The organism is Archangium sp. Cb G35 (genome assembly GCF_001896145.1).
GTDB classification, from domain to species: domain Bacteria; phylum Myxococcota; class Myxococcia; order Myxococcales; family Myxococcaceae; genus Archangium; species Archangium violaceum.
In genome coordinates this window covers 400966-456710 of sequence record NZ_MPOI01000002.1, presented here as the reverse complement: position 1 = coordinate 456710, position 55745 = coordinate 400966, and the positions used below count along the sequence as shown (strand labels likewise).

Genomic DNA, 55745 nt, shown 5'->3' with positions numbered 1-55745 from the left:
GCGCATGTCGCACGGCTGCCCGTAGGCGTACACCGCGAGCCTGCGCGTGGAGCCAATCACAGCAGCCCTCGCAGCAACCTCACCGCGTCCTCAACGCACAGGCCCTCTACCCGTACTCCTCCGGGCCCGTGCGCCACCAGCCCTCCTCTTCTGGCCTCGGGGCGCGCGTCCTTCACCTCCACGGGGACCAGCGCTGCCCTCGCGGGCTCCTCATGAGTGGCACGGCGAGCTGCGCTGCCCCAGCGGCTGAGCGTCCAACTGCTCACGCCCAACTCCTTCGCCGCTTCCTCCCTGCTCGCCCCCTGTTGCTGGCGCGCTCGCATGTACGCCACCGCTTCCTGTCTCTGCTCCTGCGTGTAGCGCGTACGCGGGCCCACTTCGCCCCGCTCGAGTACCTGCCGCCGGAACTTCTCCGCCTGCTCCTTCATTTCCATCGCTTCCTCCTCCTTCACGGGGGCGACGGACATGCTCACGCCTCTGCTCTCGCGTCACGACGGGCTCGGGCGAGGATTTACAGCGCAGGGCCCGTACGTGTACGTGCCGGTGGATGGCACGTCACTGACGCTGCCAGCGGCGCGCAAGAAACCGAAGGCCAAGGGCTTCGGCCCGGTGGGCACGACGCGAGCCAAAGCACGGGGCCTGGAGGTGGTCAGTGCCATCGTGGTCAATGACAAGGGGGTGGCACTGGGGCCGAGCGGGCAGCACATGTGGGCGCGCAAGGCAGTGCGCAAGAAACCCGCTGCCAGCCGGGCGTTGGAGGACAAGGAGACGCGCCACTGGCTGGACGTCATGGAGCAGGTGCTGAGAGCGCGAGAAGCGGCCGGGTATGAGGGGCGGCCCTGGTTTCAGTTGGACAGAGGGGGAGACTGCCGGGACATCCTGCACTGGGCCGTCATGACGGACGGCTGGATGACAGTACGTGCCGCGCAGGACAGGTGCGTGGACTGGCCGCTGGAGGGCAAGCTGTGGCAGGTGGTGGAGGCCCAAAAGCCCCTGGGGCGCTACAAGCTGCCGGTGCCAGCTGGCCCCAAGCGCACCGCACGCGAGGCAACCATGCAGGTGCGAGCCACTGCGCTGGTACTGCCACTGAAACACGGCTGGACCAAGAAGCTGCTGCCGGTGGAAGTCTTCGCCGTGCAGGCGGTGGAAATCAGCCCCGTGCCGGCCAACGAGCAGCCCATTGAGTGGATGTTGCTGACCACTCACCCGGTGCACGACTTCACGGACGCTTGCCGTGTGCTGCACGCCTACGCCCAGCGCTGGCGCCTGGAGGAGGTGCACAAGTGTTGGAAGTCCGTCTGTAAGGTGGAGGAGAGCAACCTGGAGAGTGCCGCCAGCTTCACCCGCTGGGCTACCCTGCTCTTCTCCGTGGCCCTGCGAATAGAGCGACTCAAGCGTCTGGCGCGTGAAGCCCCTGAAGCGCCGGCCGATGTGGAACTATCGCGCTGGGAGATTCGCGCCCTGCTTTTCAGGCACGACGCGAACGGCTATCGCAGCGACGCCACTCCCACCATCGGCCAGGCCGTCCTGTGGATTGCCCGCCTGGGCGGCTACTCCAAATCCTCTGGAGGGCCGCCCGGCTCCATCGTCCTGGGCCGGGGCCTTGAGAAGCTGGCCGTCATTACCGAGGATCTCCAGCGCATCCACGAGCTGGGCCTGAAAATGTGACTAATGCTCAGCCTCGGGAGAGGGTCAGGGTGAGGGTCTTCCCCCCGGGGCCCCCTCGGAACCTACGGAAGCCTCGGCGCCTCCACGTCCGTGACGATGAGCGTGTTGGTGCGCGCATCCACGGTCACCCGGCCCCTCGGAGACAGCACCCCCTGCACGTGCGGCAGCAGCTCCGACGCCCGCGCGTAGTTGACCGGAATCAGCCACGTGCGCAGCGGCGCCGCCTGCTCCTTCGCCTCCTTCAGGCGAACGAGCGCCTCGGCCTCCTCCTGCAGCGTCTTCAGCGACGCCACGCGCAGGATGCTGCCCCGCCGCTCCATGCCCAGCCCGCGCGAGGCCAGCACCACGTCCAGCGCCTCCGTCCACACCACGTTGCGCAACGACAGCGTCACCGTGCCCTGAACCTCCTCGGACACCACCAGGTTCAACCGGCCCACGTCCGCCAGCATCCTCAGCACGTCGTGCACGTTGGCCCGGGTGACATCCAACGAGATGCGCTTCGCCTCCTTCGGCGATTTCGCCACTGCGGGCGCGGCGGCGAGCGTCAGTGCGAGGAACACGGCTCGGACAGGTCTCATGGAGCCAGTCCAACCCCGCGACCCCACTCACTTCAAGTGCTCCCAGCCCTTTTGTCCTCCATGGACTTCGGGGTGGGACGCGCCCTGCCTCCGCCCCACATCCCCCGGCGTGTGGCCGGTGCATTTCCTCCGGGGTCTTTGATTGCGAAACAGCCCGAACCGGCAACCTGCGCGTGCTCTCCCAGTGTCGCGCCAGGACTGCCGGTCCGCACGCGGTGGGTGCCTCCCCCCGCGGATTCGGGACCAGGCTCCCTCCAGGCCTCCACCCTGGAGGGGGCCGTGCGGATTTCCTCGAGAGTCCCGGACCGGCCCGCGCTACCCCGTGGCGAGCAGCTCGCCCAGCAGCACGGAGAGGCGCGGCCAGAGCCATACCCACAGCACGAGCGAACCCGCGCCCAGTCCCGTCGCGGCCAGGGCCTGTCCCCGGCGGCCGATGGGAGGACGGGCCTCGGGATTCACGCGCCGCAGCGCCGTCAGGCCCAGCCCCAGGGCCACCGGTGCGAAGAGGGGGAAGAACACCCCGTACACCCCGAGCTGCAACCCCACCAGGGCCAGGGGGTTGTTCTCGTGGCGGTTCCACAGCCGCAGCAGGGCGCCGTCCGGAATGGACACCCGGTGGAAGAGCTTGTGCCTCGGGTCCTGGTAGACGGAGGCCCCCATGCCCAGGAGGAACAGGGCGGGGACGACGAGCAGGGGCTCCTGTGACACCAGCCCAAGCACCCCCAGGCCTCCGGGCAGGGCGATCAGCCCCGCGCGGGCCCACCGCTGGCCGAAGAAGCACCCCAGGCCCACCGCCGAGCAGGCGAGCAGGAAGGCTCCCGGCAGGGAGTCTCCGCTCAGCAGCAGCGTGAGGCCGGGCGCCAGCATCATCAGACCGCCCAGCCCGAGGAACCAGGCCAACGAGTCCCGCCGCCCCCACAGCTTGAGCCGGAAGGCCTCCAGGTAATTGACCTCGGGGAGCGCGGCGCAGGCGGCGCAGTAGACGGCGCCGAGCACCCAGGTGGCGCACCCGGGGCAGAAGAAGCCGCCGCAGCGCGTGCAGATGCCCTCGGCGGGGACGTCCGGGTGCACGGCACAGCGGGGAAGCGTGGCGCCCGAGGCGCCGGCGGGGGGCATGGGCCCGAGTATCTCACGAAGCCGCCCGCCCCTTCCTCGAAGGGCGGGGCAGGCGCCGCTTGTTGCCGCCACCGCGCACCCCCACCCTCGAAGGGGAGGGCCACTACCGAACGAGGGAAACGCCATGGCGGACCATACGTGGGGCAACTGCAAGGGCTGCCGCTTCTTCAACAGCCACAACGCCCAACCCGATGACACCGAAGTCGCCCAGTGCACACAGCCCGAGCTGCGGGATTTCGAGTTGCAGGTGACGGGGATGAGCGGCTGCAAGGAATTCGAGGCTCGCACCGGTGTCTCCGGAGGCGCCTACCAGGAGCCCGAGGCCACCACCATGCACTGAGGGACGTGCGTCCCACCCGGCATAGCCGCTAGCGTCCCGCTCGTCCGGTCTCCACCCGGGGGCCGGCCACACACGAGGGACGCGCCATGCCGGAAGCACGCACGCTGGGAGAGGCCCCGGGACCCCGAGGCCACTGGTTCTGGGGCAGCATCCAGGAGCGGCGCCACAGCCCGCTCCAGCTCTTCGTGCGCGCCCACCAGGAGTACGGAGAATTCGTCCGCCTCCGCATGGGGCCCGCCATCAGCCTCGTCTCCATCACCCACCCCGAGCTCGTCAAACACGTCCTCGTCGACCACGCGGACCGGTACAGCAAGCCCTCCAGCCTGGTGCGCGATGCGTGGCCGGTGCTCGGCAATGGCCTGTTCACCAGCTCGGGCGACTTCTGGAAGCGCCAGCGCCGCCTCATGCAGCCCGCCTTCCACAAGGAGCGCCTGGCCGCGCTCGCAGGCTCCATGGTGGAGGCCACCCAGCAGATGCTCGCACGCTGGCGGGCCCGCCCCTCGGCGTCCGAGCCCCTCGACGTCGGCGCCGAGATGATGCACCTCACCCTGGGCATCGTCGGCCGCGCCCTCTTCTCCACCGACGTCAGCGGCAACGCCAACAGCGTCGGCCAGGCGCTCGGCGTCGCCCTCGCCGAGACGAACCACCGCATCCTCTCGCTCGGCCTCTACGCCCCGGACTTCCTCCCCACCGCGCGCAACCGCACCTTCCAGCAGGCGCTGCGGACCCTCGACTCCGTCGTCTTCGACATCATCGCCCGCCGCCGCGCCGGCGAGACGCGGGGGGATGATCTGCTCGCCACCCTCATGGCCGCCCAGGACGCCGACACCGGCGAGCGCATGACGGACGCCCAGCTGCGCGACGAGGCCATGACACTCTTCCTCGCCGGCCACGAGACCACCGCCAACGGGCTCGCCTGGATGTGGCACCTGCTCGCCCAGAACCCGGAGATTGAAACCCGTGCCCGCGCCGAGGTGCAACGGGTGCTCGGCGGCCGCACGCCCACGGCCCAGGACATTCCGCAGCTGCGCTACCTCACGCAGATGTTCGAGGAGGCCATGCGCCTGTACCCGCCGGCGTGGATCATGGCCCGCCAGCCGGTGAAGGAAGACGAGCTCGGCGGGGTGCGGATCCCCGCCAGCCCGCGCGTCGTCGTCGTCACGGGGCCCTACACCATCCACCGCAACCCGAGGCTGTGGCCGGACCCGGAGCGCTTCGACCCGGAGCGCTTCTCGCCCGAGCAGACCGCGCAGCGCCCGCGCCTGGCATACATGCCCTTTGGCGGCGGCCAACGGCTGTGCATCGGCAACAACTTCGCCCTCATGGAGGCCACGCTCATCATCGCCGAGGTGTTGCAACACTTCCGGCTGCGAGCGGTGCCGGGCCACACCGTGGAACCCGAGCCGCTCGTCACCTTGCGGCCCAAGGGTGGACTGCCCATGTTCGTCGAACCCCTGCACGCGAGCGCCTGAACCATGTTCCATCCCAAGGGACCGAGCTTCGTGGAGCTGATGCGGCAGGGCCTGAGCTCGGTGGAGCGGGGGTATGATCTGCTGGCGCCGAAGTTCGACTACACGCCCTTCCGCACGCCGGACGACGTGCTGAAGGCGAGCGTGGAACAGGCGGGCCCGCCGGGGAGCGTGGCGAGCGCGCTGGACGTGTGCTGCGGCACGGGAGCGGCGATGCGCCACCTGAGGGCGCTGTGCCACGAGCGGGTGGTGGGGGTGGACCTGAGCCAGGGGATGCTGGACGAGGCGCGCCAGAGACTCGCGGACGCACCGGGGAGCGCGGCGTTGGAGTGGGTGCGCGGGGATGCACTGGAATTGCCGTGGCGCGAGGAATTCGAGCTGGTGACGAGCTTCGGCGCCTTCGGCCACATCCCGGAGGAGGACGAGCCGCGGCTGGTGGAGTCCATCCACCGGGTGCTGAAACCCGGAGGCCGATTCCTGTTCGTGACGGGGAAAGAGCCCTCGCGGCTGAGGCCGGGCTATTGGATGGCGAAGGCCTTCAACGCGGCCATGAGGGTACGCAACGCGGTGTGGGATCCGCCCTTCGTCATGTATTACCTGACGTTCCTGCTGCCGCGCGCGCGGGCGCTGCTGGAGACACGAGGCTTCCACGTGGAGGTGCGGCGGGACGCACTGCCAGAGAAGTACGCGCGCCATGGATTGTGCGTGGTGCTCGCTACCCGGCAGTGAGGGGAAGCCCGGCTGTTCAGGCGCGGCGGGGGCGGCATAGCATCGCCGGACACCTTCGCTGGAGCCCGCCGAGCCCATGTCTGCGCTGTTGCCGTCCCCGGACGCCGCGATGATCACCCGTCACTCCTCTCCCGAGCAGAAGGGGCGGCGGTGGAGGATGAGTGGGGTGTTCGCGGCCTCCATCCTGCTGCTCTACCCGCTGGACCTGTTCATGCTGGGGCAGCCGAGCCCCGCGACGCTGGCGGTGCGAGTCCTCTGGTCCGGGGAGATGCTGCTCTACACGTGGCTGGTGATGGCGCTGGAGGAGCGCTGGCTGCCGCTGCTGCTGCGCATCCACACCGCGCTCATGAGTGGCTTGTTCATGAGCATCGTCGCCTTCACGGGAGGAGTGGACAGTCCGTACATGACGCTGGTGCCCTCGATGCCGCTGTTGATGGCGCTCATCCGGCCGGGGGACACGAAGCCGGCGATCGTCTGCGGGGCGACGTGTGCACTGGGGGCCATGGCCATCGTGATGCGGACGGAGGGCTCGGCACTGAACGCGCTGGCCTGGGCGGGGATGGTGACGTCGTCGACGTTCTTCGGGGTGTACGGCTCGTCGCAGTTCCGCAAGGCGCAGGCGGCGGAGAACGAGGCGCGGGTGGAGCGCGAGCGCCGCGAGTCGATGGAGAAGCTGACGAAGGCCGAGCGGCACCGGGCGCAGTCGGAGAAGCTGGCGACGGTGGGGAGGCTGGCGGCGAGCGTGATGCATGAAATCAACAACCCGCTGGCGTTCGTGGGCTCGAACCTGGAGTACCTGCGCACGGAGGTGCTGGCGCAGCCGCTGCGAGAGGAATTGAGGCAGGAGTTCCAGGAGGTCTTCAACGAGACGAGCACGGGGATGGAGCGCATCCGGCAGATCGTCACGGACCTGAAGGGCTTCTCGCGGATGGACGTGGAAGAGCCCTGCGAGTGCGTGCTGGTGGACGTGGTGTCGGACGCGGCGAGGCTGGCGGGGGTGCGGCTCAAGCACGTGGCGAAGCTGACGGTGGAGATACCGGCGGAGCTGCCGGAGGTGTTCGCGACGAGGCGGAGACTGGCGCAGGTGATTTTGAACCTGCTGGTGAACGCGGGGGACGCGCTGGAGGAGGCGCGGGTGCAGGGAGGGGAGGTGAGGGTGAGGGGGATGGCGGAGGGGGAGAAGGTGACGCTGCTGGTGGAGGACAACGGACCGGGCTTCCCGCCGGAAGTGCTGCCGAGACTCTTCGAGTCCTTCTTCACGACGAAGGGGCCGGAGAAGGGGACGGGGCTGGGGCTGAGCCTGTCGCGGGAGATGGTGGAGCGATTCGGGGGAAGACTGACAGCGGAGAACCGGCCGGAGGGAGGCGCGAGGCTGCGGCTGGAACTCCCAATGCACAAACCCGCCCGACACGGAACCGTTGACCCAGAGCCCACTGGCACGCAGAACCCCTCTCCCTCCGGGAGAGGGACGGGGTGAGGGTGCCTGACGCCTCGGGTTGCCCCCTGTGAGCCGGAACGTCACCCGGACCCGAGCTGTGGCCTCCAGCCCGGGTGGGTGAAACCAAGGCAATGACTCAATCGGTTGGGCACGGCAAGGCGCTCTCAATAACAACAGACAACCTGCGTATTACCGTGGGCCCAATCGGCCCCAAACGTCGTGGGAGTAGCCATGGTGTCTCCCCAAGGCCAGGGATTGTGGACCGGCTGCCAACAAGCACCATCCGCGGGGGAATACCTCCCGTACTTGTTATCCGCGGTCACGAACATGAATCTGACGGCGACACACGCCTTCCACCCATGGTAGTCGGCGGCACAGATCTCGCTGCCGGTCTTGCCTCGAAAGGCCGCGGGCACATAACTCGCGGCGGATCCCACCGGGCAAACACTGTCGGCGACCGTCTTGGTGACGATGGTGCGGACATTCTCGACTTCTTGTGCCCTGGCATTTCCGGCCATGAGTGCCGCCGCCAGCACCACCCCGAACGAAACTGTCTGTCTCATTGAGTTCCCTCCATCACCTGCTGGCGCGTAACCTGGAGTGCCTCGAAAAGGCTTACAACTCCATGCAAGGAATGGAAGACGAGAAATCGACAGGGGAAGGGGAGAACTGGCCGTATTCGCCGGTTCCGAACCGCCCCCTGCCCGAAACCCGATTCCCAGAGGGATTCCCACTCCGCGAGAAACGGAGCACGTGCTAAGCGGTTGCCTCTGCACAACGAGGAGGCACTCAGCCCGCATGAAGAAAGCGCTCATCACCGCCGCCGTCCTCGCCCTCGGCCTACCGGCCTTCGCCCAGCAGCAGCAGCAACAAGAGGCGAAACCGCTGGTCCCCGGGCGTGAGGCACTGGCCATCCCCTACGAGAAGTACACGCTGCCCAACGGCATGGAAGTCCTCCTGGCCCAGGACAAGAAGCTGCCCGTGGTGGCGGTGAATGTCTGGTACCACGTGGGCGCCTACAACGAGCAGCCCGGCCGAACCGGCTTCGCGCACCTCTTCGAGCACATGATGTTCCAGGGCTCCAAGCACGTGCCCGACGACGTGCACATCGCCATGCTCGAGCAGCTCGGTGCCAATGATCTCAACGGCACGACGAACTTCGACCGGACGAACTACTTCGAGACGGTGCCCACCAACCACCTGGCCACGGCGCTGTGGCTGGAGAGCGACCGGATGGGCTTCCTCCTGGACGCGCTCGACGAGAAGAAGCTGCGCACCCAGCAGGAGGTGGTGAAGAACGAGCGGCGCCAGGGCGTGGAGACGCGCCCCTACGGCCTCGCGCAGGAGAAGCTGTGGAAGGCGCTCTTCCCCGCGCCGCACCCGTACCACGGCAAGGTCATCGGCTCGATGGAGGACCTGGACGCGGCCAACGTGGAGGACGTGAAGGGCTTCTTCCGCAAGTGGTACGCGCCGTCCAACGCCACGCTCGCGGTGGTGGGGGACTTCGATCCGAAGGAGGCCCGCGCCCTCATCGAGAAGTACTTCGGCACGCTGCCGGGCGGCCCCAAGCCGGAGAAGCCCACGGTGGCCCCGGTGAAGCACACCGCCGAGAAGGTCATCCGCCACGACGAGACGGTGGGCACGCTGCCGCAGGTGATGATGGCCTGGCTCACCCCGCCGTACTTCAGCGAGGAGGACGCCACCGCGGACGTGCTGGCCAACGCGCTGGGCACCGGCAAGTCCAGCCGCCTCTACAAGCGCCTGGTGCTGGAGAAGGGTCTGGCGCAGAGCGTGATCGCCGCCCAGCAGAGCCTCGGGGCGCAGTCCGTCTTCTTCATCGAGGCGGTGGCCCGGCCCGGCGTGTCCAGTGACGCGCTGGCCAAGGAGATCGACGCCGTGCTGGAGGAGGTGCGGCGCGGCGGCATCACGCAGCAGGAGCTGGACCGGGCGCGCACGCGCTTCGAGACGCAGATGCTGGCGGGGCTGCAGTCGGTGGGTGGCTTCGGCGGCAAGGCGGACGTGCTGCAGAGCTACAACCACTACACGGGAGACCCGGGCTACCTGGACGAGGACCTGGGGCGCTACGACTCGGTGACGACGGAGCGGGCGCGCGACTTCGCCCGTGACTTCCTCCAGTCCAATGCCCGCGTGGTGCTGCACGCCGTGCCCACGCAGAAGGGCCCCATCTCGGCCGCGAAGGAGACGCACTGATGCGCCGCTTGTTCATCGCCCTGTCCGTGCTGGCGCTCGCCGCCGGCTGCAAGACGGCCCCCGAGCCCGTCCCCGAGGCCCCCAAGCCCCCCGAGACGCCGGCTCCGCCGCCGGAGGACCCCAACGCCTTCCGCCAGCAGCCGCCCAAGCCGGGTGAGCCGCCCGAGCTGGTGCTGCCGAAATTCGAGCAGGCGAAGCTGGACAACGGGCTCACCGTGCTGGTGAGCACGCGCAAGGAATTGCCGCTCGTGTACACGGGGGTGGCGTTCGCGTCGGGAGGCTCGCAGGACCCGAAGGGCAAGTGGGGCCTGGCGGACGTCTCGTACAAGATGCTGCTGGAGGGCGCGGCCGGGAAGGACACCACGGCGCTGGACCAGGCCTTCCAGGACCTGGGCGTGTCGCCCGCGGTGAGCGTGAACCCGGATGGGGCCTTCATCGGAGCGCGGGTGCTGAAGCGGCACGCGGACGCGGCGCTGGCGCTGCTGTCCGACGTGGTGCGCAAGCCGAACCTGGCGCAGAAGGACTTCGACCGGCGCAAGAAGCTGCAACTGGCCGAGCTGGTGCGCGCCATGGGCAGCCCGGGCTTCCTGGCGCAGCAGGCGTACCTGGACGCGGTGTTCGGCGCGGAGCACCCGTACGGGCACCCGGTGAGCGGACTGCCGGCCACGGTGGACACGCTGACGCTGCAGGACGTGAAGTCCTTCTACGGCAGGAGCGTGGGCCCGAAGGCGGCCGCGCTGGTGATGACGGGGGATGTCACCCTGGACGAGGCGGTGGGGCTGGCGAAGAAGTACTTCGGCGACTGGAAGGGCAACGCCGTGCCGCCGCCGGTGCCGCCCACGCCCGCCGCGACGCCGCGGCAGCAGGTGGTGTTCGTGCCCAAGCCGGGGCTGGACCAGACGATGATTGTCGTGGGCCGGCCGGGCATCGCGGTGGGGCACTCGGACGAGTACGCGTTGGACCTGGCGACGACGGTGTTCGGCGGCTTCTTCGGCAGCCGGCTGAACATGAACCTGCGCGAGGACAAGGGGTACAGCTACGGGGCGGGAGCGAGCGCGGACGCGCGGCTGGGCGTGGGGCCGCTGACGGCCTCGTCGGCGGTGCGCAAGGACGTGACGGGCCCGGCGCTGAACGAGTTCATCGGGGAGATGAAGGGGATACAGGAGCGCCCCATCACGGAGAAGGAGCTGGCGGCGGCGCGCGAGGGCCTCATCCGGGCGATTCCGGGCGAGTTCGAGTCGGTGGAAGGACTGGGCTCGAGCGCGGCGTCGCTGTTCTTCCTGCGCAGGCCGATGGACGAGTACGCGCGGACGGTGACGGGGCTGGAGAAGGCGACGCCGGCCGAGGTGCAGCGGGTGGCGGAGGCGTACCTGGGCCCGGCGGCGATGCAGGTGGTGCTGGTGGGAGACCCGGCGGTCATCCAGGAGCAGGTGGGCCCGATGAACCTGGGCAAGCTGGTGGCGAAGGAGCCGGTGGCGCCCCCGGCGAAGAAGTAACGGGGTGACTCAGTAACGCGGCAACGCGGTGACAAGGAGGTCCCTCACCCCACTCGAGCACAACACCCCTCACCCCTCGGGAGAGGGACGGGGTGAGGGTGCCTGTCCCCGGGTTCCCCACCGTGAGGGAAACCCGGACATCCCTTCTCAGTCCCTGTCCTTCTCCCGCTCCTCCTGTCCGCGGAGGATGCGGATCTCCTCATCGGCCTCGTCGATGGGGCTGCGGATATCGGGGACATAGCCTCCGACCTCGGCGTCGCTGTCGAGGGCGAACTTCTGCTCGCGGGTGCCGTGGATGGAGTCCGCGGAGTAGAGGGGGAGGGTGTCATCGGCTTCGAGACCGCGCTCGACCCGGTCGGGAGAGAAGGGAGGCTTCTCGTCTTCCCGCTCCTTGGGGTGCACGGGGTCGTACTTCCTCCGCTTCTCGTGGTCGGCCATGGTGAAGACTCCTCGTGGAACGCGGACGCGCGGGTTGCGCGGCCCTACGAGGCTCAATGTGGGGCGAACCGGGAGCGCTCCAAGCTTCCCGGGGAGGGACGAGCGCCCGCTCGACAGGCCGATGCATGAGGAGCCCGGCTCCAATCCAGGCGTGCCTTGACACCCGTCCGTGCGGCGTCTATTTAACCTCCAGGTTAATTAACCAGAAGGTTGAACACGAATGCCGTCCGACCGTCTCGATGCCACCTTCACGGCCCTCGCGGATCCAACGCGGAGGGCGATCCTCGCGCGCCTGGCGGAAGGGGAAGCCACGGTGATGGAGCTGGCCGAGCCCTTCGAGATGAGCCTTCCGGCCATCTCCAAACACCTCAAGGTGCTGGAGCGGGCGGGGCTCATCTCCCGGGGGAGGGACGCGCAACGAAGACCCTGCCGGCTGGAGACAGCGCCGCTCAAGGAGGCGGGCGAGTGGGCGGAGCACTTCGTGCGCGTGTGGGAGGAGCGGCTGGACCGGCTGGACGACTACCTGCAGGAGCTGCAGGGGGCGGAGAAGAAGCAGGGCCCCCGGAAGTAGGGGGAGCGGGCCAACGAGGAGAGGGACATGATCGACATGAAGCGAGACGTGAAGAGCATGAGTGACCGGGAGATCGTCCGGGTGCGGGTCCTGAACGCGCCGAGGGAGCTGGTGTTCAAGACGTGGACGGAGCCGGAGCACGTGGACAAGTGGTGGGGTCCGCGAGGCTTCACGACGAAGACGCACCGGATGGAGGTGAAGCCGGGAGGCTCGTGGCACTACCTGATGATCCACGCCGAGCACGGGGAGTTCGACAATCTCATCACGTACCGGGAGGTGGTGCGGCCCGAGCGGCTGGTCTACAGCCACGGCACGAGCGAGGAGCCCGAGCAGTTCCAGGTGACGGTGACGTTCGCGGACGAGGGAGGGAAGACGCGGCTCACCATGCACAGCGTGTGGCCGACGGCCGAGGCGCTCGAGGCGGTGAAGAAGTACGGCGCCGAGGAGGGTGGGAATCAGACCCTGGACAAGATGCAGGAGTACGCGGAGAAGCAGGCCGGGCGCGCTACGTGAGCCGCTGGATGCGGGGAGCGCGGAAACAGACGCGCGAGCCCGCGTGGTGGGCCTGCAACCCGATGCGTCCGGAGCGGGGCTTGTGCACGGGCGCGGTGAAGACACACACCTCGACGCCGTTGAGCACGACCCGCAGCTCCAGCCCCCGGGCGAGGATGTCGAAGGAGTTCCACTCACCCAGGGGCCGCGAGGCCATCCGCAGAGCGGGAGCGAGCGTGTAGAGGGCGCCGGTGAGGTGCAGGGGGCTGCCCATCCGGGGACTGCCCAGGGTCTCGTGCTCGGGGTCCACGCCGCGGTCGTCGATCTGCACCTCGAAGCCGGCCTTCCAATCGGGCTGCTTGCGAGCGAGCTCGGCGGTGGGGAAGCGGAAGAAGACGCCGGAGTTGTCCTCGAGGGAGTGGGCGAGCCAGTCCACCTGGAGGCGGAAGTCGGAGAACTCGGAGGGGGTGTACCAGAGGAGGCCGGAGCCGCCCTCGGACTCGAGGAGGCCGGGGCCCGCGGGGACGAAGCGGCCCTCGCCCGCCATGGCCCAGGTGCCAGGAGTGTCGAAGGACAGGGTCTGGAAGGAGTCCATGAGCCTCACGGGGTGAAGGGGCGTGTCTCAGTCCCGCGCTGGAACGCGCCCGGTGATGCGCATCCAGGCGAGCACGACGGCGCCGTAGAAGAGGGCCGAGCCGAGCGCCTGCCAGAGCGGGAAGAAGAGCTCCACGCTCAACCAGGAGGGCGCGCCCAGGGAGGGGAGGAAGCCCAGGACGAGCTGACCGGCCAGGGCCAGCCCCACCTGCAGGAGGAACATGACGGCGAAGACGACGAACAGGGTCAACCGGTGTCCCCGGGTGAGCCGGTACGAGTGCTGGAGGGATTCAAGGGGGCCGTAGCCCTCGATCACGACGAGGGCGGGGGCGAGGGACAGGCAGACGACGAAGTAGAGACCGGGGAGGATGAAGCAGAGCGTCCCGGAGACCACGGTGATGCCGAAGAGCAGGCTCATGAGGAGCAGGGGGAGGAAGCGGATCAGCCCCACCTGGAGGGACGAGCGCAGGGTGAGTCCGGACCGCGGGAGGAGGTTCTGCGCCGTCCAGGAGAGGAAGACTGCCGTCACGAACGAGGACAGGCAGGCGGAGAGGAGGACGAGCACGAGCCCGCTCCGGGCCGGCTCATAGAGGAAGAGCTGCACGAAGGCCGCGGAGAGGACGGAGCTCGCGAGACTCCCCGCCAGGAGGAGGCCCACGCCCGAGAGGTTGCGGCTCAGGAGGGAGAAGGAGTCCTGGAGCAGCTCGCCAGCGGTGAGGGTGACGGCGGGCGCCACGCGTAGGGCGCAAGGCTGACAAAGGTTGGACGAGGAGTGGGTGCGGCAGGACTCACAACCGAAGCAGCCACAGCGCTCACAGGTGAAGACCGCGCCGAGGTGCGGATGGCTCGCGCACGTGGCCCGCTCCTCGGACCCAGGCGGAATGGATGACATGGAAGACCCCCCGTCTGATGTTGCCGTACCCTGAAGCAACGGCGGCCAGGGGTTACGACAATCGACGGGAGGGAGGAGTGAAGGACACTCCCTGCGTCGGATTCAGGGCAGAGCCGGAGGGCTTCGTTCACCTGGGCGACGGATGAAGCGAGCGGAACTCCACGACGCATTCGAGGAGCCGGCGGATGGCCCGTTCCGCGTCTCCCTCGCGGGACTCGAGGAACGGCAGCGTCCAGTCCTGACCCGCGGGAACACCCTTCTCCTCATGGAGCCAGCGCTCGAAGCGGGGATACTCCTCGTCACGGGCGCCCGCGAGGGCCAGACACAACCGGTAGCCGTCGATGAAGCCAGCCATCCGCTTCACTTCGATGGGACCGATGAACAGGAAGAGCCGGCCCTGCCTGTCACCGATCTCCTGGCGGACCTCCAGCAACATGTCCAGCGTGGGTTTCGGTGGATGCACGGGCACCAGGGACGGCACCCGGACCGAGGGGTGCTCGCCCCCTCCATTCCATTCGATGGAGGCCAGCGCCTCGAGAGGAAGGGCGCGGAACTCGGCGACGAAGTCCAGGTACTTGAGCACGGCGCGCCGGTGATCGCCGTGGAACTCCTCCAGGTAGCCGTTGTCCCATCCCTGGGCCGGAAAAGCTTGCTTGACGTTGAACATCCAATGACCAAACAAGTCATCCGGGCCTTCCTCGACACCGAAAGCACGAAGACATTCCCCGTACCCTCCGATGAAGCACCTCACCCGGCCTATATCGGACATGCCGATGTAGAGGTACGGCCCCGACGTGCGGCTACGCATGTCCTCGCGGATACGCAGCAGCATGTCCTTCATGGGAATAACAGGCTTGACCCCGGGCTGAGGGTTCATGGCGTCTCCGGCAGGGCTTCGATGACCGTCTGGACGATGTCCGAGCGGGCCCCCAGCCGGCTCAGATACTCCGCCCACGGCATCCCCACCGCTCCAGTGTATGCGTCGTATGCGCGGCCGTTCATCCGCACCAAGACATGGTAGCCGGTCTGCGACACATTCAAGTCCCGGCCATCCATCATCTTGATCACGATGTACTCGTACTTATTCGGATCCCGGGTGGTCAACCGCACGAACTCCGGCTTGCCTCCCAATTGAGTGAAGGCCGTGTGGATGGACCGGGCCACTCCCTGACAGGCCCCAGCCACCTGTTTGCTCGCACTGAAGGCCGTCTTGAGCGCGAACAGCCAGGAGGGTGCGGCCCTGCCGGTAGTCACCGCCCAGTAATCGATGGCCCCTGTCACCTCTCCGCGCGCGAGGAGGCCGAGGGTATGTGCCCTGAGCGAGTCCGAGCCCATCACCTGCGCGGCCACCGTCTCGCGAACGGGTATCGCGCCGTGCGCGGTCCCCGTGGAGAGCACCAGGCAAGACACCACCAGCCAGACGCGCAAGAGACGCATGAAGCGCGATTCTCAGCCCGGCACTCCTGCCCATCCAGGAACCCGGAGTGCGCGCTTCACAGGGACCAGCCGAGCGACAACTGCGCACGCGGAGCCACCATCACGGTCCACGGGCTGAAGCCGGGAATCGGAGGCCGGTAGAGAGCGCCCAGACCCAGCGCGGCCTGCACGGTGAAGCCCTCGCCGAACCGGAAGCTGTAACCCGAGAGCACCGCGCCGCCCACCTGCCACACCGTCCGCGAGCGCGGGGTGTCCACCCACGCATGCACCACCTCGAGCCGCGGGCCCACCCACAACCCATCCAGCACCGGGCCCTTCAAATAGAAGCGTGCACCGGGCTCGATTCCCACCCGCAGGTACGCGGGGTCCGCATCCTCGAAGAAGGGAATCAATGTCCCCAGGTTGAAGCCCACGCGCAGGCCCAGCGTCACGGAGAGCCCGTCGTCCCGCTCCTGCTCGGACTCCAGCGCGAAACCGTCGGGAGCCAGCGGCACCGCCACGCCCACGTACGTTCGTCCATCCCAGGAATCGCCCGGAGCCGCCGTCATCACCAGGGCCGTCATCACTCCCAGCAGGCCGTCCATGGCACCCCTCCCTGCAACCGCCATGCACTGGCCAGGGATACAGCAAACCCAGGCCACGCGGGCACTTTCCCCGTCCCCCACGTCACGCCGTGTACGCACCCGCGCCTTCCACTGACACGCGCCGTACGCACCTGGCCCCGACGCACGGAGCGTGGCCCACCTCCCGGGCCTTCGTTAGGTTGCATCCATGGCCATCACCACCTCCGACTCTCCCTTCCTCACCGCCACCACCTGGAACGCGCTCGGGGAGGGGCGCTACCAGGGACACATCCGCCCCGAGTGGTTCCAGGGACGCGGCGCCTATGGCGGCATGCTCGGAGGCGCGCTGCTGCGCTCGATGATGCGCGAGCTGAACGAGCCGGCCCGTGCGCCGCGCTCCTTCACCGTGCACTTCTGCGCGCCCGTGGCCGAGGGCGAGGCCTCGCTCGTGGTGCGCACGGAGCGCGCCGGGCGGCAGGTGACGCACCTGTCTGCGCGAATGGAGCAGGCGGGACAGGTGACGTGCCTGGCGAGCGCCACCTTCGCCACCTCGCGCGAGACGCCGCTCGTCTACACGGACGCGCGCCCGCCCCGGGTGCCGCCTCCGGACGACGTGCCCCCCGTGCCGAGCGCCATGCTGCCCACCTTCGGCGCGCAGTTCGACTACCGCTGGTGCGTGGGTGCCGTGCCCTACTCGGGTGCCGCCGAGGCCCGCGTGGGCGGGTGGATTCGCCCGCGAGTCCCCACGCCGCTCGATGCGCCGCTCGTGGTGGGCCTGCTGGATGCCTTTCCTCCCGCGGCCTTCACCCGCGTGGACGGCTTCTGCAACGGCGCCACCATGGACTACACGGCGCACTTCTACGCGCCGCTGCCGCTCGACGCCTCGCCGGAGGCCTTCTACCTGCGCACCGGCCACTCCCGTCACGCCGCGCACGGCTACGCGGATGACCTCGCGGAGCTGTGGAGCCGGGACGGACAACTGCTCGCCCAGTTGCGCCAGATGGCGGCCGTGTTTCCCTCGAGCCGCTGAACCGGCGCCCGCCTCCTTTCAGGCGGAGGACTCGCGCCGTCCGGCCCGCCCCTGCCTTCCACTCTCGGAAGCGGACTTCCGGGAGGCGTGCTGGGCGCGCGCGGCGAAGACACGGGGCAGGTTGTCTTCAATCCAATCGGTGAGGGCCTCGATGTGCGAGGCGACCTCCTGGCCCAGGGGCGTGAGGCTGTAGTCCACCCGGGGAGGAATGACGGGGAAGACCTCGCGGACGACGAAGCCGTCCTCCTCCAGCGCGTGGAGCGTCTGGGCGAGCATCTTCTCGCTCACGCCCGACACCTTCCGCCGCAATTCACTGAAGCGGTGCGTGCCCTCCAGCAGGGCCACGAGCACCAGCACGCCCCAGCGGCTCGTGACGTGGTCCAGCACGCCCCGGGACGGGCACGCGGCGGCGTAGAGGTCGCCCCGCTGCTCGGCCCATTTCGCCATCGCCTTGCGCAAGTGCTTCGGCTGCTTGCTCGCTGTCATGTCAGTAGCTTACCTCAAGGTAGGTACTTACCAAAAGTAAGCATGGCCGTTAGGGTTGTCTCGCGTTTCGACGAAGTCCTCACGCCAGGAAAGGAACACCCCATGATTCTCGTCACTGGAGCCACCGGTAAGCTCGGCCGCCTCGTCCTCGAGAAGCTGCTCGAGAAGGTCCCCGCCCACCAGGTCATCGCGGCCGTGCGCAACCCCGAGAAGGCCGCGGAGCTCCGCGCGCGCGGCGTCCAGGTGCGCAAGGCGGACTACAGCCAGCCGGAGACGCTCGGGGCGGCGTTCTCGGGAGTGGAGAAGGTGCTGCTCATCTCCTCCAACGAGGTGGGGCAGCGGGCGGCGCAGCACCAGGCGGTGGTGGAGGCCGCCAGGAAGGACGGAGTGAAGCTGCTGGCCTATACGAGCATCCTGCACGCGGACCGCTCGGGGCTGGCACTGGCCGCGGAGCACAAGGCCACGGAGGAGCTCATCCGGGCCTCGGGCGTGCCGTACGTGTTGCTGCGCAACGGCTGGTACACGGAGAACTACACGGAGAACCTGGGGCCGGCGCTGGCGCACGGGGCCATCCTGGGCAGCGCGGGCGAGGGCCAGGTCGCCGCGGCTACGCGGGCCGACTACGCGGCGGCGGCGGTGGCGGTGCTCACGGGCTCGGGACATGAGAACAAGGTGTACGAGCTGGCGGGAGACACCGCGTTCACGATGACGGAGCTGGCCGCCGAGGTGTCTCGCAAGGCGGGCAAGACGATCGTCTACAAGGATTTGCCGCCCGAGCAGTACAAGGGCGTGCTGGAGGGAGCCGGGGTGCCGGGGCCCTTCGCCGGAATCCTGGCGGACTCGGACGTGGGCGCGTCTCGCGGCGAGCTCAATGGCGCATCGGGAGATCTGCGCCGCCTCATCGGCCATGCCACGACGCCGCTGGCGGACGCGGTGGCGGTGGCGCTCCAGCGCTGAGGTCCACCCCCTGGACGGCGCGCTTCCGGGTGCGCCGTCGGGGAGTGTCGCGGGATGTGGGGTGGGGGTTCGCTGGGGGCCACTTCCGCTCCAGGCGGGGCTCGGGTAGTTTGCGCCGCCCTGCGTTCGGCAGTTCCGCAGTACGCAGCAAACCGAGGACATCAACGATGGCACGCATTTCCCAGGACCAGGCGCAGGAGCGCCACGCGTTCCTGCTCGACCTCTTCCGCAACCAGCCGGACATCAGCCGCAACGAGGCGATGGACGCGTACAAGGACAAGTTCGGGGCCTCGCTGAACGCGAAGACGTTCAATGAGCTGCGCGAGCAGGCGCTGCGGGAGGCGGAGAGCGTGGAGAAGGAGGAGGAGAGCGTGAGCGAGCCCGAGGAGACGCCGGTGGAGGAGAAGCAGCGGGTGGTGGCGGCGGCGCCGGTGCTGACGAGCGACGCGAGCACGCCAGCGGCGGCGAAGAAGCCGAAGGCGAAGGGGCCGGGGTCGAAGAACGTGTTCGTGGACGCGACGCAGGAGCAGCTGCAGTTCCTGGAGAAGGTGCTGATCCAACTGCAGGACTCGGGCGCGAACAACGTGCGCATCGACCACTCCACGGACCGCTGGATGGTCCTGACGGTGGACTCGAAGTAATCCAAGCCCATCCCAGAATCCCTCCCTCTCCCCCCGGGAGAGGGCCGGGGTGAGGGTGCCCGCCCCCGTGTTCCCCCCGAGAGGGAGAGCGAACCGGGGGCGGAGTTCTTCCATCCCCGAATCAAAGACTGTCTGTCTTGACGGTCCGTCTGACTAGAACTCGCCGGAGCTCTCGAGGCGCACGGCGGCGGAGCCCGGAGCCGCGGAGGGCACGAGCTTGGAAGGAGCCTCGGTGGCGTCGAAGGCGCGGGGGCGCAGCAGCCTCAGGGTGAGCACCATCGCGAGGAACAGCACCGCGCAGCTGGCCGTGATGAAGCGCACGCCGATGCGATCGGCGAGAGCCCCCTGGGCCCACACCCCGGCGGCGTAACCCACCCCGAGCATCATGCTGTAGAGGCTGTGGATGCGGGCCTGGAGCTCGCGGGGGACGCGCAGCTGGCACAGGGTGTTCAGCCCGGTGAGGGTGGCCATGTAGAACCAGCCGAGCCCCACCATGGCGAGCGCGGCGAGGTGCAGCGTGGGAGCCATCCAGTACAGGGCGGCGATGGGGCCGATGCCGAGCAGACAGGCCTCGAGGACGCGCTGGCGGCCGAGCCGGTTGACGAGGGGCCCGAGCATGACGGCGGCGAGCACGGCGCCGACGCCCTGGGCGGTGACGAGCAGGGAGGTGGCACCGGCGCCCTGGTTGAAGACGCGGATGGCGTAGACGGGCACCAGGCCGATGAAGGGGGCCACGAGGGTGCACATGACGAGGGTGCCCATCATGGCGAGGAAGATGCCGGCGTCCTCGCGGGCGACGCGGGCACCGCGGACGATGCCGGGCCAGAGCTCGTCCTGGGAGAGGGAGCTGGCCCTGGCCGAGGGGCTCACGCGCCACAGGGCGATGAGCACGGCGACGAAGGACAGCGTGTTGACGAGCAGGGCCCAGGCGATGCCATGGGCGGAGAGCACCACGGCGGCGAGCGCGGGGCCGATGATGCGGCCGAGGTTGAACTGGGCCGAGTTGAGACTCACCGCGCTGTGGAGGTCCTCGGGAGGGACGAGCTCGGAGACGAGGGCGGAGAAGGCGGGGTTGGTGAGGGCGCTGACGCAGCCGTTGAAGAAGGAGATGACGCCGACGACGGGCACGGTGAGGTGGCCGGTGAAGGCGAGCACGGTGAGGATGCCGGCCAGCAGCGCGTGGAGGAGGGTGCCCACGGCGACATAGGAGCGCCGGTCGAAGCGGTCCGCGAGTGCCCCGGCGACGGGGGAGAGGACGAGGGCGGGAAGATAGGTGATGGCGGCGATGCCGCCGGTGGCCTCGGCGCGGCCGGTCACGGTGGTGACGAAGACGCCCAGCGCGAGGATCTCCATCCACGTGCCGATGTTGGAGACGAGCGCCCCAGACCAGACGTAGACGAAGTTCCGGTGCCCGAAAGCACGGAGCGAAGAGAAGCGCGACAGGTGGAGGGCAGTCACGGCTCGACCCTTGTAACGCACCTGCGTGACGCGTGCTCGGTGGGCACCTGCGCACACGACGCCGAGTGCATGCTCGCCAACTGGCAGGGCAGACACCCGGCAAGCCTCCAGTGGCGACGAATTCGTATGAACACAAACAAGGAATGAAATCCACGAGGCCGGAGGGAGGTGGCCCTGGAAGGAGTGACGCGTCAGGCTGACGCGCCATGACACGAACGATGAAGCTGATGCTGCTGTTGAGCCTGATGGTGGCGGGGACGGCGGGAGCCACGGGGCCCTCGTCGCTGGAGGTGAAGCTCACTCCGCTGGCGGCGAGGAAGGGGTCGGTGCTCTTCCGCACCCGTTACACCGTCAACCGGGAGGGGGCGCACCGCTTCATGACGGTCGAGTTCGGCTGGCTGGTGGTGGATGCGGGCGGGGGCTGGAAGGAGGTGCCGCACCGGACGGTGGCGGAGCCGCCCTCGCCCGGGTCCGCCGAGGAGGACACACGGGCCTGGGCGGAGCTGAAGCGGGCGGACGCTGAGTTCAAGGCGCCACTGGATTGGAAGTCACCTCCGGAGAGCCTCGCCGGGCTGCTGCGCGAGTACGGCTTCACGAAGAAGGACGCGGTGGCGAGGAACGCGGGGGCGGGCACGGTGACGTGGAGCCGGAAGGAGCTGTGTCAGGGCAAGCGGTGCACGACGCCCTGCCGCCAGCGCACGCTGCACGAGTGGAGGAGCGAGGAGTTCCAGCCAGTGACGGAGCCGCGCAAGCCCATCCAGGCGCTGTTCGTGCACTCGGGCCTGGCCGTCTTCCGCAACGAGTACAACGAGGCGAACAACCAGGGTGCCTTCTTCACCGAGCCCGTGAAAGAGGGGGAGGAGGACAGGGACCCGGGCATCGAGATACACGACGTGATGGCCATCTGCGTGCTGCCGCGCTGAACCCCGGAAAAGACGAGAGCGCCCGGGAAAAAACCCCGGACGCTCGGAAGAACAAACAGCGGAAGGCCCAACAGGAACACAGCCTGGCCCACAATATCCCCTCTCCCCTCGGGAGAGGGACGGGGTGAGGGTGCCCGTCCCGGTGCTCCTACCCGGCGGACCCCCACTGTGAGCCGCTACTGCGCGCCGGTGGCGATGGGGCCCTTGCGCGAGGAGATGGAGCCATCCGCTCCAATGACGGCGCCAGTCTCGGGGAAGTCCTCGTTGGTCAAGCGGCGCACGAGGGGAATGACCTCGCCCGCCGAATCAGGAACCGGAATCCCCCGTCCCTCCTGCCTGGTGGGGAGGATGCGGCCGGAGCGGAAGCGGCCCTGGGAGTCGAGCTCGACGTCGACGACCATGCCGAGGCCCTGGGGGCCCTTGAGGTTGAAGGAGCCGTAGGTGGCGAAGTTGCCCATGGAGTAGACGATGAGGCGGTCCTTGTAGAACTCCATGGCGCGGACGACGTGGGGCCCGTGGCCGAGGACGAGGTCGGCGCCGGCGTCGATGACGGCGTGGGTGAAGAGACGCAGGTCACCCCGGTCCTCGCCGTAGAAGATTTCGCGGCCCTTGGGGATGTTGAGGGCCTTGGAGCCCTCGGCGCCGCCGTGGAAGGAGACGAGGACGAGGTCGTGAGTCTGCCGGGCCTGGCGCACGAGGGCGGTGGCGGTGGCGGTGTTGTTGAGGTGGTTGCAGGAGGCGGAGGTGTGGAAGGCGACCATGCCGATGCGCAGGCCATTGCGCTCGAGGGTGGCGATGGAGCCGGCGGGGCCGCTCCAGGGGATGCCGAGGGAGTCGAGGGTGGCCTCGGTCTCGCGGCGGCAGAGCTCGCCGAAGTCACCGGAGTGGTTGTTGGCGGTGGAGGCGAGGTCGACACCGGCCTCGACGAGGAACTTGCCGTAGCGGGTGGGGGTGCGGAAGGCGTAGCAGTTGCCACCGCGGCGGCACTTCTTGGTCTCGCCGTTGTCGCAGAGGGGGCCCTCGAGGTTGATGAAGGTGAGGTCCGCGTCGCGCAGGAGGGGGTAGACGGAGGAGAGACTGGAGGCGCCGTCATCGGGAGGGAGGAGGCCCGCGGGGAAGTCGGTGCCGAGCATCACGTCGCCGACGGCGCGGATGCGGACGCGGGCGTCCTTGGGAGGAGCGGCGCGGGGAGCGGACTTCGAGTCAGCCTGGGCGAGCTTCTGCTGGAGGGAGGACTGGCCGCGAGCCTGGGTGAGGGCGTCCTCGAGGTCGGGGTAGTTGGGGTCGAGCTTCTGGACGGAGGTCCACTCGGTGAGGGCGTCGGGCCAGCGATTGAGGACGGAGTAGGCCCAGCCGAGTTCCCAGTGGCAGTCGATGCGGGAGGGGGCGGCGCGGGTGCAGGCGGAGAAGGCGGCGATGGCGGCGGGGGCATCCTTGGCCTTGAGAGCCTCGACGCCGCGGGCATAGAGCGAGTCCGCGGAAGCCCCCTCTCCCTCTGGGAGAGGGTTGGGGTGAGGGTCTTCGGCCGGAGCAGCGGGGGCAGCAGCCGCCGCCGGAGCGGGAGCAGCCGCCGGAGCCGGAGCAGCCGCCGGAGCAGCAGCCGCCGGAGCGGAAGAAGGGGCACTGCCGGCGGAACCCTCGTCGGCGGGCTGGGAGTGGGAGACGGACTCGGGCTCGGCGGTGGAGGGGCCGCGAGCGGTCGCGCAGCCACCGAGGGCGGAGAGCGCGAGCACGGAGAGCAGAAGAGAGCGGGAGCGCATGAGGGGGCGCATCTTAAAGGCGCCGGGGCCGCATCCCGAGAAATGCGTTCAGGGACGTCCAGCGCTCGACGGCAAAGCAGCCGGGCGGGCTCGGGGAAGAGGCGGCAAGCGTCCTATAATGGGCGCGGTATGTCCCAATCCGCGCCCGCACTCGCTCCCCCGGCGGCTCCGTCCGCCAGCGCCGTCCGCTTCGACGGCCTGTGGCTTTTCTCCCCGCGGGTGGACGTGAGTCTGCTGCTGATGCCAGCACTGCTGACGTTCTTCTCGGCGTGGCTGGCGGGCACCACGGGCGAGGGCGTGGACGGGTACTCGCGGGCCCTGGGCCGGTGGGCGTCGCAGTACGTGCTCTTCAATGGCACGCACGTCATCCTCACCTTCCTGCTGGTGGGGGTACGGCGCGAGCTGCTGCACACCACGCCCACGCAGGCGAGGCTGCTGGTGGGGGGCTCGGCGGGGGTGTTCGCGGTGTGCTTCGCGCTGCTCTGGTACGCGAGCCAGCACGCGCCGCAGCTCAACCTGATGGTGGCGGCGGGCATCCACCTGTTGGCGGCGCACCACACGCTGTCGCAGGTGAAGGGCCTATGGGCGCTGCACGGGCTGAAGGCGCGAGTGGCGGGAGTGCCCTCGTTGTCGGAGGCCGAGCGGCGGCTGCAGCGGGTGTTCGTGCCACTGGCGCTGGTGTTGATGATGGTGCGCACGCTGGCGGTGCCGATGACGAGCCGGGCGGGGGACTTCCCGCTGGTGAACGTGGGCCAGGCGGAGGGCGGGATGCTGCCGTACGGGACCACGTGGGTGCTGCTGGCGGTGTGGGGGGTGTTCCTGGGCCTGCTGGTGGCGGCGCTGCGAGGGCAGGCGGGGCCGAGCGGCCCGAGGCGGCTGTACGTGCTGGGGCACGCGGCGGTGGTGGCGGTGTACCTGGCGTGGCCGGCGTGGGGAGTCATCCTGAGCGCGGGCATCCACGGGTTGGAGTACTTCTTCCTCACGGGGCGGATGCTGGAGCCCACGGCGAGGGAGGCGGAGTCGAGGCTGCGAGGGGGAGCGGTGTGGATGGCGATGGTGGGGGTGATGCTGCCGCTCATCGTGGTGGGGGTGGCGCAGAGTCCCTTCGTGCTGCTGGTGGACGCGAGCACGGGAGGGTCTGCGACGAACTTCCTGCTGAGGCAGGAGCCGCTGTGGACGCTGGGGGTGACGGTGACGAACGCGATCGTGCTGGCGCACTATTTCGCGGACGCGTTCCTCTACCGTTTCAGGATTCAAAAGGTGCGCGAGGTAACGCTGGGAAGACTGGGCCTCGCGTAGATCCCCTCTCCCCCTGGGAGCTGATCATTAGTCACATCTCCAGTTCCCCCTCGGAGCGCCCCTCTGGAAGATGCTTGGTTGCTTGCTCCTTCCAAGGGGATTCTCCGAGGGAGAAATGAGGGGCAGGCCAGATGTGGCTAATGATCAGCCCTGGGAGAGGGTTAGGGTGAGGGTCTTCCCCCGAGAGGAGAGCTCATGCGAATCGCCGCGGTCCTCACCCTGTCCGTCGTCCTGTCCGCCTGCGGTCTTCCCGGCGGGGATTTCTGTACCCTCGAGGCGCGCGCCTCGGTGCAGGTGAACGTGGTGGATCCACGAGGCAACCCGGTACGGGACGCCCGCGTTACCTTCTCGCTGAATGGAAGCGCCGAGCAGCTGGCGCTGTGCAATGGCGGCGAGCAGACGCAGGGCAACTGCGACACGTGGGTGACAGGCTACGAGCAGCCGGGCAATTACGTCGTCACGGCCACGAGCGCGGACGGCCAGCGCACCGCGAGACAATCGGTCACGGTGGGCGAGGACGAGTGCCACGTGCAAACCCAGACAGTGACACTCACGCTGCCGGACTGAGGAAGCCGGAGAGCCTCTGCCGGGTGCGGTCTTCACGAACTTGTCCAACAGTTGGACAAGTTCATACAACGCGTGACCGGAAGGCCGGCAGGGGCCCCTGTGTCAGGGCGTACAGTCCCCGGTGGGAGACAGGTGGTAGCCCGGGGAGCACGAGCCCGACCCGACGCACCAGCCATCACCCCCGTCGTGCCGGCCGGGCCCGCAGGCCGAAGGGTCGAAACACCTCCCATTCGCCTCGCCCGTACTCAGCAGCCGTCCATTCAACTCCAGGCCCTTCAGGTTCACCGCCAGTTCCGCGGGAGAGGGGCTCGAGCGATAGAGACGGATGACGCGGTCCGGAAAACCCATCCGCACCGGCTCCAGACACACGGAGGAGGCCTGGCGCTCGGGAACCTCCTGGGGTCCGAGGTAGCTCCAGGGAGCGAAGCCCGCGGGGGAGCTGTACACCCCCTCCACGGCGTCCAGGAAGCCCGGGCACGCCGAGTCCGCCGTGAGCAGCACCTCGGTGAGGCCGCCGAAGGAGCCGTTGCCCGCGCCGAAGACGAGCTTCAGGGGACAGGCGCCCTGGGCCAGCGACACGGTGAGCTCGAGCCGGCTGATGCACCGGTCCTCGATGGCATCCACGTCCACCTTGTGCACGGAGCGCACGGCCACCTGGCCCCCGGTGTAGTCGATGGAAACGGGGCCCGTCTGGACGGAGCCGGAGGGCACCAGCCGGGAGACACAGGCGCCGGGCGGAGGATCGTCCTCGGAGGGGTAGTAGCCGGGATCCACCTCGATGCCGGGGTCGAGCACCCAACATCCCGCGGTCATCACGCCCATCAGAACGGACATGGGCAGCAGCCCCTGGAGACCCGAGCGCACGATTCCTCCCAGACTACGGACATGGCTTCTCATTGGATTGCGAGAACGACTCCGGAGTGGATCCCCATGAGCCTGACACATCTGCTGCGCCGCGCGGGAAGCGCGGCCCTGTTGTTGAGCCTCGGCGCGTGCCAGACACCGGGCTCGGCGGCCGGAACGGCACCGGGAGGGGAAACGCGGGCCAGCCAGCCCCAGGTGCTGGTGGGAGCGGGGGACATCGCGAGTTGCAAGTCGGACCAGGACGAGGCGACGGCGGCGATGCTGGACGGAATCGAGGGGACGGTCTTCACGCTGGGAGACAACGCCTATCCGGACGGGACGGCGGAGGACTTCCAGCGGTGCTACGCGCCGTCATGGGGGAGGCACAAGCAGCGGACGAGACCGGTGCCGGGCAACCACGAGTACCACTCGGCGCGAGCGGGCCCGTACTTCGAGTACTTCGGTGAGGCGGCGGGCGAGCCGGGCAGGGGCTACTACAGCTACGAGCTGGGGGACTGGCACGTGGTGGCGCTCAACACGGAGCTGCCGGAGAGGGCGCGAGCGGAGCAGGAGCGGTGGCTGCGTGAGGATCTGGCGGCCCACCCGGCGCGGTGCACGCTGGCGTACATGCACCGGCCGCTGTTCAGCTCGGGGCTGGGGCGGGACAACGCGTGGGTGAAGCCGCTGTGGGAGGCGCTGTACGAAGCGGGGGCGGACGTGGTGGTGGCGGGGCACGACCATTTCTACGAGCGCTTCGCTCCGCAGACGCCCGAGGGACAGGCGGACCCGGAGCGGGGCCTGAGACAGTTCGTGGTGGGGACGGGAGGAATGACGGCCTACGCCTTCGGCGCGACGCTGCCGAACAGCGAGGTGCGCCAGGCGCGCACGTTCGGGTTGATGAAGCTGACGCTGGAGGACGGCGCGTACACGTGGGAATTCCTCCCAGTGGGAGGCGGCGTGCTGGACCAGGGGCGAGACACCTGCCACTGAGCGCACGCCACAAGTGGCGGTGGACACCATTTCCCCTCTCCCCCCGGGAGAGGGACGGGGTGAGGGTGCCGGAGCCATCGGGTTGGCTCCTCGAATCCCCCCGTGCCCTGGTGGGGTTGGAGCCTGACACAAAATGAATACCTTGGGCTCCCCCCTCCGACCCCACACCGGGAGCCCTCATGCTGGAAACCTCCGCTCGCACTCCACACCGGGTGCGCCCGCTCACCGTGCTGCTGCTGAGTGCCCTGCTGTCCGCCCCACCGGCGCGCGCCGCGGAAGGCGCCACCCCGCTGGAGGACAACCGCCGCATCACCGAGGGCTACATCCAGCTCGCGAATGCCTTCCAGGCACTGCTCGACCCGGAGTTCCAGCCCGGGGGCACGAGCGGCCTGCGCCCCAACTGGTTCGCCTTCGCACCACACGCCTCACAGGCCGCGGGCAAGGGCATGCTCACCACGGCGCTCGCGAGGCGCATCCTCGACGCGGCCCGGGGACGGCCCTCTCTGTCCGTACTGGAGGCACTCGAGCGGGTGGGCCTCACGGGCACGTTGCGCCTGACAGTGGAGCAGCTCTCGCTGGAGCTGGTGGTGCGGGGCCTGCCCACGGACGTGGCCTCGGCGCTCGGCGCGCTCACCACGGGGATGAACGGCGAGGCGCTGGCGGATCCACGCACGCTCACCACCACCGCGTCGCGCCTGGCCGCGCTGTACTGGGGCGCACCGGGGTGGTCGCCGCTCGACAAGGCGGAGGCGGTGGTGCTCACGCTGGAGCGCACGCTGCATGGAGGCAACGTGGCCATCTTCGCGGACATCGGCGGCGCGGCGAACGCGTACCTGGCGTGGCGCCAGTCCGCCGGAGTGGTGAGCCCCGAGCGCGTGCTGTCGGAGTTTCCGCTGGCCGGCGCGAGGCCCGAGGAGGCGCGGCTCGCCTACGACTACGCGCGGACCCACGCACAGGACACTCCGAGACCGTATGCCTTCGACGCGCTCTTCCCGGGGATGGAGGGGAGGAGCCTGGTGGTGGCGGCGTTCGCGCTGTACGAGCGGGCGAGACTCACGGAGGACCCCACGGAACGCGAGGCGCTCATCGCGGTGGCCAACAACTACCTGGCCTGGAGGGAGCAGCACGACGCGGTGCAGGGAGCCTTCACGCCGGCGGAAGCGCACGCGGACGAGGTGTCACGCCCGGAGGTGATGAGGATGATGACGCCGATGCTCGTGGTGCAGTTCGGCACGGTGAAGTGGACGCTGGCGGATTACGCGTATGCCCATGAGGACCGGGACGGCAATCCCATGACGTCACAGCCGACGGAATACAGCTGGGGGACGTTCTGGGAGCGCTGGCCGCCGATCCTCGATTCCTTCGAGAAGGGTTACGGAGAGCCCACGGCACTGTGGGTGATGCCGGATCCACTGGCAGATCCAACGGCGGGATGAAACGGATTCATGAGCCGCTCCGGGGCTTCGAATCCATCCACCTCGAGCGGAAAGGCATGGGGTGATTGGAAGCGGAATGGAGTGTTGAGGGGCATGAAAGCGTTCGTCTAGCCTGGGAACTGTTCAGCGCGTTCGCTTCGGCTGAGGTTCTCTCCAACAGGCGCCACCCACCGACGGACGTGGGCCACCAGCGGCGGGGGGGAAGGAGACGAGGAGCTCCGCGCTGGGAGGAACCCGATGACGGTGCGGAAGAACGCGGTGGAGCGGCGGCTGGACCTGCTACACGACCAGTGGATGGAGTTCGCCCAACTGCCCGAGGCGCGCCTGCTGCGCTGGTTGGTGGAGCCGGACGAGGTGCGGATGCTGGAGGCCTTCCTGGAGAAGGAGGGCGATGAGCGGATGGGGGAGAGCCCGGACCTCTTCCTGCGCCTGGACGAGCCCTTCGACGAGCCGGAGCGGTACGGGTACGCGCTGCGCGAGGCCCTGGTGCGGATGGAGGAGGAGAGCCGCGCCGGGCTGGAGGAGGAGGGGCTGTCGGGCTGGAAGTGCCCGCCGGTGAGGGAGGGGGGGACGGACGTGGAGGCCTTCCTGGCGGCATGCGACTCGCTGCGCGGCCACTACGAGAGCCTGTGCGAGCACCTGGTGGTGGTGCTGCTGCCGGCGCAAGGGACGGATGCGAGCGCCTGGCTGAAGTGGCTGGGGAGCGCGGTGGAGAAGGCGCGGTCCGCGCACGTGCGCCTGGTGGTGCTGGACGACGTGAGGACGCTGGTGTTGGAGCCGTTGGCGGAGACACGGCCCGGCAAGGTGGTGACGATACCGGCGAAGCTGGAGATGGGACGGGCGCTGGAGGAGCTGTCACAGGAGGCCGGCAACCTGGACAGCCCCGGAGGACAGTTCCGGGAGCTCTTCGTGCGTCTGGGCAACGCGGCGGCGAAGAGGGACGTGGAGAGGGCGCGGACGTTGGGGGCCCAGGCGGTGGCCGTGGCGGCCGGCCAGGGGCTGTACGAGCTGGTGGTGGCGGCGCACTTCGCGGTGGGCGGAGCACTGCTGGGGGCGGGGCGGCCCCGGGAGGCACTCGAGCAGTACCAGCAGGCGGAGGCAGCGGCCGGAGAGTCCGCGGCGAAGGGACAGCCCCAGGGCGCGCAGCTCCGGCTGAGCTCGCGCATGGCGCAGGGAGCCGCGTGGGTGACGGCCCAGGAGTACGCCCAGGCGGCGGCGCTGTACGAGGACACGGTGCCCCTGGCGCGAGAGCTGAAGGACGCGCGCATGGAGCTGGAGTGCTGGCGGATGGCGAGCTGGTGCCGCGAGCTGACGAAGGAGGTGGAACGGGCGTGGGAGCACGGCCAACGCGCGTGGGAGGTGGGCCGGGCCATGGACGCGGGGACGCGGGAGACCTCGACGCTGCCCTACATGGCGGAAGCGCTGGTGCGGCTGAGCCACGAGCGGCAGGGCGCGCAGGCGGCGCGGGCCATGGAGTCGGAGGTGGAGTCGATACTGGGAAGTGATTGGCGGCCGGAGACTCCGGCCGCGGGAGGGCAGCCGCGATGATGCCAGCGGTGAAGCACCTGGACCCGGTGTTGGGCGTGGACATCCACTTCATCATCACCCCGCCCGGGCCGGTGGTGCCCATTCCCCATCCGCATATCGGCATCGTGTTCGACCCGTTCGACTACCTGCCCATCATCGGGGCGACGGTGGTGGTGAACGGACTGCCTCGAGCGCAGGCGGGCACGGGCGGGCGTACGCTGCCTCCGCACTTCCCGATTGGAGGCGTCTTCGCGAAGCCACCGGGCAACGAGAACGAGACGTTCATGGGCAGCTCCACCGTGGTGGTGGAGGACGAGCCCTTCACCTACATGCTGCTGCCGGTGCTCAGCTGCCAGGACATCGGCATGCCCTCGCCGCCGCGCAAGAAGGGGCCGAGCGCGAAGACACTGCAACTGCCCACCTCCATCGCGCTGTCCATTCCCGCGGGGCCGCCCGTCATCGTGGGAGGGCCGCCCACCATCTCCATGTCGGGGCTGATGGGGAAGGTGGCGATGGCGGGCCTGCTGAAGGGGCTGAAGAAGCTGCGCAAGTTGCAGAAGGGCAGCCGGAAGATGAAGGCCCTGTCCCACCGCATCCACCGCAAGGCGGCGCGGGTGATGGACAAGGCGGGGCTGGGCCCTCGCGCCCGAGACAGGGTGCACAAGGCCATCTGCACGCTGACGGGCCACCCGGTGGACGTGGTGACGGGGCGGGTGGTGACGGAGGTGACGGACTGGGAGCTGCCGGGGCCCATTCCGCTGCGCTTCACGCGCCACTACTCCTCCAGCCTGGGGTGGCGGGACACGGGGATGGGGTACGGGTGGAACCACTCGTTGGATCTCGCCGTCTGGGAGGAAGCGGGGCGGGTGGTGTACCGGGCGGAGGATGGGCGGGAGATTGAATTCGACACCACGGGACTTCCCCGGCAGCGGCTGGAGGTGGGGGCGGAGCTGTACGCGCCCATGGACCGGCTGACGCTGCGGCGGGTGGGGGAGCAGCGCTGGGAGGTGGAGTCGGCGGAGGGCCTCACGCACGAGCTGCGGGGAGTGCCCGGAGAGGCGCGGGTGGGGCTGTGCCGGGTGGTGCGCACGCGCAACCGGGCGGGGCACGCGGTGGAGTACGAGTACGACGGACGGGGCCACCTGAGGTGGGTGAGGGACAGCGCGGGCCGGCGGGTGCTCTTCGAGTGCGACGCGTCGGGACACCTCCTGCGGGTGGCGCTGCCGCACCCGAGAGAGCCGGGGCAGATAACGCACAACCACTACGTGTACTCGGAGGCGGGGCACCTGCTGGAGGTGCGGGACGCACTGGGGCAAGCCCTGCGCTACGCCTACGAGGGCGGGCTGCTGGTGAGGGAGACGGACAGGACGGGCCTCTCCTTCCACTTCGAGTACGACGGGCAGGGCCCGGATGCCTGGTGCGTGCGCACGTGGGGGGACGGCGGCATCTTCGACCACCGGCTGCGTTACGACAGGCAGGCACGCGTCACCGAGGTGACGGACTCGCTGGGGCACACCACCACGTACGAGTCGGATGGGCGAGGCGTGGTGGTGAGGGAGGTGGACGCGCTGGGAGGGGAGAAGCGCAAGGAGTACGACGAGGCGCTGCGGCTGGTGTCGGAGACGGACGCGCTGGGCAACACCACCCTCTACGAGTACGACGCACGCGGCAACCGCACGAAGGTGGTGGGGTCGGACGGGGCCTCGATGGCGGCATGTTACAACGCCCACAACCAGCCCGAGGAGGTCACCGACGCCAACGGCGGCACATGGCGCTGGAGCTATGACGTGCGCGGCCAGCTGCTGGAAGAGACTAACCCGTTGCAGGAAACACGGCGCTACGAGTACGCGGGCGGCCTGCGGGTGGCGGAGGAGGGCGCGGGCGGCGAGCGAACGGAGTACAGCTACGACGCGCAGTGCAACCTCATCCGCGTCCGCCTTCCCACGGGGGGACAGGTGCGACTGGAGTACGACCGGCGGGGCCGGACGATCTCCCTGCGAGACGCGCGCGGTGGCGGGCAGCGGGTGCAATACGATCTGCTGGACAGGCCAGTACGGGTGGAGGGACCCGGACGAGAGGTGTGGGAGCGCCGCTACGACGCGGAGGACAACCTTCTCGAAATAAAGGGGCCACTGCGCCAAGTGAGCCTGGGCTACACGGGCTTCCACTGGCCCGCCTTCCGTGAGGAGGCTGGCACCCGCCTGAGCTGGCGCCATGACGCTGAGGGTCGGCTGGTGGAGGTGAAAAACGAAGCGGGCGAGCTGTACCGATTCACGCGGGACGAGCTGGGACGACTGGTGCGCGAGGAGGGCTTCGACGGGGCCGCGTGGCACTACCAGTACGACGCGGCCGGGCGGCTGTCGCAGGTTACCCAACCCAGCGGTCGGACACGGCGGCTCTCCTACGACGAAGCCGGGCGGCTGTCACGGGTGGAGTACGGCGACGGAACCTTCCACGCCTTCCGCTATCGGGCGGACGGGGCCCTGATGGAGGCGGAGAACGAGTCGGGCATGGTGGCCCTGACGAGGGACGCCTTGGGACGGGTAGTGGCTGAGAAGCAAGCGGACGGAGAGGTGACATCGCGCTACTCGCCATCCGGCCACCGCGTGGAGGTCGAGAGCAGCCTGGGCGCGCACCAGAAGCTGTTGAGGGACGGGCTGGGGACGGTGAAGGGGGTGACGTACACCTCCCCTGGCAGGCCGGAGTGGGCGGTCCGCATGGAGCGGGACGCGGGCGGGCTGGAGGTGTCGCGGTGGATGCCGGGCGGGGTGGTGGCCACCTGGAAGCATGACGAGGCTGGCCTCCCCATGGAGCGGCGCACCCTGGTGGGTGGTGGGACGGTGGCCCAACGCACCTGGCGCTGGCGTGCCGAGGGGCAGCTGGCGGCCATGTCGGACGCGGCGCACGGCCACACTGAGTACCTACATGACGCCTGGGGACGGCTGGTGGGAGAGCGGAAGCCCACTGGCAGCCTCCAACACCGAGCCATGGACGCGGTGGGAAACCTCTACCGTCACCCCGGACTGAAGGACAGGCGCTACGGCCCGGGCGGACGCCTGCAGGAAGCGGACGGCACCCGCTACACCCATGACGCCGATGGCAACCTGACGGAGAAGCACACGCCCGAGGGCACCTGGCGCTATGGCTGGAATGGGGCGGGCCTCCTCTCCGAGGTACAGCGGCCGGATGGCCTGCGCGTGCACCTGGAGTATGACGCGCTGGCCCGACGCACGCGGAAGGTGGTGCAGGACAAGGAGGCGGATGGCCGGGCGGCCCCCGCGCGCGAGGTGCGCTTCGTATGGGACGGGCACCTCCCACTGCACGAGGTGACCTCCTCCGAAGACGTCACCACCTGGCTGTTCGAGCCGGAGCGTTTCGCCCCGCTGGCCAGGGAAGACGCCACTGGGCGCTACGCCGTGGTGACGGACCACCTGGGCGCCCCCACCGAGATGTACGACGAGTTGGGGCAGCTCGCTTGGCGGATGCAACTGGACGCCTTCGGCGTGGGCAGGTCCGACGTGGCCCTGAAGCAGTGCCCCTGGCGCTGGCCGGGACAATACGAGGACGAAGAGACGGGCCTCCTCTACAATCGCTTTCGCTACTACGACGCGTACGCCGGGCGTTACATCAGCCAGGATCCGCTGGGGCTGGCCGCCGGGCCCAGTCTCTATGGCTACCCGGAGGATCCCCTCTCCGCCACTGACCCCCTGGGGCTAAGCAAGTCGTGTAATGCTGGCACCGTCAACCGTATCGGTGGGAGTGGGATTGAGAATCTCCGTCTCAAACCGAAGGAAAAGGAGCTGAACCCACCTGGCATTTCGGTGTTGCTGGATACGGATGCGGCCGGAGCCTCTCGTCAAATGATTGAAGCCTTCCCCAAGGCCACGAATCTGCACAAACAGGCACAAGTTGTTGGGCAATCGACTCTTGAACAGATACGGGCTGCGGGCTTCGACGTCATCCCAGATCCAACCAAGAACTTCCCGAATCATGGCCGACTGATTCACCCAGATGGCGTTGCCGGATTCAGCGATAGTAATCTTGGCCGGCTATCACAGGCCTTCAACGATGTGAAGCTCTGAGACCTATGGCTTCGACCCCAGGATTTCGAGGGCTCCTCCGCATTGCACGGGGTGATGTTGTCGGCACTGTCGAGGTGTCGAATCATTCGGGCCTGTACTCCGGCAGCATCGCTCTCTCGATGACCCCAGCGCAAATCATCGTTTTATTCCAGGGCTACGAGGAAATCGTGAGCGGGCAGATGCTGCGATGGCTGTTTCCTTCAATGCGCGCGATCAGGAGCCGTTGCGAATACGCGACCTCCAGATCTATCCGAGCGAAGGAACAGTCAGCTTTCGTCTGCTTGAGTAGACACAATAAACAAGCAACTGAACTCGGGCACACATGAATATCACCGAGGAGAACTCGCAGGTGCTCAATCTCCTCCAGGCGATGATTGGCGCCATTACGCCCAACTTCCGCAGGGTCACCCTGGCGCTGACTTCTCACAACGCCGTTTGCCTTCGTTTCGTTCTCGAGCGAGATGATCCGAACGATCGCGAGGAGGTGGATGACATCGCCTTCGAGTTCCAAGCGCTTCAAACCCAGGGCATCGAGCTCGACGTGAAGGTCATCGTGGACGCTCGGCCCATCCACGAACTCGCGCTTCCGGGACGGCTCGTCTTCGGACGGAAAGAGCAATGACCACAAGACTCAGAGGACAGCTCCGCACCGCAGAGGGTGAGCTCGCCGGCACCGTCGAGGTGTCGGAGCACTCGGGCCTGTACTCCGGCAGCATAGATCTCTCGCGGACTCCATCGCGAATCCTCGAGCTCTTCCGCGACTATGAAGAGCTGGTGAACGGACAGGTGCTGTCCCTGTTGGATGACGCGGACGCCCGCCTGAACGCGCTGGGCATCTCCTTCCACACGGATGACCAGGAGCCGTTGCGGATACACGACCTCCAGGTCTACCCGAGCGATGGAGCCGTCAGCTTCCGCCCGCCCGGGTCCTGACCCCGCGTGAAACCGCCGTCTACCTGCCGCCGCGCTTCTTCACGGCCTTCTTGGGGCGGCACAGCGGATTGGGCTTCTTGTCCACGGAGGCGAGCTGGAACGAGCGCTTGCCATTGCAGGCCACGCGGAACTCGGGGTTCTCCTCCTTGGGCACGCGGAACGTCCTGGCCTTCGCGCCGCGCAGCAACTGGTGCTGCCACCACACCTTCGCCCGGTCCTTCCCATACATGCCCGCGCCGCACTCGATGTACGGCAGACGGCCCAGCACCGGCGTGAAGGACGGCGCATGCACCCCCTCCACGAGCCGGGCGCCGAAGAAGATGCGGCCCTCGTAGCGCACGAAGCCGCAGCCGAGTTCCTCGTACCCCTGCCCATCCCCGCGCGGTACCGCGACGAAGGCGGGCAGTTCCGGGCGCTCGGTGTGGTTGAGGTAGAAGAAGCGCGCGTCCCGCGGCCGGCAATCCGCGTCCACCTCGAAGGTCTCCGCGTCCGCCAGATCCACGCGCGTGAGCACGTCGGCGCGCTGGCCGTTGGCCTCGTCCACCTGGTCCTCCGCGCTCAGCGGCCGGCCCCAGTAGATGCTGGTGGCGTAGCGGAAGTAGCCGCAGCCGATGGGACGGAAGGAGTCCGGCGCGAAGGGCACCGGCGGACGGTTCTTCAACGGGCGCTGCAACAGCAGTGTGCAGCCCCGGCGCACCCGGCGGCCATCCGCGTAGAAGCCCTGCCCGAGCGGCCGGAGCATGCCCTCGCCGACGCCCACCTGCGTGTCGCCACAGTGGGTGACTTCCGGCTCGACGGCTGAAACGGGAGGAGTCAGGGAGGAAGCGGGCACGGGGGCGGCCTCGGCCGGGCTCGCGGTGGACGCGGTGCCGGGCTCCAGAGCGGGCTCCGGAGGGCTCGCGTCCTGGGCGCGCGCGGCCGGGCCCGTGACCAGCGCTCCGAGCAGGAGTGCCAGGGGGGCCCCAAGCCGCTTCGAAAAATACCTCGTGCTTCCCATGGGGGCGCATCATGGCGCGTCTGGGGCCCGGGAGCGAAGAATCCCGTCGTCCGGAAAGCGCCGCCCGGGAGCCCGGAGGGGAGGCGAGCGGGAGCCGGGCTCAGGAGGCGGCGTCGGCCTCGGTGATGACGCGGCCGGGGGCGAAGAGGGCGAGCGACAGGGCGGCGGCGCCAGCGAGGGAAGCGATGACGGCGAAGCGTACGGGGAAGCCGGGGGGAACGAGCTCCAGGGCGGCGAGGGTGAAGGAGCCGCCGAGCATGCGGGTGGCATAGACGGCGCTGGTGACCATGCCGCGTTGCTGCCAGGGGACGCGCGTCTGGGGTCCGAGCAGGGAGGTGGAGGCCGCGGGCCCGAGGCCCAGTCCCATCAGCCCGAGGCTGACGAAGGCGGCGGGGGTGCCCCAGTCCCAGGAGACGGCGAGGGCGAGCAGGCAGGCACCCCCCAGACAGAGGGCGAAACCACCCCCGGCGCTCGCCCGGAGGCCGCCGCGCAGGAAGACACGGACGCCGAAGGTGGAGCCACAAGCCCATCCGCCGAGCAGCGGCACCAGGGCGAGCCCGGCCAGGAGGGGGGTATGGCCCTCGCGCCCGGTCATCCACAGGGGGACGAGGGCGGTGGTGGTGTAGAGCAGGGCGCCGCCGAGCACCCCGCCGAGCACGCCACAGAGGACGGTGCGATCGCGCAGGAGCGCGAGGGGAACGAGCGGGGAGGGAGAGGAGCGCTGCTGGCGCACGACGGTGGCGATTCCCACGCAGGCGGCGAGGGCCAGGGACAGGCGGAGGGTGGAGGAGCCACCGCGCTCGAGGGCGAAGAGGAGCAGTCCGAGGGAGACGCCGGTGAGGGCGGGCCCCCAGACATCGACGCGGGAGGAGGAGCGGGCGGGGTCCCGGTAGGAGGCGTGGAGCAGGGCGAGCGCGATCAGGCCGACAGGGATGTTGACGAGGAAGGCCCAGCGCCACGAGGCGTGCATGACGAGCCAGCCGCCGATGAGGGGCCCGACGACGGTGGCGGCGCCCCAGGCCCCGGTGAAGAGGCCCTGGACGGCGGCGCGCTCGCGCAGGGTGTAGAGGTCGGCGCTGATGGTCATGGTGGTGGGCTGGAGCGCACCGGCGCCGAGCCCCTGCACCACCCGGAAGGCGATGAGGGCGGGGACGGATTGAGCGAAACCGCAGAGGGCCGAGCCGAGGAGGAAGAGGCCCATGCCGGCGGAGAAGACGGGCTTGCGGCCGAGGTGATCGGCGAGCTTGCCGAAGAGGAGGATGCCGAGGGTGGAGGCGAAGAGGTAGGAGGAGAAGACCCAGGAGTAGAGGTGCTGGCCGCCGAGCTCCTGGGTGAGGGTGGGCATGGCGCTGGTGACGACGGTGGCCTCGAAGGCGGAGACGACGAGGCCGAGCAGCACGGCGGTGGTGGCCATGCGCCGGGCGGTGCCGGGGAGGGCGGCGGGCTGAAGCCCGGAGGAGGCGTCCATGGGGAAGGAGTACTCCTCCGGGGAGCATGCGGAAACCGCATCTGGCGCATAGAGTGGATGCGGAGAGCGCATGAATACGGAACAGCTCAGGGCCTTCGTGCAAGTGGCGCGGGAGGGCCGGCTCACGGTGGCGGCGAAGCAGCTCGGGGTGTCACAGCCGGGGCTGTCGAGACAGCTGCAGGCGCTGGAGACGGAGCTGGGGGTGCGGCTGCTGGTGAGGACACCGGGAGGGGCGGTGCTGACGGACGCGGGGGAGCGCTTCCTGCCGTACGCGAGGAGGGCGCTGGAGGCCCTGGCGGCGGGGACGGCGGAGCTGGGAGCGCTGACGACGACACCGAGGGGGACGGTGGCGTTGGGGACGCTGCATTCGGTGGGGACGTACCTGCTGCCGGAGCTGGTGAGGACCTTCAAGGGCCGCTACCCGGAGGTGCTGCCGAGGCTGAGTGAGGGGACGCACGAGGAGCTGGAGGCGCGGGTGGCTCGGGGCGAGCTGGACCTGTGCATCGTGAACCTGCCGATGAGACGGGTGGACCTGGTGGCGCAGAAGCTGTGGGAGGAGGAGTTGGTGCTGGCGGTGCCGAGGGGACATCGGCTGACGAAGCTGAAGAGGCCGGTGGCGCTGGCGGAGGTGGTGGAGGAGCCGCTGGTGGTGATTCCGGGCATGTCGGGCACGCACGCGCTGGAGGCGGCGTGCGAGGCGCGCGGGCTGAAGCCGAGGGTGGCGGTGGAGATGGACAACGCCGAGGGGCTGAGGCGGATGGTGGAGCGGGGCCTGGGGGTGGCGTTGTTACCGGCGCTGATGGCGCGAGACCATGCGTCGCGAGGCTTCGACGTGGTGGAGGTGGAGAAGGGAGGCCCGAGGCGGCAGGTGGCGCTGGTGCACCGGGGCGAGGAGTACCTCACGGCGGCGGCGCGGGCGTTGAAGACCTTCATCGTGGACTCGCTGCGCCGGTCCGGACCGTAATCCCAGACACCATGCCCAGGACGACCCTTCCTCCCGCCGTGACACTCCCCGCCGATGAGGCACGAGCCTGGCTCGTCAGCCACCACGGACTCGCCACGTCCTCCTGGCCCCAGGGCGCCGAGGGCGTGCGCGCGCTGCTGCGCCAGCTGCGCCACATCCAGTTGGATCCGCTCGACGTCATCGGCACCAACGCGGACCTCGTGGCGCTCGCGCGCGTGGACGGCATTTCCAAGGGAGACGTGTACCGCCACCTCTACCCCGGCCACGCCTTCGAGCACTGGGCCAAGGAGCGCTGCATCCTGCCCGCCAGCGCCTTTCCCCACTACCGTGAGCGCTCGCTGGAGACCCCCTGGTGGGGCCTCGCCACACGGCTGAAGCGCCTGCCCGGGAAGGTGCTGGGCGCCGTGCTCGAGGAGCTCGAGGCCCGTGGCCCCCTCACCGCCGCGGAGCTGACCGACCACGGCGCGGTGCAGCCGCTCGACTGGAGCGGGTGGAAGGGCACGGGCAAGGCCTCGTCCATGGCGCTCGAGGTGCTGTGGACGCGCTGTGAGATCGTCGTATGCGGCCGTGGCCCCGGGGGCAAACGCTATGACGTGCCGCACCGGGCCCTCCCCGAGGTGGCGCGAGCCTCCGCCGGCCACACCAGCGACGAGAGCTTCGCGCGATGGGCCCTCCCCGAGCGCGTGGAGGCGGCGGGCCTGCTCTCGCGCGCGAGTGGTCCGCACTGGTCCACCCTGTCTCCGGTGCGCACCTCGCCGCTGCCGGACGTCATGGTGCGCGAGGGCCTGTTGGAAGAGGTGGCACTGCCCGGCTCACCCCGGCGCTACCTGGCTCCCGCGGGCTTCCGGTCGCGGCCCGTGACGGCGCCGGACGAGCGGATGCGGATACTGGGCCCCCTGGATCCCCTGCTGTGGGACCGGGGTCTGGTGAACCAGCTCTTCGGCTTCGAGTACGTGTGGGAGGTGTACAAGCCCGAGGAACAGCGCCGCTGGGGCTGGTACGTGTGCCCGCTGTTGCACCGTGGCCAGCTGGTGGGAAGGCTGGAGGCGCGCGTGCAGGAGGGCGTGCTGCGTGTGGAGAAGTTGTGGAGGGAAAAGGGCGTGAAGCTGGACGACGCGGCACTCGACGAGGCCCTGTCACGTCATGCGCGGGCCTGCGGCGCGGTGAAGGTGCGCCGGCCCCGGTCCCGGGTGGGCTGAGCTACTGGGCCAGGTCCTCCAAGACGTCGGAGAGGGCGGTGGCGTTCAGGGCCCGGTCGAACCAACGGTCGAGAGTGGCCATGTCCGTGCAGGTGAGGATGCGCTGGCGGGCCGCCTCGTCCACGTGCACGCCACGCGCGGTGAGCGTCCGCAGGATGTACTCGGCACGCGCCCGGATCAGTCCCTCCTCACGTCCCGCCTCACGACCCTCCTGCCGGCCCCTGGCCAGACCCTTCTGGACTCCCCGCTCGATCATCTCCTCGGCCCAGCTGCCCATCAGCTCCTCCGCTCGCTGCTCATCCAGCACCGAATTTAACACCCGTCTCGCCGCTGTGTGGACGGCCTCATCCCCCACCCACACCAGATAACGAATAATCACCACCAGGTGCTCGGCACCCTCGGCGTCTGCCTCCACCTGCGCGAAGAGCGCCACCCAATCCGGCAGCTTCCGGGCCAATTCCTGGGTGCGTCCATAGCGCAACACCAGCCACGCCAGTCGGGCCAGCGGCGGACCCGAGCGCGCTCGCAGCGCCTCTTCCCGCTCGGCCGTCAGGTCATCGAGCAGGTACTCGAAGCAAGGTACCAGCGCTCTCCACTCTTCCCCCGGCAGCTCGAAGAGCTCCTCCACCCGGCGTGGCGCCGTCCAGGCTCCGTCCGGCCCGTGGTACATGACGAGCGGGATGAGGACCGGCAACCGCTCGCTCTCCGGGTGTTCCTGTCTCCAGCGCTCCACCTGCCGCACCACGTAGCGCAGCATTCTCAGCGCCATCCACGAATCCACCGAGGACTGGTGCTCCAGCAACACGTACAGCAGCAGGGGCTGTCCCGTGCGCAGGCGTGCCGTGAAGAGCAGATCGCTCTCGGTCTCGCGCAGCTCAGGGTCCACCACGCTGCCTGGCTCCCGCCGCAGGGACGTCCAGTCCACCTCCGAGACGACGTGCGCGGGCAACACGGCGCGCAGTTCCGCGGCGGCCCGCTCGGGGTGGCCGAAAATGTAACGGGCGAGGAGATCATGCGGTCCAGACATGGCCAGCCGCGCTCAAGCATCTGGCGGGCCAAGGGACCGGACGGACCCCTGACGCACCCCGCCAGGGCTCGCCGCGTGAGGAGGACACACCGCCCGCGAAGCCGGGTGGGCCCAGGTCCCTCCCACCTGCTAGGGTTGCCGCCCGCATGTGGCGCACGATGAGTCCGCGGGCAGAGACCCTGTTCGAGGTCGGGAAGTACCGGGTGCGGCGGGTCTCGGAGGAGGACACGCCGATCATCCGCCAGCTGGGCGAGCGCTGCCTGGAGCATCTCGAGCTCCACTACGGCTCTCCGCCCGACCCCGCGCAGATGATTCGCGAGCTCCTCACGGACCTGCCTCCGGGCAAGACGCTCGACGACAAGTTCGGCATGGGCGTCTTCGATGGCTCGGGCCACCTGGTGGGCGCCATCGACGTCATCCGCGACTACCCCGAGCCGCGCGAGTGGTACCTCGGCCTGCTGGTGCTCGACCCGGCTCAGCGCAACCAGGGCCTGGGCACCAGGCTGCTCGACGCGCTGACCCGATGGTTGCTCCTGCGGGACGCCGCGTACCTGCGCCTCGCCGTGTCCGAGCACAACGCCGCGGGCCAGCGCTTCTGGAAGCGCGGCGGCTTCGAGCCCGTCAAACAAGTGCTCGCCGAGTTCGGCAACAAGAAGAGTGTCTTCCACGTCCTGCGCCGCGCCTTGGAGGTGCGATGAAGTGTCCGGAGTGCAAGGGATTGATGGCCGAGCTGTCCTTCGAGGCCCACAATGGAAGGCAGGTGACGCTCGACGTCTGCCACACCTGCCGGGGCCTGTGGTTCGACACCCACGAGAGCCTCCAGCTCTCCGCGACGGGAACCCTGCGCCTCTTCCGCGAGCTGTATGACCGCCGGGGCGAGCGCCCCCCGCCCGGCCGCCGCGTGCTGTCCTGTCCGCGTTGCGACGAGAAGCTGGTGCTGGCGCATGACCTGGCGCACAACAACCGCTTCCAGTACTCGCGCTGCGCCCAGCAGCACGGGCACTTCATCACCTTCTTCCAGTTCCTGCGCGAGAAGGGGATTGCCCGGGATCTCACGCCCCGGGAATTCACCGAGCTGCGCAAGCACGTGGACACACTCCTGTGCTCCGACTGCGGCGAGCCCGTGCGGCTGGCGAACATGACGGCCTGCGCGCGCTGCCAGGCCCCGCTGTCGCTGTTGGATCCCGAGTGCGTGGAGAACACGGTGCGCGGCGCGCAGAAGGCGGACGGCTCGCGCCGGGACGTGGCTCCCGAGGTGGCCGCCCGGCTGCTGATGAACGAGTTGAAGCTCAATGGCTTCCACCGCAAGCCCCTGCCCCGCGACAAGCCCGAGCACCGCTCGAATGCCATTCCCACCGTCACGCTCGAGGCCCCGGATCGGCGCACCTCGGAGCGGGCCAGTGACGCCGTGGACGCCGTGGACCTGATCGACCTGGGCATCGAGCTCGTCGGCGCCGGGCTGCGGGCCCTCAAGCACCTCTTCTAACGAATCTTCCCCTCACCCTGGGTTCCCACGAACATGACGCACCGACCCCCCACGCGGTTTCCGCTCCTGCTGCTGCTCACGCTGACGGCCCTGACCGGCTGCCCCAAACCCCCGACACCCACTCCGGAGCAGAACTACTCCGACGTGCAGTTCGACGTGACGGTTCCGCCCGAAACCCCCGTGAACGCCACGCTCCTGCTCTCGGGCGAGGACGAGACGTTCAAGGGCCCCTCCGGGCAGGGACTGGAACTCGTCTATCAGGGCGGCAACACCTTCACCGTCAAGGCACGGGTGCCCAAGAACCAGCTGCTCGTCTACACCATCCGGATGACCGCGCCGTCCGAGCAGATGGCGATCGACATGCTGGGGAACGCGATGCCCGCGAGGAGGCTCGAGGCGCGCGAGAACGAGGAGAACGTGAGCTTCAGCGTGGAGCGCTGGGGCCAGCCGAGCAGTGGCCTCCAGCCGCGGACCGTCTTCGTGGTCGCGGTGCCAGCGACGACTCCCCCGAGCGATGACATCTACCTGGCCGGTGGCCATGAGCTGCTGGGCGGCTGGAACCCGGCGGGCGCGAAGCTCTACAAGGCGATGAACAGCAGCTACGCCATCGAGCTCGCCTTCCCGCCGGAGACGTCGCTCGAGTACAAGGTGACGCGCGGCTCGTGGGGAACGGTGGAGAAGACCTCCACGGGCGCCGAGCTCCCCAGCAACCGTTTTCACAAAACGGGGAGCGGATTCCAGCGCGTCTCGCTCTCGGTGGGGGCCTGGGCAGACTTCAGCGTGCCGCCCGAGGGGGTGCTCACCGGGAAGATCGAATACCTGCGCGACGTGACGCCCACCAACACGCTGCTGAAGAAGCGCGACATCATCATCTGGCTGCCGCCGGACTACGACGAGAACACCGAGCGCCGCTACCCGGTGCTGTACATGCACGACGGGCAGAACCTGATGGACGCGACCACGGCCTTCGCCGGGGAATGGGGCGTGGACGAGACGGCCCATGAGCTCGTCGGCGACGGGAAGGTGGATGCGCTCATCATCGTGGGCATCTACAACACCGCGGACCGGGGCCCCGAGTACACGCAGGTCCCCGACGACCGCTACCCCGAGGTGGACGGCGCCAACGGCGGCAGGGCGGACGCGTACGGCCAGTTCATCGTCAACGAGCTCAAGCCGATGATCGACGGCAAATACCGCACGAAGCCCGAGGCGGAGTACACGGGCCTGGCCGGCTCGTCCCTGGGCGGCCTGGTGACGATGTACCTGGGCATGAAGCACCCGGACACGTTCACCCGCCTGGGCGTCATTTCTCCCTCGGTGTTCTGGGGGAACAACGACATCGTCACGAAGGTGGAGGCACTGCCCGGGAAGCCGCCGCTGCGCATCTGGGTGGACATCGGCACCGAGGAGGGCAGCAGCAGCCAGGAGACGGTAGAGGACACGCGGCTGCTGCGCGACGCCCTGACGAACAAGGGCTGGGTGCTCGACAGCGACCTGAAGTACACCGAGGTGGAGGACGGCAGGCACAACGAGGCGTCCTGGGCGGCGCGCTTCGGCGGCGTGCTCGAGTACCTGTTCCCCCCGCCTGCTCCCTGAGTTGACTGACGAACAGAAGGCGGCTCCCCCCCGAGAGGAGCCCCACCCACCCCGGTGGAAGGGGGGAGTGGGGTGCTTCTGGTAACATCCGGCTTCGCTGATTGCGGTGTTCACGCGTTGTGCGGGGGGGTCGCTGGCAGTGCCCATCAACACACTGGCTCGCCGCATTCCGGTGCTGCTCGCGGTGGCCGCCCCATTCCTCGTCTGCTGGCTCTTCATCGACGCGTACGTCCTGCCCGCCCACCTCGAGCCGCACGTGCTGCGCCTGAACGGGACGTGGAAGCTCCAGGAAGGCGACGGGGTGGGGTGGGCGGACCCCGCGTATGACGACTCGGGGTGGGGGGAGATCCGCTTTCCCGGGGGCTACTCCGCGCAGGGGTACCGGGCCAGCCGGGCCTGGGCGCGCAAGCGGTTCGAGCTGCCTGCCTCGCTGCACGGAGAACCCCTGCTCCTCACGCTGGGTGGAATGCGGAGCAGCCGTGTGACGCTCTTCGTGAACGGACACGAGGTGGGCCGGACGGACGAGTCCATCCGGGGACTCAAGGGCGAGGTGGATGGGCTGGAGGCCTGGAGGGTGGACAGCCGGGAGCTGCGTCCGGGCTCCAATGTCATCGCCCTCCACTTCGAGTGGACGCTGCCCGGAAGCGATGGCGTGGTGGACGCGCGCATGCTGCTCGGAACGCGGGAGCGGCTGCTGCCGTACTACCTGCGCGCGAGCGACATCCGTCAGTTCTTCCAGAACGGAGCGCTCGCCCTCTTCGCGTTCATGCTGGTGCTGCTGGGCATGTTCATGCACCGGGAGACCGATTCCTCCCGGCGGGCCCTGCAGCGCTCCACCTTCTTCGTGATCGCCGCGGCGGCGCTCTATCTGGGCGCCCGTACCGGGATGCTGCCCCTGAGGCAGTCCTCTCCCCTCACCTTCACGACGCTCTCCGTCACGGTGGTGGGCATCGTCTGGTCGATGATGGAGTTCGCCCAGCACTATTGCCTCGGGCACATCACCCGTATCGGGAAGGTCCACCGGGCCGTCTGCGGAGTGTTCGCGGGCGCCTTCCCCGGGGTGCAGGCATTCGGCCCGCTCGCCGGGCTCACGATGCTCTACCGGCTCTTCGCCCTCTACATCTTCGTGATCGTGCTGTACGTGACGGTGCTGACGGCGGCCACCCTTCATCGCCGCGAGCGCGCGCCGGATCGGGTGTTCGCGGCGGTCATCCTCTGCATGCTCGCCGCTGGCGTCGTGGATCTGCTCACCGACCTCTATGTGTTGCAGGCGCCGCGCCTCTTCGCGCTGGCGATGATCAACCTGGGGCTGTGCGCGGGGATGCTGCTCATCGCGGACTTCATCCAGCTCAGCTACGTCAACGAGACGCTCTCGGCGCACCTGACGAGGACGAACGCGGAGCTCGCGGTGGCGCTGGCGCGCGCGGAGGACGCCGCCCGGCTCAAGAGCGCGTTGCTGACGGAGCGGCTGGCCTCGGTGAGCACCCTGGCCACCGGGGTGGCGCATGAGATCAACAATCCCATGGCCTACGTGACGGCGAATCTGGCGTTCCTCGCCAGGCAGTTGCCGGAGCTGGCGCGCTCGGCGGAAGGCAATCACGCCGTGAATGGCGAGCTGGCCGAGCTGGGACAGGTGGCCGAGGAGAGCCTGGAAGGGGCGCGGCGGGTCAACCAGGTCGTCAAGGAGTTGAAGCTCTTCGCGCGCGGCGGTGGCGGCGACGAGCGGCTGGAAGCGGTCGACGTGCGCGCCGTGGCGAGGCGCTCCTTGAACCTGGCGCTGCACGAGCTGGAGCAACGCGCGCGGATCATCCAGGAGCTGGAGGACGTGCCCCGGGTGCTCGGCAGCGAGTCCCAGCTCGGGCAGGTGTGTCTCAACCTGCTGCTCAACGCCGGGCAGGCGATGACGAAGGAAGACAAGACCCGGAACGAGCTCATCCTGCGCACGCGCCGGCGCGAGGATGGCTGGGTGCTGCTGGAGATCTCGGACACGGGCTGCGGGATTCCACCGGAGGATCAACGCAGACTGTTCGATCCCTTCTTCACCACGAAGCCGGCGGGCGAGGGGATGGGGATGGGGCTCTCCATCTGCCATGGAATCGTCAAGCGGCTGGGAGGGGAGATCCAGGTGGAGAGCGCGGTGGGGAAGGGGAGCGTGTTCCGGGTCGTCCTGCCGTCACACGCCGCCTGAGCCCCGTCCTCCCCACCGTGAATCACCCGGGCTCGGAGCGCTCGGCGAGGGGAGGATCCATGAGGGCGGCGACCTCGGGCGAATAACCCCCGGGCCCCGAGCCATGGGCGATGAGCGGAGGACGCACGGCGAGCCCGCGCTGCCTGTCGCGCACCGCGTGCACGAGGAAACGGGTCGCGGGGGCCTCCACGCGAGCATGAACGAAGCGCAGGGCCACCGGGTACAGCTTCGCGGCCGTGAGCAGTCCAAGAACCTCGGCCACGCGGGCCGCCGGGTACACGAGGCTCACCCGTCCGCCGGGAGCCAGCGCGTGCCGGGCCGCGGCCACCACCGAGGGTGCATCACACGCCAGTTCCTGCTTGGACAGGGCACGCTCCTCATCCGGGCTGCGCACGCCGGCATTCACCGGGCGGAAGGGCGGGTTGGACACCACATGCGCGTACGCTCCCGAGGCGAACAGCGATCGCGCCTCACGCAAATCTCCGAGCACCGGCCGGACCCGTCCCTCGCAGTCATTGAGGGCCACGGCGCGCACCAGGCGGGCATGCACCTCGGGCTGAAGCTCCAGCGCGTCCACCGGCCCGAGGCCGAACTGGCGCACCAGCAGGAAGGACACCACACCACTGCCCGCGCCGAGCTCCAGCAACGGGCCTCCGGCCTCCCCGCCCTCGGTGGCGGCGAAGGCGGCGAGCAGCACGGCATCCAGCGTGAAGCGGTAGCCGCTCCGGCGCTGCAACAACTTCACGCCCGCGGTGCCAATGGAGTCGAGCGTCTCGTCAGTGTCGGACAATGGACCCTCACTCTAGCGGGCTGTTCATGAGCGTGGGGAAGACGCGTTTTTCCACCGGGCCGGGGTTGGCGTCCCGGGAGGAATGCACAGCGTGCGAGCCCCATGAGGCACGTCTCCCTTCCTGTCGTACTCATGGCCCTGGCGTCCAGCGGCTGCGGCGCCGACCCGGAGCCGTGTATCGCCGGCTGCCCCGACATCTCCGGGATGTACTCCGTGAAAACCGCGACCCCGATGGGGCAGTGCCCCTTCAGTCCCTATCTGCTCGCGCCCACCGTGCAACTGCAACAACTGGATGACGGGCGGAGGGCCCTGTTCCACGTCATCGATCCGTCCACGGGGCTCGAGATGCCACTGATCGGGGACGTCTACGCCCGCGGACGGAAGGAGGGGCCGGAGGTGCTCGGCTCGTTCCTGATCGACTCCGTCGTGGTGCGCTCCACCGGCGCCTCGGACGGGGGGACGCGGGTGCTGGAGCTGAGCGCCTCGGGCTCGGTGTCCCTTCGCCAGGGCCGCCGCGTGCTGACGGCGACCCTGAACACGATCGACATCACAAATGAGCCCAGCCCGGACAGGGGCTGTGTTAACACGCTCTCCATCACTGGCGAAGGAGACTGAACCGTGGCCAACGAGGCTCCTGTACCTGAGCCCAGTCATGGCCCCAGGCGCCGGAGGCCCTCGGCCTTCACATGGCTCAGCCTGGGGTTGAGCGCGATTGTCGGGGTGGCGATCGGCATCGGGAGCTTCACCTTCGCCTACGCGAAGGGGGCCTCGTACATGACGGACGATCCCACCGCGTGCGCCAACTGCCATGTGATGCAGGACCAGTATTCGGAGTGGACCAACTCCAGCCACCACACCGTGGCCGTGTGCAATGACTGCCACACGCCGCCGGGCTTCGTGGGCAAGTACCTGTCCAAGGCACGCAATGGCTGGCACCACTCGGTGGCCTTCACCGCGGGGGGCTTCCACGAGCCCATTCAAATCACCCCGCACAACCGCGCCATCACCGAGCAGCGCTGCCGCTCGTGCCACCAGCCCATCGTCCAGTCCATCGACGCGCACGCGGCCTCCACGCGGGACGAGCGTGACGATGGCTCCATCTCCTGTATCCGCTGTCACAACGACGTCGGACACGGACCCTGACCCCCACCCCTCCTCACGGAACCGCACTGTATGGAAGCTTCGCGTACCCGCCGCCGAATGACGCTCCTGCTCGCCGCGATGGTGCTCGCCGCGGGCGCCGCCGTAGGGGCCGCCGCGCTGGCGGTGAACATCATGGAGCGCAAGCAGGAAGCCCGGAACCCCTTCTACCGCGTCGTCGAGCTCACCGACGACACGGTGGACCCGGCCATCTGGGGCAAGAACTTCCCGCTCCAGTACGACGACTACCAGCGCACGGTGGACATGACGCGCACGAAGTACGGCGGCAGTGAGGCCGTCCCGCGCACGCCCACGGAGAAGGATCCCCGCACGGTGACGGCGCAGTCACGGCTGGAGGAGGATCCGCGCCTGAAGACGTTCTGGGCGGGCTACGCCTTCGCGGAGGACTTCCGCGAGGAGCGCGGCCACGCCTACGTCCTGGAGGACCAGCTCTTCACCGAGCGCCAGCACGTCACGAAGCAGCCGGGCGCGTGCTTGCACTGCCACGCCTCGGTGTACGTGACCTACAAGAAGCAGGGCGAGGGCGACATCATCAAGGGCTTCGAGAAGGTGAACGCGATGCCCTACCCCGAGGCGCGCAAGCTGGTGGAGCACCCGGTGGCGTGCATCGACTGCCATGACTCGCAGACGATGCAGCTGCGGGTGACGAGGCCGGGCTTCATCGAGGGCATCCGCGCGCTGAAGGCGAGCCAGGGCATCCAGAACTACGACGTGAACAAGCAGGCGACGCGGCAGGAGATGCGCACGTACGTGTGCGGGCAGTGCCACGTGGAGTACTACTTCAAGGGCCCGGAGAAGCGGCTGACGTACCCGTGGGCCAACGGCATCAAGATCGAGAACATCCTCACGTACTACACGGAGAACCCGCACAAGGACTGGACGCACGCGGAGACGGGGGCGCCGGTGCTGAAGGCGCAGCACCCCGAATTCGAGATGTACAACCAGGGCATCCACGCGCGCTCGGGCGTGGCGTGCGCGGACTGCCACATGCCCTACAAGCGCGAGGGGGCGCTGAAGATCAGCGACCACCACGTGCGCAGCCCGCTGTTGAACGTGAACCGGGCCTGCCAGACGTGCCACAACTGGCCGGAGGCGGAGCTGACGCAGCGCGTGACGACCATCCAGGACCGCACCTTCGAGCTGCGCAACCGGGCGATGGACGCGATGGTGGCGCTGATTGGGGACATGAAGGCGGCGAGGGGCGCGGGGAAGACGGACGCGGACCTGAAGACGGCGATGGAGCTGCAGCGGCGGGCGCAGTTCATGGTGGACTTCGTGGAGGCGGAGAACTCGATGGGCTTCCACGCGCCGGAGGAAGCGGCACGCATCCTGGGCATCGCCATGGACCTGGCGAGGCAGGGGCAGCTGGCGGTGAGGCAGCCGGACTACACGCCGAGCCTCTTCCCGAGCACGACCCCCTCGGTGAAACCCACGGAGCGAGAGGTGACCCCAGCGCCCGGGAGCGCGGCGGGAGGTACGGGAAGCGGCAGCCCGGGTGGGAGCGGCACCAGCCACTGAGGAGCGCGAAGGCGCCCCCCCGGCACGGGCTCCCACCCGCCCGAGCCCCCCTTCCCCCACCCCAAGCAACCACCCCGAGCAACCACCCCTCTCCCCCCGGGAGAGGGACGGGGTGAGGGTATCTGGCACCCCGGACTCCCCTCCGTGAGCCCCACCCGAGGGCTCCGGACCCGTCGGGGCCACCATTGGCCACCTGACAGACAGGGCGTGTAGGCGAGCAACCCTTCGTTCGCCTCGTTCGTTCATTGAATGGTCCGCTCTGGAGGAGCCGGAGTAGACTGCCCTGGAGGACAAACCCCATGGCGAACAGCAGCATCGAGCCGGCGCAACTCCCGTGGCAGCCGCACCTTCCCTGGATGGCTGGCTCCCTCGATGGGGCTCAGGGACAGGGTGTGCGCCAGACGTCGCCGGGTGGACTCAGGCCGGAGGCACAGGGTCCGAAGCGCATCCTGGTCGTCGACGATGACCCGGCCATCCTGAACGTGTGGCGCCGGGTGCTGGGGCAGAGATCGCGCCCCTCGTCGCTGGACAACCTGGAGAAGAAGCTCTTCGGAGGCGCTCCGCCGGCCACGGCCTCGACCGCTCCACCCGCCGCGTCCGCGGAGTCGGGCTTCATGATCGACACGGCCTCCCAGGGGATGGAGGGATACCAGAAGGTCATCGCCGCCCTGGAGGAGTCGCGTCCCTACACGTTCGCCCTCGTGGACATGCGCATGCCGCCAGGGTGGGACGGGCTGGAGACCATCATCCACATGCTGGAGAAGGATCCCCGGCTGGAGGTGGCCATCTGCAGCGCCTTCTCGGACATCTCCCGGGAGGAGGTGGCCAAGCGCATCGGCCGGGCGGACCTGCAGTGGCTGCGCAAGCCGTTCGATCTCGAGGTCGCCCGGGATCTGGCGCGCAAGCTGAGCGAGCAGGGAACACAGCGGCGTCTGTCCCGCTGAACCGATGATGAATTCATGATGGAGCCATGAGCCCCGGGTGCGGCCCGGCTCCCGGCGATGCGTCAGGGTTCTCCCATGACCCCATCCCGGCATCTGGCTGTCTCCGCCATTCTCCTGATGGCGGGCTTCCTCGCGTGTGGAGCTCCACCAGCACCCGCGCGGCTCCACACGGACACCATCAATCTCATCCTCGGGGATGAGAGCTTCCAGGAGCGCTTCGGGCGGCCTCCCACGGTGGAGGATGATGAGGATCTCCGGATCCGGGTCCACCTGGAATACGTGCTGGAGCGGCTGCGGCGGCGTTCCACGGCGGAGCTCTCCCCGGCCGCGCGCGAGGCCAGAACACGGAGTCTCGAGCGGCTGGAGGCCTATCTCCAGCGAGGCGAGTTCCCCCGGAACGACGGTCACCCCGATGCGCGGCGCCCCACCTTCATCGACTCGCGAGGACGCATCTGCGCGGTGGGGTATCTCTTCGAACAGGAGCTCGGCCGGGAGGCCGCCGGGGCGATTGCCGCCGGATACAAGTACGCCTTCATCCGGGAGATGGAGTCACCCCTGCTCAGGCAGTGGGCCGCCACCACGGGACTCGAGCTGGAGGAGCTGGAGATGATTCAGCCCACCTACCCGGCTCCCGCCGCGGACGATGATGAGGAGTATGGGCCCCGCTTCTCCCTGTTGGATCCCTTCGATGGAAGAAGCCACATCTCCCTCGCTCCAGGGTTCCTGTTCGATGGCGTGGGAGACGGCGTCCCCGTCCGGCTCGATCTCTCCACGTCCTTCATGGGGGGATGCGGCCTGGGCGCCTACGCGGCCGTGTCCCTGACGAAGCTCACGGGAGCGGAGCGCTCGGCCTCGGCACTGAGCAACCTCGACGTGGGAATGGCCTGGGGCCGGTCCATCTTCGGCGACAGCTGGCTCGTGCTCCGGGGAGGGCTGCTGCTTCCCACCGGGGACGAGGACGAGGTGGGCTCCTCCCTGAATGCTTCCGTGGCGGCGAAACGTCCATCCCAGGCCGTGCTGTTCCAGCCTGGAGCCCTGGGCGGAAGGGTGGGCGCCTCGGTGATTCTGGGCAGCGCCTTCTGTTCGTCCTGCACGCTCCGGCTGGAGGCCGGGCTGGATGGGTATTCCGCCTTCTACAATGCCTTTGAATTCTCCCCTCGCTGGGGAGCGGGGTTCTCCTATCGCTATCAATACCTCGTCACCATGCTCGAGATCGCGGGCGCCCGGTACGCGGAGAGCCCCTCCTCGAGGAGCAAGCTCCATCACTCCGTCGGATTCGCGTTGCGGCGCGCCACCGGCCAGCCGGGATTCCAGCCCGGGATTTCGCTCTCGGTACCGCTGGAGGATCGACTCCAGCGGTGGTTCCTGGGCTTCGATATGACGATGCGGTACTGACCTGGCGCCTCAGCGCCGCCGCTGGCCCACGAGCCGCTCGGCGGTGTCGATCACCTTCGCCTCGACGCTGGTGTTGTCCAGCTTGTCGATCTCCGCGATGCCGGTGGGGCTGGTGACGTTGACCTCGGTGAGCCAGTCGCCGATGACGTCGATGCCCACGAGGTACAGGCCGCGCTCCTGGAGCGAGGGCTTGAGGCGGGCGCAGATCTCCAGCTCACGGGGGGTGAGCGATGTCTTCACGGGAGTGCCGCCGGCGGCCATGTTGCCACGGTGGTCATCGTGGGCGGGGACGCGGAGGACGGCGCCACAGGGCTCGCCATCGACGAGGATGATGCGCTTGTCGCCCTGGCGGCTCTCGGGGAGGTAGGCCTGGACGACGATGGCCTTCTTGCCGCCGAGGGTGATGATCTCCAGGAGGGAGCGGGTGTTGCGGTCACCGGGCTGGAGGAAGACGATGCCCTGGCCGCCGAAACCCTCGACGGGCTTGAGGATGGTGCCCTGGGGGTGGCGGGCGACGAACTCGTTGATGGCCGTGAGATCGCGGGAGATGAGCGTCTCCGGCATGAGGTCGGGGAAGCGCAGACCGAAGAGCTTCTCGTTGGCGTCGCGGATGCCGGTGGGGTTGTTGACGAAGACGGGCTCGCGGCCGTTGCACAGCTCGACGAGCTGGGTGGCCTGGAGGAAGTCGGCGTCGACGGGAGGGTCCTTGCGCAGGAAGAGGACGTCGAGGCTGGAGAGGGGGCGGACCTGCTCGTCGAGGATGTCGAAGTGGTGGCCGGGCTCGCGGCGCACGGTGACGGTGCGCATGCGGGCTTCCGCGCAGGAGCCGCTGAAGCGGAGCCAGGGCTGCTCGAAGTAGCGCACCTGGTGACCGCGGCGCTGCGCCTCGAGCATGAGGGTGAAGGTGGAGTCATGGTCCACCCGGACCGTCTCGAGGGGATCCATGAGGAAGCCGAAGGTGAACGCGGCCATGGGGACAGGAGCCTCCTGGGGGGGTACGAGGATGATACCCGGTGAGTAGACGCACGGAGGCGCGAGCGCGACAGAAAAAGCACGTGGAGCGGGGGAGGGGGGACTACGGGTGACGCGGTGGAGATACCGGGGGTCCGGCGTCGAAGGGGCCGGATTCACTCGGGTGGCGGCAGAGCCCCTGGACACAGGAAGTGCCCGGGGGGCACGCGGGCCCACCGTCCGAGCAGGAGACCCGGGAGCAGGCCATCTTCAGCTCCAGGCGGGAATCCTCGTAGCGCGGAGGCCAGACGGAGCAGAGGCCACCCTCGGAGCAGGGCACCTTCTGGCAGTTGTTCCCGCGCACCACCGCGCAGACCGAGATGCCCTCTCCGAGGGAGACGCACTCCTGACCATTGGAACAGCCCGTCTCCTCGCAGGTGGGAAGGCAGGAGTGACCGTCGATCCCTTCGCGGCAGAAGAAGCCTTGTGGACAACTCGTTGGCTCATCCGGCTGGCAGGAGCGGCCGCACCATCCCGCGTTGCAGCGGAACCCCATCGCGCACGTCTCCTCTTTCACTCCCAGGGTCTGCACGCATGATTCACCCTCCTTCTTCAACCCAGGAGGGATACAAGTGCGTACCAGGGCCTCACTCCCTAGCGTACGGACCGTCCGACACAACCAGTCCTCACCGCACTGGAAGTCCGCCCGACACGTGCTGCCACCACAGAATCCCTGGCGCTCACCCGTGAAGTACAAGCAGCCAAGAGGAGATTCACACTCCTCATTTCCGGAACAATCGAGCCCGAAGGTCTGGAGTGCCTTCTGCTCATTCAGTGGAATGACGGGAGACACCTGCTCCCTCGTAGGAGACATCTCGACCCGCTGTTCCCGCCGAATCTCGCCGGCAAGAAGCATCAAGGGCACCGGCAACAACAACCCGGCGATGCCACCGAGAAGGGTGCTCCACCTCACTGGCACTCCACCTTGCATGGATACGAGGTGCAGTTACGGATCTCCACCTTGCCCTCGGGACAGTGTGGCCCCTCATCGTCATCCATCTCCTCTCGTCTCTCCTCCAGCTCGCGTCTTCGCTCCTCTTGCATGTCCTTGATGTCCTTCGCCATGGCCTGATCGAGCTTGCCACCCTTCCCGTACACATCCGGGCAGCCGGTCCCCAGGACCAACAATCCCACCACGGCCGCGAGCATTGCGCGTCGAGACATGAAAGCCCCCCCTGGAAACAATACCACCTGAGGGGTAGATGGAATCCGGTAGGGGCCGTGCATCATGCGTGAGAGGTGACCACTGCCAGACACAGCCATGGGGGAGGGGCTCTTGCTGTCACGCCCCGACTTCAAGGACGCTTCTCCCCCCGTGCCACTCGCCAGACCAGACAACCGGAGCGAGGCCTTCGTCCTCCACGAGCTGGATCGCCATCAGCGCCGGCGTGAGCAGGGCATCCCCACGCTCACCGTGCTCGCCGGTCCTCCCGGCACCGCGGCCTCCCTCTGGCGCCAATGGCTCGGCTCGCTCCACAGGTCCGGCTGCACCGTGCCCGTCTCGAACGAGGCCACCGTGGTCCAGTCCTGGATGGAGGCGCTCGCCCGCGTCAGGGAGCTCGAAGCCGATGCCGCGGATTTCCTCGGCACCTCCGGGGGTCTCGCTCCGGGTGAGCTCCACGCCCGTCTGAGAGGAAAGACAGCCCACGAGCGCGGTGTCCTCCTCCAGGAGCTGTTCTCCGCCGCTCCCGATGGAGATGCCTCCATCGCATGCAGGGGTCTGCTCCAGTCACAAGTTACCCACAATTCAGGGGCCCTCCCCGGCGCGGTACTCGATGCGCTCGATCGTGATCCCCTCCGAGCCCTCACGGCACTGCACGCCCTCATCCCGCACGGGACCGCTCCCGCGCTGCTGCTCACCGGCTCCGGCTCCGAGGAACTCGCACGCGCGGCACGCATGGCCTCGAAGCTGTGCGCCTCCCTCCCGTCCCTCGTCATCGCCCTGATCGCGGACCGGACCACCCTCGACTCCTACCTGCATGGCGGCGAGTCCCAGTCACTCGCCATGGTGCGCGAAGGTCTCATCGAGCTCGCCGCCCCCTCTCCCGAAGCATTCGGTGTGAAGCTCGAGGCACTCGGCGTCCAACCCTCGGAGGAACTCGCCCGCCCGCTGGCCAGGCTCGCCGCGGAGGGCGTCCCGGACGAGGTGCTCGCGCTCTTCGGTGAAGTGGTCCGCGAGCACCAGCGGGCCTCCCCACCCGAGGCCCCCGGCGACCGCGCTCGCAGCAAGGAGGAGCGCTTCCTCTCCGCCTTCCTCGACTCGCACCCCTCCACCCACGGGCTCTTCGAGCTCAATGCCTCTCCGGGCTTCCGCCTCGCGGGCCGCGAGGTGGAGGTGGATCTGCTGTCCCGGCGCTTCCGCCTCGCCATCGAGATCGACGGCTACCGCCACTTCCAGGACGCGGAGGCCTACCGGCGGGACAGGCGCAAGGACGCCGCGCTGCAAAGCAACGGCTACTTCGTGCTGCGCTTCCTCGCTCAGGACGTAGTGGCGCGGCTCGAGGAAATCCTCGACACTATCTCGGAAGTCATCTCGCATCGACGTGAGCTGGGAGGTTGAACATGCAGGGGCCTGAGGTTTCCAGGTTGGGTGAGCTGGCGCTCACGTGGCTGCTGACGCGCGAAGAGGGAAAGGGCGCCCGGAGCGAGCTCTCCCGCGCGCTGAAGTCCTTCGCCGAGCACCGCTGGACCGCCAGCGATTGGAACCACCATCTCGACGAGACACTCACGGCACTCGAGACGGGGGGGCTCGCCCAGCGCACCGCGCGCAATGGCCTCGAGCTCACCTCCCAGGGGCGGGCGCATGCGCTCGCGTGGCTCGGCGTGAAGCGGCTGCCCGACAACACCTCCTGGAAGAAGCTCAAGAACACGCACCTCCTGGCGCGCGTGCTGGAGCTGCCACCTTCCAACGGCAACCTGGCCCGGCTGGGCACCGCCGATGGCATGCGCGCGGTGCTCGTGCAGAAGCAGCTCGGCGGCGAGTCCCCCGGTACCAAGAGCCTCACCCAGGTGCGTGATGCGCTGTGCTGGAAGCAGC

54 protein-coding genes (2 of these 54 only partly in view) are annotated in these 55745 nt (G+C 68.8%); 34 read left to right on the top strand and 20 right to left on the bottom strand.

Annotation, left to right across the window (positions count from 1 at the left end):
• Both tnpB and BO221_RS08235 read right to left on the bottom strand, forming a co-directional pair.
• On the bottom strand, nt 1-60 hold the 5' end (the start) of the coding sequence (gene tnpB / locus BO221_RS08240) for an IS66 family insertion sequence element accessory protein TnpB (protein WP_083680609.1). Its footprint begins 339 nt before the window's first position; only the first 60 of its 399 coding nucleotides appear in the window; its start codon is at nt 58-60; its stop codon lies off the left edge, out of view.
• Entirely contained in the window at nt 57-467 is a 411-nt protein-coding gene (locus tag BO221_RS08235) for a helix-turn-helix transcriptional regulator (RefSeq protein ID WP_073558437.1), read from the bottom strand. Before BO221_RS08235 ends, tnpB begins: the two co-directional genes overlap by 4 nt.
• Between BO221_RS08235 and BO221_RS08230 the strand changes: the two genes are divergently transcribed.
• Nucleotides 466-1668 carry an IS4 family transposase gene (locus tag BO221_RS08230; protein WP_143195335.1) on the top strand — a complete coding sequence of 401 codons (1203 nt, stop codon included), beginning with the start codon at nt 466-468 and terminating at the stop codon, nt 1666-1668. The genes BO221_RS08235 and BO221_RS08230 overlap by 2 nt on opposite strands.
• A 62-nt stretch (nt 1669-1730) precedes the next feature.
• Here the strand turns inward: BO221_RS08230 and BO221_RS08225 are convergent, their stop codons facing one another.
• Both BO221_RS08225 and BO221_RS08220 read right to left on the bottom strand, forming a co-directional pair.
• On the bottom strand, nt 1731-2246 hold the full coding sequence (locus BO221_RS08225; RefSeq protein ID WP_073559838.1) for a secretin N-terminal domain-containing protein: 516 nt from the start codon (nt 2244-2246) through the stop codon (nt 1731-1733).
• A gap of 315 nt (nt 2247-2561) precedes the next feature.
• Nucleotides 2562-3362 (bottom strand): DUF4190 domain-containing protein, encoded by an 801-nt coding sequence (locus BO221_RS08220; RefSeq protein ID WP_073559837.1) that lies wholly within the window; start codon nt 3360-3362, stop codon nt 2562-2564.
• A 124-nt stretch (nt 3363-3486) separates the two neighbouring features.
• Between BO221_RS08220 and BO221_RS08215 the strand changes: the two genes are divergently transcribed.
• The 6 genes from BO221_RS08215 to BO221_RS08190 all read left to right on the top strand — a co-directional run bounded on the left by BO221_RS08215 (nt 3487) and on the right by BO221_RS08190 (nt 11045).
• Nucleotides 3487-3702 (top strand): hypothetical protein, encoded by a 216-nt coding sequence (locus tag BO221_RS08215; protein ID WP_073559836.1) that lies wholly within the window; start codon nt 3487-3489, stop codon nt 3700-3702.
• A gap of 86 nt (nt 3703-3788) precedes the next feature.
• Nucleotides 3789-5174 (top strand): cytochrome P450, encoded by a 1386-nt coding sequence (locus tag BO221_RS08210; protein WP_073559835.1) that lies wholly within the window; start codon nt 3789-3791, stop codon nt 5172-5174.
• A 3-nt stretch (nt 5175-5177) separates the two neighbouring features.
• Nucleotides 5178-5900 carry a class I SAM-dependent methyltransferase gene (locus BO221_RS08205; RefSeq protein ID WP_073559834.1) on the top strand — a complete coding sequence of 241 codons (723 nt, stop codon included), beginning with the start codon at nt 5178-5180 and terminating at the stop codon, nt 5898-5900.
• 76 nt (nt 5901-5976) lie between these two features.
• Entirely contained in the window at nt 5977-7377 is a 1401-nt protein-coding gene (locus tag BO221_RS08200) for a sensor histidine kinase (RefSeq protein WP_233165791.1), read from the top strand.
• 759 nt (nt 7378-8136) lie between these two features.
• The gene (locus tag BO221_RS08195) at nt 8137-9549 is read left to right on the top strand and encodes a pitrilysin family protein (protein ID WP_073559833.1); all 1413 of its coding nucleotides are present in this window, start codon (nt 8137-8139) and stop codon (nt 9547-9549) included.
• Nucleotides 9549-11045 carry a pitrilysin family protein gene (locus BO221_RS08190; RefSeq protein ID WP_073559832.1) on the top strand — a complete coding sequence of 499 codons (1497 nt, stop codon included), beginning with the start codon at nt 9549-9551 and terminating at the stop codon, nt 11043-11045. Before BO221_RS08195 ends, BO221_RS08190 begins: the two co-directional genes overlap by 1 nt.
• A gap of 147 nt (nt 11046-11192) precedes the next feature.
• Here the strand turns inward: BO221_RS08190 and BO221_RS08185 are convergent, their stop codons facing one another.
• The gene (locus tag BO221_RS08185; RefSeq protein WP_043401119.1) at nt 11193-11483 is read right to left on the bottom strand and encodes a hypothetical protein; all 291 of its coding nucleotides are present in this window, start codon (nt 11481-11483) and stop codon (nt 11193-11195) included.
• A gap of 220 nt (nt 11484-11703) precedes the next feature.
• On the opposite strand from BO221_RS08185, the gene BO221_RS08180 reads away from it, so the two are divergent.
• Together BO221_RS08180 and BO221_RS08175 are read left to right on the top strand one after the other, a co-directional pair.
• A complete protein-coding gene (locus BO221_RS08180; RefSeq protein ID WP_073559831.1) occupies nt 11704-12054 on the top strand; it encodes a helix-turn-helix transcriptional regulator in 351 nt (116 codons plus the stop codon).
• 27 nt (nt 12055-12081) lie between these two features.
• Entirely contained in the window at nt 12082-12567 is a 486-nt protein-coding gene (locus BO221_RS08175; RefSeq protein ID WP_073559830.1) for an SRPBCC family protein, read from the top strand.
• On the opposite strand, the gene BO221_RS08170 is transcribed toward BO221_RS08175, so the two are convergent.
• From BO221_RS08170 to BO221_RS08150, 5 genes are all read right to left on the bottom strand, one after another.
• On the bottom strand, nt 12560-13141 hold the full coding sequence (locus BO221_RS08170; RefSeq protein WP_073559829.1) for a DUF1080 domain-containing protein: 582 nt from the start codon (nt 13139-13141) through the stop codon (nt 12560-12562). The genes BO221_RS08175 and BO221_RS08170 overlap by 8 nt on opposite strands.
• A 27-nt stretch (nt 13142-13168) precedes the next feature.
• Entirely contained in the window at nt 13169-14032 is an 864-nt protein-coding gene (locus BO221_RS08165; protein ID WP_143195334.1) for a hypothetical protein, read from the bottom strand.
• A 127-nt stretch (nt 14033-14159) separates the two neighbouring features.
• Nucleotides 14160-14909, bottom strand: a complete 750-nt coding sequence (locus BO221_RS08160; RefSeq protein WP_073559827.1) for a hypothetical protein — start codon at nt 14907-14909, stop codon at nt 14160-14162.
• Nucleotides 14906-15469: a hypothetical protein gene (locus tag BO221_RS08155; RefSeq protein WP_073559826.1), complete on the bottom strand. Its 564-nt coding sequence runs from the start codon at nt 15467-15469 to the stop codon at nt 14906-14908. The genes BO221_RS08160 and BO221_RS08155 overlap by 4 nt, the downstream gene beginning before the upstream one ends.
• Nucleotides 15470-15525: 56 nt before the next feature.
• Entirely contained in the window at nt 15526-16053 is a 528-nt protein-coding gene (locus BO221_RS08150) for a hypothetical protein (RefSeq protein WP_073559825.1), read from the bottom strand.
• Between the two features lie 187 nt (nt 16054-16240).
• Between BO221_RS08150 and BO221_RS08145 the strand changes: the two genes are divergently transcribed.
• The gene (locus BO221_RS08145; RefSeq protein WP_073559824.1) at nt 16241-17062 is read left to right on the top strand and encodes an acyl-CoA thioesterase II; all 822 of its coding nucleotides are present in this window, start codon (nt 16241-16243) and stop codon (nt 17060-17062) included.
• Nucleotides 17063-17080: 18 nt separating this feature from the next.
• On the opposite strand, the gene BO221_RS08140 is transcribed toward BO221_RS08145, so the two are convergent.
• Nucleotides 17081-17548: a helix-turn-helix domain-containing protein gene (locus tag BO221_RS08140; RefSeq protein ID WP_073559823.1), complete on the bottom strand. Its 468-nt coding sequence runs from the start codon at nt 17546-17548 to the stop codon at nt 17081-17083.
• Between the two features lie 102 nt (nt 17549-17650).
• Between BO221_RS08140 and BO221_RS08135 the strand changes: the two genes are divergently transcribed.
• Both BO221_RS08135 and BO221_RS08130 read left to right on the top strand, forming a co-directional pair.
• The gene (locus tag BO221_RS08135; RefSeq protein ID WP_073559822.1) at nt 17651-18505 is read left to right on the top strand and encodes an SDR family oxidoreductase; all 855 of its coding nucleotides are present in this window, start codon (nt 17651-17653) and stop codon (nt 18503-18505) included.
• Nucleotides 18506-18672: 167 nt separating this feature from the next.
• Nucleotides 18673-19146, top strand: a complete 474-nt coding sequence (locus BO221_RS08130; RefSeq protein WP_198956075.1) for a hypothetical protein — start codon at nt 18673-18675, stop codon at nt 19144-19146.
• A gap of 153 nt (nt 19147-19299) precedes the next feature.
• Here the strand turns inward: BO221_RS08130 and BO221_RS08125 are convergent, their stop codons facing one another.
• A complete protein-coding gene (locus BO221_RS08125) occupies nt 19300-20604 on the bottom strand; it encodes an MFS transporter (protein ID WP_073559820.1) in 1305 nt (434 codons plus the stop codon).
• 206 nt (nt 20605-20810) lie between these two features.
• Between BO221_RS08125 and BO221_RS08120 the strand changes: the two genes are divergently transcribed.
• On the top strand, nt 20811-21527 hold the full coding sequence (locus BO221_RS08120) for a hypothetical protein (protein WP_073559819.1): 717 nt from the start codon (nt 20811-20813) through the stop codon (nt 21525-21527).
• 176 nt (nt 21528-21703) lie between these two features.
• On the opposite strand, the gene BO221_RS08115 is transcribed toward BO221_RS08120, so the two are convergent.
• Nucleotides 21704-23287, bottom strand: a complete 1584-nt coding sequence (locus tag BO221_RS08115; RefSeq protein WP_073559818.1) for a CapA family protein — start codon at nt 23285-23287, stop codon at nt 21704-21706.
• A 129-nt stretch (nt 23288-23416) separates the two neighbouring features.
• Here BO221_RS08115 and BO221_RS08110 point away from each other — a divergent pair, with 129 nt between their 5' ends.
• Entirely contained in the window at nt 23417-24586 is a 1170-nt protein-coding gene (locus BO221_RS08110) for a hypothetical protein (RefSeq protein WP_073559817.1), read from the top strand.
• A gap of 195 nt (nt 24587-24781) precedes the next feature.
• Nucleotides 24782-25153 (top strand): hypothetical protein, encoded by a 372-nt coding sequence (locus BO221_RS08105; protein WP_073559816.1) that lies wholly within the window; start codon nt 24782-24784, stop codon nt 25151-25153.
• A gap of 102 nt (nt 25154-25255) precedes the next feature.
• Here BO221_RS08105 and BO221_RS08100 read toward each other — a convergent pair whose 3' ends face one another.
• Nucleotides 25256-26017 (bottom strand): hypothetical protein, encoded by a 762-nt coding sequence (locus tag BO221_RS08100; RefSeq protein ID WP_073559815.1) that lies wholly within the window; start codon nt 26015-26017, stop codon nt 25256-25258.
• Nucleotides 26018-26083: 66 nt separating this feature from the next.
• Between BO221_RS08100 and BO221_RS08095 the strand changes: the two genes are divergently transcribed.
• From BO221_RS08095 to BO221_RS08070, 6 genes are all read left to right on the top strand, one after another.
• Complete coding sequence (locus tag BO221_RS08095; RefSeq protein ID WP_073559814.1) at nt 26084-26986, top strand: metallophosphoesterase; 903 nt, start codon at nt 26084-26086, stop codon at nt 26984-26986.
• Between the two features lie 179 nt (nt 26987-27165).
• Nucleotides 27166-28422, top strand: coding sequence for a hypothetical protein (locus BO221_RS08090; RefSeq protein WP_073559813.1), 1257 nt, complete (start codon nt 27166-27168; stop codon nt 28420-28422).
• 237 nt (nt 28423-28659) lie between these two features.
• Entirely contained in the window at nt 28660-29970 is a 1311-nt protein-coding gene (locus BO221_RS08085; protein WP_073559812.1) for a hypothetical protein, read from the top strand.
• Nucleotides 29967-34031 carry a DUF6531 domain-containing protein gene (locus tag BO221_RS08080; protein WP_255408442.1) on the top strand — a complete coding sequence of 1355 codons (4065 nt, stop codon included), beginning with the start codon at nt 29967-29969 and terminating at the stop codon, nt 34029-34031. The genes BO221_RS08085 and BO221_RS08080 overlap by 4 nt, the downstream gene beginning before the upstream one ends.
• 322 nt (nt 34032-34353) lie before the next feature.
• Nucleotides 34354-34653, top strand: coding sequence for a hypothetical protein (locus BO221_RS08075; protein WP_083680849.1), 300 nt, complete (start codon nt 34354-34356; stop codon nt 34651-34653).
• Nucleotides 34650-34964 carry a hypothetical protein gene (locus BO221_RS08070; protein WP_073559811.1) on the top strand — a complete coding sequence of 105 codons (315 nt, stop codon included), beginning with the start codon at nt 34650-34652 and terminating at the stop codon, nt 34962-34964. The genes BO221_RS08075 and BO221_RS08070 overlap by 4 nt, the downstream gene beginning before the upstream one ends.
• A gap of 19 nt (nt 34965-34983) precedes the next feature.
• Here BO221_RS08070 and BO221_RS08065 read toward each other — a convergent pair whose 3' ends face one another.
• Entirely contained in the window at nt 34984-35961 is a 978-nt protein-coding gene (locus BO221_RS08065) for a hypothetical protein (protein WP_073559810.1), read from the bottom strand.
• A 100-nt stretch (nt 35962-36061) separates the two neighbouring features.
• Nucleotides 36062-37429 carry an MFS transporter gene (locus BO221_RS08060; protein WP_073559809.1) on the bottom strand — a complete coding sequence of 456 codons (1368 nt, stop codon included), beginning with the start codon at nt 37427-37429 and terminating at the stop codon, nt 36062-36064.
• A 70-nt stretch (nt 37430-37499) separates the two neighbouring features.
• On the opposite strand from BO221_RS08060, the gene BO221_RS08055 reads away from it, so the two are divergent.
• The gene (locus BO221_RS08055; protein WP_073559808.1) at nt 37500-38393 is read left to right on the top strand and encodes a LysR family transcriptional regulator; all 894 of its coding nucleotides are present in this window, start codon (nt 37500-37502) and stop codon (nt 38391-38393) included.
• 11 nt (nt 38394-38404) lie between these two features.
• Nucleotides 38405-39592, top strand: coding sequence for a winged helix-turn-helix domain-containing protein (locus BO221_RS08050; RefSeq protein ID WP_073559807.1), 1188 nt, complete (start codon nt 38405-38407; stop codon nt 39590-39592).
• A gap of 1 nt (nt 39593) precedes the next feature.
• Here the strand turns inward: BO221_RS08050 and BO221_RS08045 are convergent, their stop codons facing one another.
• On the bottom strand, nt 39594-40619 hold the full coding sequence (locus tag BO221_RS08045) for an Rpn family recombination-promoting nuclease/putative transposase (protein ID WP_073559806.1): 1026 nt from the start codon (nt 40617-40619) through the stop codon (nt 39594-39596).
• Between the two features lie 158 nt (nt 40620-40777).
• On the opposite strand from BO221_RS08045, the gene BO221_RS08040 reads away from it, so the two are divergent.
• The 4 genes from BO221_RS08040 to BO221_RS08025 all read left to right on the top strand — a co-directional run bounded on the left by BO221_RS08040 (nt 40778) and on the right by BO221_RS08025 (nt 45889).
• The gene (locus BO221_RS08040; RefSeq protein ID WP_073559805.1) at nt 40778-41317 is read left to right on the top strand and encodes a GNAT family N-acetyltransferase; all 540 of its coding nucleotides are present in this window, start codon (nt 40778-40780) and stop codon (nt 41315-41317) included.
• Entirely contained in the window at nt 41314-42105 is a 792-nt protein-coding gene (locus tag BO221_RS08035) for a zf-TFIIB domain-containing protein (protein ID WP_073559804.1), read from the top strand. The genes BO221_RS08040 and BO221_RS08035 overlap by 4 nt, the downstream gene beginning before the upstream one ends.
• A 33-nt stretch (nt 42106-42138) precedes the next feature.
• A complete protein-coding gene (locus tag BO221_RS08030) occupies nt 42139-43701 on the top strand; it encodes an alpha/beta hydrolase-fold protein (protein WP_073559803.1) in 1563 nt (520 codons plus the stop codon).
• Between the two features lie 139 nt (nt 43702-43840).
• Nucleotides 43841-45889: a sensor histidine kinase gene (locus tag BO221_RS08025; protein ID WP_073559802.1), complete on the top strand. Its 2049-nt coding sequence runs from the start codon at nt 43841-43843 to the stop codon at nt 45887-45889.
• A gap of 22 nt (nt 45890-45911) precedes the next feature.
• Here the strand turns inward: BO221_RS08025 and BO221_RS08020 are convergent, their stop codons facing one another.
• The gene (locus BO221_RS08020; protein WP_073559801.1) at nt 45912-46679 is read right to left on the bottom strand and encodes a tRNA1(Val) (adenine(37)-N6)-methyltransferase; all 768 of its coding nucleotides are present in this window, start codon (nt 46677-46679) and stop codon (nt 45912-45914) included.
• A gap of 213 nt (nt 46680-46892) precedes the next feature.
• Between BO221_RS08020 and BO221_RS08015 the strand changes: the two genes are divergently transcribed.
• The 5 genes from BO221_RS08015 (at nt 46893) to BO221_RS07995 (ending at nt 51697) form a co-directional block, all read left to right on the top strand.
• Nucleotides 46893-47294: a hypothetical protein gene (locus BO221_RS08015; RefSeq protein ID WP_143195333.1), complete on the top strand. Its 402-nt coding sequence runs from the start codon at nt 46893-46895 to the stop codon at nt 47292-47294.
• An 87-nt stretch (nt 47295-47381) separates the two neighbouring features.
• Entirely contained in the window at nt 47382-47822 is a 441-nt protein-coding gene (gene nrfH / locus BO221_RS08010; protein WP_255408446.1) for a cytochrome c nitrite reductase small subunit, read from the top strand.
• 30 nt (nt 47823-47852) lie between these two features.
• Nucleotides 47853-49358 (top strand): ammonia-forming cytochrome c nitrite reductase subunit c552, encoded by a 1506-nt coding sequence (locus BO221_RS08005; RefSeq protein ID WP_073559798.1) that lies wholly within the window; start codon nt 47853-47855, stop codon nt 49356-49358.
• Between the two features lie 299 nt (nt 49359-49657).
• Nucleotides 49658-50302 carry a response regulator gene (locus BO221_RS08000; protein WP_083680846.1) on the top strand — a complete coding sequence of 215 codons (645 nt, stop codon included), beginning with the start codon at nt 49658-49660 and terminating at the stop codon, nt 50300-50302.
• Between the two features lie 75 nt (nt 50303-50377).
• Nucleotides 50378-51697 carry a hypothetical protein gene (locus tag BO221_RS07995; RefSeq protein WP_143195332.1) on the top strand — a complete coding sequence of 440 codons (1320 nt, stop codon included), beginning with the start codon at nt 50378-50380 and terminating at the stop codon, nt 51695-51697.
• 9 nt (nt 51698-51706) lie between these two features.
• On the opposite strand, the gene gshB is transcribed toward BO221_RS07995, so the two are convergent.
• A complete protein-coding gene (gene gshB, locus BO221_RS07990; RefSeq protein WP_073559796.1) occupies nt 51707-52669 on the bottom strand; it encodes a glutathione synthase in 963 nt (320 codons plus the stop codon).
• 948 nt (nt 52670-53617) lie between these two features.
• Nucleotides 53618-53872 (bottom strand): hypothetical protein, encoded by a 255-nt coding sequence (locus BO221_RS07980; RefSeq protein ID WP_143195331.1) that lies wholly within the window; start codon nt 53870-53872, stop codon nt 53618-53620.
• 112 nt (nt 53873-53984) lie between these two features.
• Here BO221_RS07980 and BO221_RS07975 point away from each other — a divergent pair, with 112 nt between their 5' ends.
• Both BO221_RS07975 and BO221_RS07970 read left to right on the top strand, forming a co-directional pair.
• Nucleotides 53985-55268, top strand: coding sequence for an endonuclease domain-containing protein (locus tag BO221_RS07975; protein ID WP_233165782.1), 1284 nt, complete (start codon nt 53985-53987; stop codon nt 55266-55268).
• A 2-nt stretch (nt 55269-55270) separates the two neighbouring features.
• Nucleotides 55271-55745 carry the beginning of a hypothetical protein gene (locus BO221_RS07970; protein ID WP_073559793.1) on the top strand. The gene runs 554 nt beyond the window's last position, so only the first 475 of its 1029 coding nucleotides appear in the window; its start codon is at nt 55271-55273; the stop codon falls past the right edge of the window.

Coding starts and splice junctions, on each gene's coding strand:
- BO221_RS08030 (WP_073559803.1), top strand. CDS start 42,139: ATGACGCACCGACCCCCCACGCGGTTTCCGCTCCTGCTGCTGCTCACG.
- BO221_RS08065 (WP_073559810.1), bottom strand. CDS start 35,961: ATGGGAAGCACGAGGTATTTTTCGAAGCGGCTTGGGGCCCCCCTGGCA.
- BO221_RS08095 (WP_073559814.1), top strand. CDS start 26,084: ATGAGCCTGACACATCTGCTGCGCCGCGCGGGAAGCGCGGCCCTGTTG.
- BO221_RS08215 (WP_073559836.1), top strand. CDS start 3,487: ATGGCGGACCATACGTGGGGCAACTGCAAGGGCTGCCGCTTCTTCAAC.
- BO221_RS08080 (WP_255408442.1), top strand. CDS start 29,967: ATGATGCCAGCGGTGAAGCACCTGGACCCGGTGTTGGGCGTGGACATC.
- BO221_RS08200 (WP_233165791.1), top strand. CDS start 5,977: ATGTCTGCGCTGTTGCCGTCCCCGGACGCCGCGATGATCACCCGTCAC.
- BO221_RS08205 (WP_073559834.1), top strand. CDS start 5,178: ATGTTCCATCCCAAGGGACCGAGCTTCGTGGAGCTGATGCGGCAGGGC.
- BO221_RS08085 (WP_073559812.1), top strand. CDS start 28,660: ATGACGGTGCGGAAGAACGCGGTGGAGCGGCGGCTGGACCTGCTACAC.
- BO221_RS07980 (WP_143195331.1), bottom strand. CDS start 53,872: ATGTCTCGACGCGCAATGCTCGCGGCCGTGGTGGGATTGTTGGTCCTG.
- BO221_RS08005 (WP_073559798.1), top strand. CDS start 47,853: ATGGAAGCTTCGCGTACCCGCCGCCGAATGACGCTCCTGCTCGCCGCG.
- BO221_RS08175 (WP_073559830.1), top strand. CDS start 12,082: ATGATCGACATGAAGCGAGACGTGAAGAGCATGAGTGACCGGGAGATC.
- BO221_RS08235 (WP_073558437.1), bottom strand. CDS start 467: ATGTCCGTCGCCCCCGTGAAGGAGGAGGAAGCGATGGAAATGAAGGAG.
- BO221_RS08220 (WP_073559837.1), bottom strand. CDS start 3,362: ATGCCCCCCGCCGGCGCCTCGGGCGCCACGCTTCCCCGCTGTGCCGTG.
- BO221_RS08140 (WP_073559823.1), bottom strand. CDS start 17,548: ATGACAGCGAGCAAGCAGCCGAAGCACTTGCGCAAGGCGATGGCGAAA.
- BO221_RS08130 (WP_198956075.1), top strand. CDS start 18,673: ATGGCACGCATTTCCCAGGACCAGGCGCAGGAGCGCCACGCGTTCCTG.
- BO221_RS08190 (WP_073559832.1), top strand. CDS start 9,549: ATGCGCCGCTTGTTCATCGCCCTGTCCGTGCTGGCGCTCGCCGCCGGC.
- BO221_RS08145 (WP_073559824.1), top strand. CDS start 16,241: ATGGCCATCACCACCTCCGACTCTCCCTTCCTCACCGCCACCACCTGG.
- BO221_RS08035 (WP_073559804.1), top strand. CDS start 41,314: ATGAAGTGTCCGGAGTGCAAGGGATTGATGGCCGAGCTGTCCTTCGAG.
- BO221_RS08185 (WP_043401119.1), bottom strand. CDS start 11,483: ATGGCCGACCACGAGAAGCGGAGGAAGTACGACCCCGTGCACCCCAAG.
- BO221_RS08105 (WP_073559816.1), top strand. CDS start 24,782: ATGCGAATCGCCGCGGTCCTCACCCTGTCCGTCGTCCTGTCCGCCTGC.
- BO221_RS08115 (WP_073559818.1), bottom strand. CDS start 23,287: ATGCGCTCCCGCTCTCTTCTGCTCTCCGTGCTCGCGCTCTCCGCCCTC.
- BO221_RS08230 (WP_143195335.1), top strand. CDS start 466: ATGCTCACGCCTCTGCTCTCGCGTCACGACGGGCTCGGGCGAGGATTT.
- BO221_RS08155 (WP_073559826.1), bottom strand. CDS start 15,469: ATGCGTCTCTTGCGCGTCTGGCTGGTGGTGTCTTGCCTGGTGCTCTCC.
- BO221_RS07995 (WP_143195332.1), top strand. CDS start 50,378: ATGACCCCATCCCGGCATCTGGCTGTCTCCGCCATTCTCCTGATGGCG.
- gshB (WP_073559796.1), bottom strand. CDS start 52,669: ATGGCCGCGTTCACCTTCGGCTTCCTCATGGATCCCCTCGAGACGGTC.
- BO221_RS08165 (WP_143195334.1), bottom strand. CDS start 14,032: ATGTCATCCATTCCGCCTGGGTCCGAGGAGCGGGCCACGTGCGCGAGC.
- BO221_RS08160 (WP_073559827.1), bottom strand. CDS start 14,909: ATGAACCCTCAGCCCGGGGTCAAGCCTGTTATTCCCATGAAGGACATG.
- BO221_RS08195 (WP_073559833.1), top strand. CDS start 8,137: ATGAAGAAAGCGCTCATCACCGCCGCCGTCCTCGCCCTCGGCCTACCG.
- BO221_RS08150 (WP_073559825.1), bottom strand. CDS start 16,053: ATGGACGGCCTGCTGGGAGTGATGACGGCCCTGGTGATGACGGCGGCT.
- BO221_RS08120 (WP_073559819.1), top strand. CDS start 20,811: ATGACACGAACGATGAAGCTGATGCTGCTGTTGAGCCTGATGGTGGCG.
- BO221_RS08110 (WP_073559817.1), top strand. CDS start 23,417: ATGTCCCAATCCGCGCCCGCACTCGCTCCCCCGGCGGCTCCGTCCGCC.
- BO221_RS08225 (WP_073559838.1), bottom strand. CDS start 2,246: ATGAGACCTGTCCGAGCCGTGTTCCTCGCACTGACGCTCGCCGCCGCG.
- BO221_RS08055 (WP_073559808.1), top strand. CDS start 37,500: ATGAATACGGAACAGCTCAGGGCCTTCGTGCAAGTGGCGCGGGAGGGC.
- BO221_RS08040 (WP_073559805.1), top strand. CDS start 40,778: ATGAGTCCGCGGGCAGAGACCCTGTTCGAGGTCGGGAAGTACCGGGTG.
- BO221_RS08210 (WP_073559835.1), top strand. CDS start 3,789: ATGCCGGAAGCACGCACGCTGGGAGAGGCCCCGGGACCCCGAGGCCAC.
- BO221_RS08075 (WP_083680849.1), top strand. CDS start 34,354: ATGAATATCACCGAGGAGAACTCGCAGGTGCTCAATCTCCTCCAGGCG.
- BO221_RS08045 (WP_073559806.1), bottom strand. CDS start 40,619: ATGTCTGGACCGCATGATCTCCTCGCCCGTTACATTTTCGGCCACCCC.
- BO221_RS08000 (WP_083680846.1), top strand. CDS start 49,658: ATGGCGAACAGCAGCATCGAGCCGGCGCAACTCCCGTGGCAGCCGCAC.
- BO221_RS08050 (WP_073559807.1), top strand. CDS start 38,405: ATGCCCAGGACGACCCTTCCTCCCGCCGTGACACTCCCCGCCGATGAG.
- BO221_RS08180 (WP_073559831.1), top strand. CDS start 11,704: ATGCCGTCCGACCGTCTCGATGCCACCTTCACGGCCCTCGCGGATCCA.
- BO221_RS08060 (WP_073559809.1), bottom strand. CDS start 37,429: ATGGACGCCTCCTCCGGGCTTCAGCCCGCCGCCCTCCCCGGCACCGCC.
- BO221_RS08090 (WP_073559813.1), top strand. CDS start 27,166: ATGCTGGAAACCTCCGCTCGCACTCCACACCGGGTGCGCCCGCTCACC.
- BO221_RS08135 (WP_073559822.1), top strand. CDS start 17,651: ATGATTCTCGTCACTGGAGCCACCGGTAAGCTCGGCCGCCTCGTCCTC.
- BO221_RS08170 (WP_073559829.1), bottom strand. CDS start 13,141: ATGGACTCCTTCCAGACCCTGTCCTTCGACACTCCTGGCACCTGGGCC.
- BO221_RS08070 (WP_073559811.1), top strand. CDS start 34,650: ATGACCACAAGACTCAGAGGACAGCTCCGCACCGCAGAGGGTGAGCTC.